43 protein-coding genes, 3 tRNA genes and 1 riboswitch are annotated in these 48139 nt (G+C 74.7%); of the genes, 28 read left to right on the top strand and 18 right to left on the bottom strand.

Translation table 11 applies throughout. The features are described 5' to 3' along the window. Window positions 1-111 precede the first annotated feature (111 nt). Window positions 112-1824 (bottom strand): MFS transporter, encoded by a 1713-nt coding sequence (locus amrb99_RS40240; RefSeq protein WP_347257056.1) that lies wholly within the window; start codon window positions 1822-1824, stop codon window positions 112-114. 114 nt (window positions 1825-1938) lie between these two features. On the opposite strand from amrb99_RS40240, the gene amrb99_RS40235 reads away from it, so the two are divergent. The 4 genes from amrb99_RS40235 to cobM all read left to right on the top strand — a co-directional run bounded on the left by amrb99_RS40235 (window position 1939) and on the right by cobM (window position 5109). Beyond that, window positions 1939-2646, top strand: coding sequence for a Sir2 family NAD-dependent protein deacetylase (locus tag amrb99_RS40235; RefSeq protein WP_190866453.1), 708 nt, complete (start codon window positions 1939-1941; stop codon window positions 2644-2646). 66 nt (window positions 2647-2712) lie between these two features. Further along, entirely contained in the window at window positions 2713-3123 is a 411-nt protein-coding gene (locus tag amrb99_RS40230; protein WP_190866451.1) for a TIGR03618 family F420-dependent PPOX class oxidoreductase, read from the top strand. Beyond that, window positions 3116-4372, top strand: a complete 1257-nt coding sequence (cbiE, locus tag amrb99_RS40225) for a precorrin-6y C5,15-methyltransferase (decarboxylating) subunit CbiE (protein WP_190866448.1) — start codon at window positions 3116-3118, stop codon at window positions 4370-4372. Before amrb99_RS40230 ends, cbiE begins: the two co-directional genes overlap by 8 nt. After that, entirely contained in the window at window positions 4369-5109 is a 741-nt protein-coding gene (gene cobM, locus amrb99_RS40220; protein ID WP_190866446.1) for a precorrin-4 C(11)-methyltransferase, read from the top strand. The genes cbiE and cobM overlap by 4 nt, the downstream gene beginning before the upstream one ends. Before the next feature lie 39 nt (window positions 5110-5148). Here the strand turns inward: cobM and amrb99_RS40215 are convergent, their stop codons facing one another. Then, on the bottom strand, window positions 5149-6186 hold the full coding sequence (locus amrb99_RS40215; protein WP_347257055.1) for a cobalt-precorrin-5B (C(1))-methyltransferase: 1038 nt from the start codon (window positions 6184-6186) through the stop codon (window positions 5149-5151). A gap of 17 nt (window positions 6187-6203) precedes the next feature. On the opposite strand from amrb99_RS40215, the gene amrb99_RS40210 reads away from it, so the two are divergent. Continuing rightward, window positions 6204-6992, top strand: coding sequence for a cobalt-precorrin-6A reductase (locus amrb99_RS40210; protein ID WP_347257054.1), 789 nt, complete (start codon window positions 6204-6206; stop codon window positions 6990-6992). On the opposite strand, the gene cobJ is transcribed toward amrb99_RS40210, so the two are convergent. The 4 genes from cobJ to amrb99_RS40190 form a co-directional block, all read right to left on the bottom strand. Next, complete coding sequence (gene cobJ / locus amrb99_RS40205; RefSeq protein WP_190866444.1) at window positions 6980-8482, bottom strand: precorrin-3B C(17)-methyltransferase; 1503 nt, start codon at window positions 8480-8482, stop codon at window positions 6980-6982. The genes amrb99_RS40210 and cobJ overlap by 13 nt on opposite strands. Next, the gene (locus tag amrb99_RS40200) at window positions 8482-9102 is read right to left on the bottom strand and encodes a precorrin-8X methylmutase (protein WP_190866442.1); all 621 of its coding nucleotides are present in this window, start codon (window positions 9100-9102) and stop codon (window positions 8482-8484) included. Before amrb99_RS40200 ends, cobJ begins: the two co-directional genes overlap by 1 nt. Continuing rightward, window positions 9099-10247 carry a precorrin-3B synthase gene (locus amrb99_RS40195; protein ID WP_190866440.1) on the bottom strand — a complete coding sequence of 383 codons (1149 nt, stop codon included), beginning with the start codon at window positions 10245-10247 and terminating at the stop codon, window positions 9099-9101. Before amrb99_RS40195 ends, amrb99_RS40200 begins: the two co-directional genes overlap by 4 nt. Window positions 10248-10308: 61 nt before the next feature. Next, complete coding sequence (locus amrb99_RS40190; protein WP_190866438.1) at window positions 10309-11394, bottom strand: hypothetical protein; 1086 nt, start codon at window positions 11392-11394, stop codon at window positions 10309-10311. 82 nt (window positions 11395-11476) lie between these two features. Continuing rightward, window positions 11477-11596: riboswitch (cobalamin riboswitch) on the top strand. 114 nt (window positions 11597-11710) lie between these two features. Between amrb99_RS40190 and cobN the strand changes: the two genes are divergently transcribed. Beyond that, window positions 11711-15277, top strand: a complete 3567-nt coding sequence (gene cobN, locus amrb99_RS40185; RefSeq protein ID WP_347257057.1) for a cobaltochelatase subunit CobN — start codon at window positions 11711-11713, stop codon at window positions 15275-15277. Between the two features lie 49 nt (window positions 15278-15326). Here the strand turns inward: cobN and amrb99_RS40180 are convergent, their stop codons facing one another. The 6 genes from amrb99_RS40180 to amrb99_RS52815 form a co-directional block, all read right to left on the bottom strand. Next, window positions 15327-17279: a HEAT repeat domain-containing protein gene (locus tag amrb99_RS40180; RefSeq protein ID WP_190866434.1), complete on the bottom strand. Its 1953-nt coding sequence runs from the start codon at window positions 17277-17279 to the stop codon at window positions 15327-15329. Window positions 17280-17289: 10 nt separating this feature from the next. Then, window positions 17290-17922: an SRPBCC family protein gene (locus amrb99_RS40175; RefSeq protein WP_190866432.1), complete on the bottom strand. Its 633-nt coding sequence runs from the start codon at window positions 17920-17922 to the stop codon at window positions 17290-17292. Then, window positions 17919-18260: a metalloregulator ArsR/SmtB family transcription factor gene (locus amrb99_RS40170; RefSeq protein WP_190866430.1), complete on the bottom strand. Its 342-nt coding sequence runs from the start codon at window positions 18258-18260 to the stop codon at window positions 17919-17921. The genes amrb99_RS40175 and amrb99_RS40170 overlap by 4 nt, the downstream gene beginning before the upstream one ends. Window positions 18261-18330: 70 nt before the next feature. Continuing rightward, window positions 18331-18924: a CE1759 family FMN reductase gene (locus amrb99_RS40165; RefSeq protein WP_190866428.1), complete on the bottom strand. Its 594-nt coding sequence runs from the start codon at window positions 18922-18924 to the stop codon at window positions 18331-18333. Continuing rightward, a complete protein-coding gene (locus tag amrb99_RS40160; protein ID WP_190866426.1) occupies window positions 18921-20015 on the bottom strand; it encodes an LLM class flavin-dependent oxidoreductase in 1095 nt (364 codons plus the stop codon). Before amrb99_RS40160 ends, amrb99_RS40165 begins: the two co-directional genes overlap by 4 nt. Window positions 20016-20096: 81 nt before the next feature. Continuing rightward, a complete protein-coding gene (locus amrb99_RS52815; protein ID WP_206700289.1) occupies window positions 20097-21020 on the bottom strand; it encodes a MerR family transcriptional regulator in 924 nt (307 codons plus the stop codon). 64 nt (window positions 21021-21084) lie between these two features. On the opposite strand from amrb99_RS52815, the gene amrb99_RS40150 reads away from it, so the two are divergent. The 4 genes from amrb99_RS40150 (at window position 21085) to amrb99_RS40140 (ending at window position 24994) form a co-directional block, all read left to right on the top strand. Next, complete coding sequence (locus amrb99_RS40150) at window positions 21085-21855, top strand: maleylpyruvate isomerase family mycothiol-dependent enzyme (protein ID WP_190866422.1); 771 nt, start codon at window positions 21085-21087, stop codon at window positions 21853-21855. 16 nt (window positions 21856-21871) lie between these two features. Beyond that, window positions 21872-22606, top strand: a complete 735-nt coding sequence (locus amrb99_RS51905) for a hypothetical protein (RefSeq protein ID WP_241756382.1) — start codon at window positions 21872-21874, stop codon at window positions 22604-22606. An 86-nt stretch (window positions 22607-22692) separates the two neighbouring features. Next, window positions 22693-23913, top strand: a complete 1221-nt coding sequence (locus amrb99_RS40145; RefSeq protein ID WP_241756381.1) for a M20 family metallopeptidase — start codon at window positions 22693-22695, stop codon at window positions 23911-23913. Window positions 23914-24085: 172 nt separating this feature from the next. Next, window positions 24086-24994 (top strand): hypothetical protein, encoded by a 909-nt coding sequence (locus tag amrb99_RS40140; protein WP_190866418.1) that lies wholly within the window; start codon window positions 24086-24088, stop codon window positions 24992-24994. 14 nt (window positions 24995-25008) lie between these two features. Here the strand turns inward: amrb99_RS40140 and amrb99_RS40135 are convergent, their stop codons facing one another. Next, on the bottom strand, window positions 25009-25575 hold the full coding sequence (locus tag amrb99_RS40135) for a YceI family protein (RefSeq protein ID WP_190866416.1): 567 nt from the start codon (window positions 25573-25575) through the stop codon (window positions 25009-25011). Between the two features lie 102 nt (window positions 25576-25677). On the opposite strand from amrb99_RS40135, the gene amrb99_RS40130 reads away from it, so the two are divergent. The 5 genes from amrb99_RS40130 (at window position 25678) to amrb99_RS40110 (ending at window position 27985) form a co-directional block, all read left to right on the top strand. Further along, window positions 25678-26481 (top strand): universal stress protein, encoded by an 804-nt coding sequence (locus amrb99_RS40130; RefSeq protein ID WP_190866414.1) that lies wholly within the window; start codon window positions 25678-25680, stop codon window positions 26479-26481. Between the two features lie 184 nt (window positions 26482-26665). Further along, window positions 26666-27676, top strand: a complete 1011-nt coding sequence (locus amrb99_RS40125) for a CHAP domain-containing protein (RefSeq protein WP_190866412.1) — start codon at window positions 26666-26668, stop codon at window positions 27674-27676. Window positions 27677-27716: 40 nt separating this feature from the next. Further along, window positions 27717-27789 (top strand) — tRNA-Gly (locus tag amrb99_RS40120). Between the two features lie 26 nt (window positions 27790-27815). After that, a tRNA-Cys gene (locus amrb99_RS40115) sits at window positions 27816-27886 on the top strand. Between the two features lie 27 nt (window positions 27887-27913). Then, a tRNA-Val gene (locus tag amrb99_RS40110) sits at window positions 27914-27985 on the top strand. Between the two features lie 100 nt (window positions 27986-28085). On the opposite strand, the gene amrb99_RS40105 is transcribed toward amrb99_RS40110, so the two are convergent. After that, entirely contained in the window at window positions 28086-29843 is a 1758-nt protein-coding gene (locus tag amrb99_RS40105) for a serine/threonine-protein kinase (RefSeq protein WP_190866410.1), read from the bottom strand. A 138-nt stretch (window positions 29844-29981) separates the two neighbouring features. Between amrb99_RS40105 and amrb99_RS40100 the strand changes: the two genes are divergently transcribed. After that, window positions 29982-30299 (top strand): SMR family transporter, encoded by a 318-nt coding sequence (locus tag amrb99_RS40100; protein ID WP_190866408.1) that lies wholly within the window; start codon window positions 29982-29984, stop codon window positions 30297-30299. 24 nt (window positions 30300-30323) lie between these two features. On the opposite strand, the gene amrb99_RS40095 is transcribed toward amrb99_RS40100, so the two are convergent. Together amrb99_RS40095 and amrb99_RS40090 are read right to left on the bottom strand one after the other, a co-directional pair. Beyond that, on the bottom strand, window positions 30324-31007 hold the full coding sequence (locus tag amrb99_RS40095; RefSeq protein ID WP_190866406.1) for a phosphonatase-like hydrolase: 684 nt from the start codon (window positions 31005-31007) through the stop codon (window positions 30324-30326). Continuing rightward, complete coding sequence (locus tag amrb99_RS40090) at window positions 31004-31765, bottom strand: GntR family transcriptional regulator (protein WP_190866404.1); 762 nt, start codon at window positions 31763-31765, stop codon at window positions 31004-31006. Before amrb99_RS40090 ends, amrb99_RS40095 begins: the two co-directional genes overlap by 4 nt. A gap of 144 nt (window positions 31766-31909) precedes the next feature. Here amrb99_RS40090 and amrb99_RS40085 point away from each other — a divergent pair, with 144 nt between their 5' ends. Genes amrb99_RS40085 through amrb99_RS40065 form a run of 5 tightly spaced genes read left to right on the top strand, consistent with a single transcriptional unit; the run spans window position 31910 to window position 36656 of the window. Then, window positions 31910-33028: a TIGR03364 family FAD-dependent oxidoreductase gene (locus amrb99_RS40085; protein ID WP_190866402.1), complete on the top strand. Its 1119-nt coding sequence runs from the start codon at window positions 31910-31912 to the stop codon at window positions 33026-33028. Between the two features lie 26 nt (window positions 33029-33054). Then, entirely contained in the window at window positions 33055-33963 is a 909-nt protein-coding gene (locus tag amrb99_RS40080) for a phosphate/phosphite/phosphonate ABC transporter substrate-binding protein (protein WP_190866400.1), read from the top strand. Between the two features lie 4 nt (window positions 33964-33967). Beyond that, window positions 33968-34729: an ATP-binding cassette domain-containing protein gene (locus amrb99_RS40075; RefSeq protein WP_190866398.1), complete on the top strand. Its 762-nt coding sequence runs from the start codon at window positions 33968-33970 to the stop codon at window positions 34727-34729. After that, window positions 34726-35559, top strand: a complete 834-nt coding sequence (phnE, locus tag amrb99_RS40070) for a phosphonate ABC transporter, permease protein PhnE (RefSeq protein ID WP_190866396.1) — start codon at window positions 34726-34728, stop codon at window positions 35557-35559. The genes amrb99_RS40075 and phnE overlap by 4 nt, the downstream gene beginning before the upstream one ends. After that, complete coding sequence (locus amrb99_RS40065) at window positions 35556-36656, top strand: alcohol dehydrogenase catalytic domain-containing protein (protein ID WP_206700288.1); 1101 nt, start codon at window positions 35556-35558, stop codon at window positions 36654-36656. Before phnE ends, amrb99_RS40065 begins: the two co-directional genes overlap by 4 nt. A gap of 62 nt (window positions 36657-36718) precedes the next feature. Here amrb99_RS40065 and tnpB read toward each other — a convergent pair whose 3' ends face one another. Further along, window positions 36719-38041 (bottom strand): IS607 family element RNA-guided endonuclease TnpB, encoded by a 1323-nt coding sequence (gene tnpB / locus amrb99_RS40060; RefSeq protein ID WP_194737597.1) that lies wholly within the window; start codon window positions 38039-38041, stop codon window positions 36719-36721. Window positions 38042-38112: 71 nt separating this feature from the next. Between tnpB and amrb99_RS40055 the strand changes: the two genes are divergently transcribed. The 7 genes from amrb99_RS40055 (at window position 38113) to nhaA (ending at window position 47017) form a co-directional block, all read left to right on the top strand. Continuing rightward, complete coding sequence (locus amrb99_RS40055; RefSeq protein ID WP_190866392.1) at window positions 38113-38607, top strand: DsbA family oxidoreductase; 495 nt, start codon at window positions 38113-38115, stop codon at window positions 38605-38607. A gap of 203 nt (window positions 38608-38810) precedes the next feature. Next, window positions 38811-39959 carry an NDMA-dependent alcohol dehydrogenase gene (locus tag amrb99_RS40050; RefSeq protein WP_151545285.1) on the top strand — a complete coding sequence of 383 codons (1149 nt, stop codon included), beginning with the start codon at window positions 38811-38813 and terminating at the stop codon, window positions 39957-39959. A 215-nt stretch (window positions 39960-40174) separates the two neighbouring features. After that, window positions 40175-41974 (top strand): sulfatase, encoded by a 1800-nt coding sequence (locus amrb99_RS40045; protein WP_206700287.1) that lies wholly within the window; start codon window positions 40175-40177, stop codon window positions 41972-41974. Between the two features lie 31 nt (window positions 41975-42005). Continuing rightward, on the top strand, window positions 42006-43628 hold the full coding sequence (locus tag amrb99_RS40040; protein ID WP_190866390.1) for a phospholipid carrier-dependent glycosyltransferase: 1623 nt from the start codon (window positions 42006-42008) through the stop codon (window positions 43626-43628). 72 nt (window positions 43629-43700) lie between these two features. Continuing rightward, a complete protein-coding gene (locus amrb99_RS40035; protein ID WP_206700286.1) occupies window positions 43701-44330 on the top strand; it encodes a CBS domain-containing protein in 630 nt (209 codons plus the stop codon). A gap of 27 nt (window positions 44331-44357) precedes the next feature. Continuing rightward, on the top strand, window positions 44358-44954 hold the full coding sequence (locus amrb99_RS40030; protein ID WP_190866388.1) for a hypothetical protein: 597 nt from the start codon (window positions 44358-44360) through the stop codon (window positions 44952-44954). 173 nt (window positions 44955-45127) lie between these two features. After that, the gene (gene nhaA, locus amrb99_RS40025; RefSeq protein ID WP_190866386.1) at window positions 45128-47017 is read left to right on the top strand and encodes a Na+/H+ antiporter NhaA; all 1890 of its coding nucleotides are present in this window, start codon (window positions 45128-45130) and stop codon (window positions 47015-47017) included. A gap of 19 nt (window positions 47018-47036) precedes the next feature. Here the strand turns inward: nhaA and amrb99_RS52810 are convergent. Continuing rightward, a partial coding sequence (locus amrb99_RS52810; RefSeq protein WP_190866384.1) for a YncE family protein occupies window positions 47037-48139 on the bottom strand: 1103 nt, incomplete at its 5' end.

Genomic DNA, 48139 nt, shown 5'->3' with positions numbered 1-48139 from the left:
GGCCGTACTGGCCCTGGCCCGCCGACGAGTGAACGTTCTGTGGGCACTTCTGCGTGACGGACGGTGCTATCAGCTCACACCACCGGTCACCGCTGCGGCTTGACAACAGCATTAGGAAGCGTCCTGGCCGGCCTTCACCGGCTCCGGGGCGTCCGCCGCCGTGTCGTCGTGGACGTAGCGGCGGCCGCGCAGCAGCGAGGCCAGCGCCGCGATCAGCGACATCGCGATCGCCATGCTGAACACGATCACCAGGCCGTGGTGGAACGGGTCGGCGATCAGGTGCGGGAAGTACGACCGGCCGGTCAGCGTGGCGGCGTCGTGCGGCGCCAGCCGCGCCAGCGCGTGGAAGGGCTCCAGCAGGTTCTGGATCGGGTTGTAGCCGAGGAACGCGGCGAACAGCGTGCCGACCGGCGGCGTCCGGCCGACCTGCGCGGCGACGTCGGGCGAGACGCCGTGCGAGGTCAGCCCGCCGGTCAGCGTCCTCGGCAGCGAGTTCGACAGCCCGGCGATCATCAGCGAGAAGAACACGCCGATCGACAGCACCATGCCGGCGTTCATGAAGGTGGCGCGCATGCCGGACGCGGCGCCGCGCTGCCCGGCCGGCACCGAGTTCATGATCGCGGTGGTGTTGGGCGCGGCGAACAGCCCGGAGCCGACCCCGTTGAGGAAGATCAGCAGGGCGAAGACCCGGTAGTCGAAGTCGGTCGGGATCAGCAGCAGGCCGAGGAAGGCCAGCGCGGACAGCATGAGTCCGCCGGAGGCGAACGCGCGGGCCCCGTGGCGGTCGGACAGGTGGCCCGAGATCGGCCCGGCGACCAGGAACCCGAGGGTGAGCGGCAGCAGGTAGATGCCGGCCCACAGCGGGGTGTCCTCGTAGTCGTAGCCGTGCAGCGGCAGCCAGATGCCCTGCAGCCAGATGATTAGCATGAACTGCATGCCGCCGCGGGAGACCGCGGCGAGCAGCCCGGCCGCGTTCCCGGCCGCGAACGCGCGGATCCTGAACAGGTCGAGGTGGAACATCGGCTCGTCGACCTTGGTCTCGATGTAGCAGAAGACCGCGAGGACCACGACGCCGCCGATGACGCCCGCCAGCACCCACGGGTTCGTCCAGCCCATGTCGTGCCCGCCGTACGGCTGGATGCCGTAGGTGATCGCGGCCAGCAGCGCGGTCAGCCCGACCGCGAAGGTCGCGTTCCCGATCCAGTCGATCCGCGCGCGGACGGCGCGGGTGGCGGTCTCGACGAGGCTGCGGTAGGCCCAGACGGTCCCGATCAGCCCGATCGGGGCGGAGGCGAAGAACACCAGCCGCCAGTCGACCTCGCTGAGCAGGCCGCCGGCGACGAGGCCGAGGAAGCTGCCCGCGATGCCGGCGACCTGGTTGACGCCCATCGCCATGCCGCGCCGGCCGGCCGGGAACGCGTCGGTGAGGATCGCGGCGGAGTTGGCCATCAGCATGGCGCCGCCGATGCCCTGGAAGACGCGCCAGGCGATGAGCCAGACGGCCCCGGCGCCGCCGTGCAGCGGGTCCAGCCCGAGCACGATCGTCCCGACCGTGAAGACCGCGAAGCCGGCGTTGTACATCCGGACGCGGCCGAACATGTCGCCGAGCCGGCCGAGCGTCACCACCAGGACCGCGGAGACGAGCATGTAGCCCATCAGGATCCACAGCAGGTAGCTGACGTTGCCCGGTTCCAGCGGGTTCAGGTGGATCCCGCGGAAGATGGCCGGCAGCGAGATGATCACGATCGAGGAGTTGACCGTCGCGAGCAGCATGCCCAGCGTCGTGTTGCTCAGCGCGATCCACGGATAGTGCTTGGTCGGCACGCGCTCCCCTCCCCAGAGATAGTTTCTTGCGCTAACTAATCATATGACGGCATATGTCCGCCAGCGCGGAAAACGGGTCGACCCTGTCACCATCCGGCCCGTACGTTCTCCCCCATGGCCGAGCGCATCGCCGTGCTGACCGGCGCAGGAATCTCCACGGACTCAGGCATTCCGGACTACCGGGGCCCGTCCGGGGTGTGGACCCGGGACCCCGAGCTGGCCCGCCTCTTCACCCGCAAGCACTTCGTCAACGACGCCGAGGTCAGGCGCCGCTTCTGGCGGACGCTCGACCTGCACGCGGGCGCCCGCCCCAACGCCGCGCACCGCGCGCTGGCCGGCCTGGAGAAGGCCGCGGCCGTGCGGATCCTCACACAGAACGTCGACGGACTGCACCAGAAGGCCGGCTCGACGCCCCGCAAGGTGCTGGAGCTGCACGGCAGCATGGCCACCACGTCGTGCCTGCGCTGCCATGCCGGGTACGCGACCGCCGACGTCCTGGCGCGCGGCGAGGACGATCCGTCCTGCCCGGCCTGCGGCGGCGTGCTGCAGCCGTCGGTCGTGCTGTTCGGCCAGTACCTCGACGCGGACGTGCTGTCGCTGGCCGGGAACATCGCCCGCGCCTCGGAGGTGTTCGTGGCGATCGGCAGCTCGCTGACCGTGGACCCGGCGGCGCGGCTGTGCGCCGTCGCGGCCGAGTGCGGAGCCCGGCTGATCATCGTCAACCGGGATCCGACGCCCTACGACGACCTCGCCGACGAGGTCGTCCGGGAGCCGATCGGCGAGGCCGTCCCGGCGCTGTGCGCGCGGCTGGCGGCCGCCTGACCCGCCCGGCGCGCGAACCGCCGCCGGTTTCTGGGATCCTGCTGCTCACCCGGACGAGAGGACGAGATGCAGGGGACACGACACCGGCTGAGCCTGGACGACGAGCGGGTGCGGGAGTTCTGGCGGGAGCGGCGGGTGTGCACGCTGGTCACCGTCCGGCCGGACGGCACGCCGCACGCCGTGCCGGTGGGCGCGACGCTGGACGCCGACGCCGGGCTGGTGCGCGTGATCACCTCGGCGGACTCGGCGAAGGCGCGGCACGTGCGGGCCGCGGGCGCGGCGGGGCTGCCGGCCGCGGTGAGCCAGGTGGACGGCCGGCACTGGATCACGGTCGAGGGCCGGGCCGTCCTCAGGACGGACGCCGCCTCCGTCGCCGACGCCGAGCGCCGCTACGCCGAGCGGTACAAGCCGCCGCGCGCCAACCCGCGGCGGGTCGTGATCGAGATCGCGGTCGGGCGGGTGCTGGGCAATGTCTGACGGGATCACCCGGCCGGACCTGCGGGCGGACCTGCGTGAGGATGTCCCGGAGGAGGCGCCGGCGGCGCCGGACGTCTGGGTCGTCGGGATGGGCGCGGACGGCTGGGAGGGCCTCACCGAGCCCGCCCGGGACGCGTTCCGCAAGGCGGAAGTGATCATGGGCGGGCCGCGGCAGCTCGGGCTGCTGCCGGCGCTGGACGCCGAGCGGGCGCTGTGGCCGTCGCCGATGCTGCCGGGGCTGCCGACGCTGTTCGAGGCGCACCGGGGCCGCCGGATCGCGGTCGCGGCGAGCGGCGACCCGATGTTCTACGGGGTCGGGACGACGCTGGTCCGGCTGCTGGGCGCGGACCGGGTGCGGGTGGTGCCGCACGCGTCGTCGCTGTCGCTGGCGTGCGCGCGGCTCGGCTGGCCGGTCGAGGACACCGAGGTCGTGAGCGCGGTCGGGCGGCCGCTGTCGGTGCTGGGCGCGGTGCTGGCGCCGGGCCGGCGGGTGCTGGTGCTGAGCGCGGACGCGGACACGCCCGCCGAGGTCGCGGCGCTGCTGGACGAGCGCGGCTACGGCGGCAGCGAGGTGACCGTCCTGGAGCGGCTGGGCGCTGAGGACGAGCGCGTCGGCCCCGTCCCGGACGATCCGGGCGCGCTGAACGTCGTGGCGATCCGCTGCGAGGGGCCCGGGACGCCGGTCGTGCCGGGGCTGCCGGACGACTCCTACGACCACGACGGGCAGATCACCAAGCGGGAGGTCCGCGCGATCACCCTGGCGCGGCTGGGGCCGGTGCCGGGCGAGCTGCTGTGGGACGTCGGGGCGGGCGCCGGCAGCATCGGGATCGAGTGGATGCGCGCGCACCGCTCGTGCCGGGCCATCGCGATCGAGGAGCGGCCGCTGCGCGCCGCGCGGATCGAGGCGAACGCGCGGGCCCTCGGCGTGCCGGGGATCCGGGTCGTCGTCGGGGAGGCGCCCGCCGCGCTGGCGGGCCTCGGCGCGCCGGACGCGGTGTTCATCGGCGGCGGCGTCACCGCGCCCGGGATGGTGGACGCGTGCTGGGAGGCGCTGCGGCCGGGCGGCCGGCTGGTCGTCAACGCGGTCACGATCGAGTCGGAGCGGGTGGTGACGCAGGCGCGCGAGCGGCTCGGCGGCGACCTGACCAGGATCGAGATCGGGCGCGCCGGGGCGGTCGGCGGGTTCACCGGCTGGCGGCCGATGATGCCCGTGACGCAGTGGGCCGCGACGCGGGGGGACGGCCGGTGACCGTGCACTTCATCGGCGCCGGGCCGGGCGCCGCCGACCTGATGACCGTCCGCGGCCGCGACCTGGTCGCGGCGTCGCCGGTGTGCCTGTACGCGGGGAGCCTCGTCCCGCCGGAGGTGCTGGGGTGGTGCCCGGAGGGCGCGCGCCTGGTGAACACGGCGGGCATGGTCCTGGACGACATCGTCGCCGAGCTCGTCGCGGCGCACGGGCGCGGGCAGGACGTGGCGCGGCTGCACTCGGGCGACCCGTCGGTGTTCAGCGCGATGGCCGAGCAGATGCGGCGGCTGGACGCGGCGGGCGTGCCGTACGACGTGACGCCGGGCGTGCCCGCGTTCGCGGCGGCGGCGGCCTCGCTGGGCCGGGAGCTGACCGTCCCCGAGGTGGCGCAGACCGTGGTGCTGACCCGCACGTCGGCGCGGGCGACGCCGATGCCGCCGGGCGAGGACCTCGCGACGCTCGGCCGGAGCGGCGCGACGATGGTGCTGCACCTGGCCGTCCAGCGGATCGGGCCGGTGGTGGACGAACTGGTTCCGAACTACGGCGCGGACTGCCCGGTCGCCGTGGTCGCCTACGCGTCCCGGCCGGACGAGGTGGTCGTCCGGGGCACGCTGGCCGACATCGCCGCGAAGGTCCGCGAGGCGGGCATCGAGCGGACCGCGGTGATCATCGTCGGCCGGGTCCTGACCGCCGAGAACTTCACCGACAGCCACCTCTACTCCGCCGCCCGCCGCCGCTGAGCGCGTTCACCGCGGCGCGGATTCAGGAGCTGAGCGGGGTCAGGGGCCGGCGCGGCCGACGATCGTGCCGGCGCGGTCGATGACGACGACGTCGACGGCCACGGGCGCGCCGCGCAGGGTGGCCAGCGCGGTCTCGCGGGCGCGGGCCGCCACGAGGTCGCCCAGCGGGACGCCGGCGCGCTGGCAGATCTGAAGTGCGTCGAGCGCGGTGTTGGCGCCGCGCACCCGCTCGGCGGTCTCCGGGTCGCCGACCATTCCGGCGAGGACCTCGAAGTCGACCTGGGAGCGCTTGGAGTGCAGGTCGAGGTGGCCGGCGGCGAGCTTGGCGAGCTTGCCGACGCCGCCCGCGATCGTCAGCCTCGGCACCGGGTGGCGGCGCAGGTACTTCAGCACGGCCCCGGCGAAGTCGCCCATGTCGAGCAGCGCGTCCTCCGGGAGGCCGTACAGGTCGGCGGCCACCCTTTCGGACGTGCTGCCGGTCGCGCCCGCGACGTGCTCGCGTCCCATGGCCCGGGCGACGTCCACGCCGCGCCGGATGCTGTCGATCCACGCCGAGCACGAGTACGGGACGACGACGCCGGTCGTGCCGAGGATCGACAGCCCGCCGAGGATGCCGAGGCGCGGGTTCCACGTGCGGCGCGCCAGCTCCTCGCCGCCGTCGACGGAGATCTCCACGATGACGTCGGCGGCGCCGAGCACCTCGCGCATCATCCGGCGCGGCACCGGGTTGATCGCCGGTTCGCCGACCTCCAGCGGCAGGCCGGGGCGCGTGACGGTGCCGACGCCCGGTCCCGCGCGGAACACCACCCCGCCGCCGGGCGGGCCCGGCCGGACGGTCGAGCGGACGAGCGCGCCGTGCGTGACGTCGGGGTCGTCGCCCGCGTCCTTGACGATCCCGGCCGTCGCGAACCCGTCGCCGAGCTCCTCGACGGCCAGCGCGAACGCGGGCGTCTGCCCCTTCGGCAGCGTGATCTCGACGGGGTCGGGGAACTCGCCGGTGAGCAGCGCGGCGTGCGCCGCCTTGGTCGCGGCCGTCGCGCACGCCCCGGTCGTCCAGCCGTAACGGAGATCGCTCACGGCAATACCCTGGTGGCGTGACCCTGCCCGTGGAAGAGACCCCGCGCCTGGAAGAGCCCCTGCGCGTGCTGCTGCTCGGCGGCACCGGCGAGGCGCGGCGGCTGGCCGGGCACCTCGCCGGCGATCCCCGCTACGACGTGATCAGCTCGCTGGCGGGCCGGACGGCCGACCCCGACCTGCCGCCGGGCCGCACCCGCATCGGCGGGTTCGGCGGCCCGGACGGGCTCGCGGCCTGGCTGCGCGACGAGCGGATCGGCGCGGTCGTCGACGCGACGCATCCGTTCGCCGCGCTCATGACCGAGTCCGCCGTGCTCGCGGCGGAGCGGACCGGTGTCCCGCTGCTGGTGCTGCGCCGCCCCGGCTGGACGGAGGGCCCCGGCGACGACTGGCGGCGCGTCCCGTCGCTGGAGGCCGCCGCCGCGGACCTGCCCGGCGAGCGGGTCTTCCTGACCACCGGCCGCAAGAACCTCGCCGCGTTCGCGGGCGACGCGCGCCGCTGGTTCCTCGTCCGGTCCGTCGACCCGCCGGAGCCGCCGCTGCCGCCGCGGATGGAGGCGGTCCTCGCGCGCGGCCCGTTCACCGTCGGCGAGGAGCTGGCGCTGATGCGCGAGCACGCGATCGACGCGCTGGTCACCAAGGACAGCGGCAGCGCGATGACGTCCGCCAAGCTCGCCGCGGCCCGGACGCTGCGGATCCCGGTGGTCATGGTCGACCGGCCGCCCGCCCCGGACGGCGTCCCGATCGCCGCGACGGTCGAGGAGGCGGCCGCGTGGCTCGACCGGCACCGGCCGGCTCATGAGGGGTAGCGGCGCGGCGTGAAGACGGTCGTGCGGCCGTCGCCGCGCTCGGCGACCGTCGTCTGCGACGAGCCGACCAGCAGCAGCGTGCGCATGTCGACGCCGTCCGCGTCGAGGTCGGCGAGGCGGACCACCCGGACGCTCTCCTCGGGGCCGCCGACGTCGCGCCCGATGACGACCGGCGTGTCCGGCGAGCGGTGCTCCAGCAGCACGTCGCGGGCCTTGGCGACCTGCTCCTTCCGGGTCCTCGACGCCGGGTTGTAGATCGCGATGACCAGGTCGGCGGCCGCCGCGGCGGCGAGGCGGGACGCGATGACGTCCCAGGGCTTCAGCCGGTCCGACAGCGACAGCACGCAGTAGTCGTGCCCGAGCGGCGCGCCGATCCGGGACGCGACGGCGTTCGCGGCGGTCAGCCCCGGCAGGACCCGCACCGGGACGTCCTTCCAGCGGTCCTCGGCGGCGACCTCCAGCACCGCCGCGGCCATCGCGAACACGCCCGGGTCGCCCGACGACACCACCGCCACGCGGCGTCCCCGCTCGGCGAGCGCGAGCGCGAACTCCGCCCGCTCCGACTCGACCCGGTTGTCGGACGCGTGCCGCTCCTGCCGGGGGTTCGCGGGCACCCGCGCCAGGTAGGGGGCGTATCCGACGAGGTCGTCGGCGGTGGCGAGGGCGTCCTGCGCCTCGGGGGTGAGCCATTCGCGGCCCGCCGGGCCGAGCCCGACGATCGCGACCTCGCCCCGCCCCTCCCCCGGCGCGGCGGGTTCCGGCAGCTCGCGGCGCGTCCGCTCGTGCACGCGGCTCGGCAGGATCGCGACGGAGAAGTACGGGACGGTCTCCGGGTCGACCTCGGCCAGCGGCAGCGCCCGCTGCCCGTCGGTGGTGGCGCGCTCGACGTACCAGGCGTCGTCCAGGCGGCCCGCCTCGTCCAGGGCCGCGCGGACGCCGCCGAACGTCCGGCCGAGCTTCAGCACGGCGGCCGAGTCGGTGGCGGCGAGGCGGCGCGCCAGGTCGCCGGGCGGCAGCGTGCCGGGCAGGACGGTCAGCACCTCGTCGCGCTCGACCAGCGGGCGGCCCAGCTCGGCGGACGCGGCGCTCACCGACGTCACGCCCGGCACCACCGTCGTCGGGTACCGGCCGGAGAGCCGCTTGTGCAGGTGCATGTACGAGCCGTAGAAGAACGGGTCGCCTTCGCACAGCACCACGACGTCGCGCCCGGCGTCGAGATGCTCGGCGAGCCGCGCCGCGCACCGCTCGTAGAACTCCTCCAGCACGGCCCGGTAGTCGTTGGTCCGCTCGGTGGTGACCGGGTAGATCAGGGCTTCCTCGATCTGCCCTTCGCGCAGGTGGGGGGCGGCGATGCGGCGGGCGATGCTGCGCCCGTGCCGCGCCGCGTGGTGCACGACCACGTCCGCGCCCTCCACGAGCCGGGCCGCCTTCACGGTGATCAGCTCGGGGTCGCCGGGGCCGAGCCCCACCCCGTACAGGTGTCCGGTCATCACTCTTCCTCGCTGGCGATGGCGTTGATCGCGGCGGCGGTCATCGCGCTGCCGCCGCGCCGCCCGCGCACCACCAGGTACGGCAGGCCGGACGCGGCGAGCGCGTCCTTGGACTCGGCGGCGCCGATGAACCCGACCGGGATGCCGAGCACGGCGGCGGGCCGGGGCGCGCCGTCCGCGACCATCTCCAGCAGCCGGAACAGCGCGGTCGGCGCGTTGCCGATCGCGACGACGGAGCCGCCGAGGCGGTCGCGCCACAGCTCCAGCGCGGCGGCGCTGCGGGTGGTGCCGAGCTCCGCGGCGAGCGCGGGCACGCGCGGGTCGCCGAGCGTGCAGACCACGTCGTTGTCCGCGGGGAGCCGCCCGCGGGTGACGCCCGCCGCGACCATCCGCGCGTCGCACAGGATCGGCCGGCCCGCCAGCAGCGCTTCGCGGGCGGCCGCGACGACGCCGGGCGCGTGGTCCAGGTCGCGCACCAGGTCGGTCATCCCGCACGAGTGGATCATGCGGACGGCGACCCGGGCGACGTCGTCCGGCAGCCCCGCGAGGTCCGCCTCCGCCCTGATGGTCGCGAACGACCGCCGGTAGATCTCCGCGCCGTCGCGGACGTAGTCGATCACTCGCTCCTCCGTGTCGTGGCGGCGGCCGCCGCCGTCGCCGTCAGGTCGTGGGACCGGGCGCGGACCTCGTCGCCGAGCCGCACCTCGTAGCCGCCGGGGACGGCCACGACCGCGACGTGCCGGTCGGCGGGGCGCCCGCACTGGCGCTCGCAGCCCGACCAGTGCACCGGCAGGCCGCCGCCGGCCCGGCGGGCCCGCGCCGCGTCCGCGCGCACGTCGGTGCGCGACTTCGCGCAGCCGGGACGGCCCGCGCAGGACGTCAGCCCCGCCCAGTCGGGTCCGGTGACCAGGCCAGGGAAGTGTGACATGTCCGCGATGCCGGGAATGACGACGCCCCGCCACGGAGTGACAATGATCTCCCCGGCGGCGCCCAGCCCGGCCGGGTCGAGGCGGCCGAGCGGGACCAGCCCGGAGAACGCCGTCCGCCCGTCCCGCTGCGGGATCTCGCCGAGCGGCGTCCGGTACGGGACCGCCGGGACCGGGACGGGTGCGCTCCTGCTCCCCGGCAGCGGGAGGTCGCGGCCGAGTTCGGCGAGCCGCCACTCGCTCGTCCGGACGCGCAGGAACGCGCGCGCGGCGTCCAGCGCGAGGGCGGCGGCGTCCTCCGGGGCCGCCCGCAGGCCGCTGTCCGTCCCGGCGAGGACCAGGGCGAACGCGTCCGGCGCCACCGCGTACAGGCCGACGTCGGCGCGCAGCGCGATGACGTCGCCGCGCCCGTCGTCGACCGCGAACAGGAACCGGCCGGGCAGGCCGGCGAGGTCCGGGTCGGCGCACAGGCCCGCGTCCAGCGCCGCCACGACGGGCCGGGCGTCCAGCAGCCCGGAGCCGTCGCGCCCGGTCAGCACGCTGCCGAGGATGTTGCGGACGCGCTCGTGCGCGGCGGACGGCAGCAGCCCGGCCGCGTGCAGCCGCTCGCTCAGCTCGCTCTCCGCCCCGTCCGCGAGCCCTCTGATCTGCACATTCGCTCGCGACGTCAGTTCGAGGAACCCGTCGCCCAGCTCCCGCGAAGCGGCGGCGAGGGCGTCGAGCCGCGGCCGCGTCAGCGCGCCGCCGGGCAGCCGGACGCGCGCCAGCCCCCCGTCGGCGGCGGCGTGCACCCGCAGAGCCCCCGGACACCGGTCCGGGCCGGAACGCGAAGTCGACACGCGAGGATCCTAAGGCCCGCTCCGAGGGCCCCGGCGACGCGATCTCGGGCCGCGGGCCGGGTCAGGAGGCCATCGCCGAGTCGCAGTGCCCGAGCCCCGAGAAGGTCGTCCGGACCGTCCCGTCGATGGCCCTGCCGAACGCGTCCAGGCCGTTCAAGCAGGCATAACGCGGTTCCCCGCTCGAGACGAGGACGACGCCGACACCCGTGCCCGGCGTCTGCGGGATCGTGCGGGTGACCCGCATCGGCCTCCCCTCGGTGAAGGCGAACAGGACGGTGGCGTCCGGCCTCCGCATCATCCCGTAGCCGGAACGTCCGTCCGGGCCCATGGTGACGGACGAGACGCCGCCCGGCGCGCGGAACAGGACCCGCCCCTCGCGCAGGCCCGATCCGCCGGCGCGGGTGTCGGTCGCGCGGACGGTGACGTTCTGGACGGCGGCGTCCTGCCCGGCCCCGGGAACGAGGTCGCCGATGGTGTAGCCGAGCGTCCGGCCGTCGCGGGCCCAGACGATCTCGCCGACGACCGAGGGCCCGGCCGCGCTCCAGGTGCGGCGGTTCCCCGTCGCGGTGTCGAGCACGGTCAGCGCGGCGCGCGCCGGGCTCGCGGGCGCCAGTGCGCGCGGCGGGTCCGCGGACCCCGGCGTGTGCGGCGGCTCCGGCGCGCAGGGCGCGGTCGTGTAGGCGAGCCGGTCGCCTCGGCGGTTCATCGCGAGGCCCGCGACCAGCGCGGGGGTGGTGCCGCCGGGCATCGGCGCGAGCCCGGTCACGTGGCCGTCACCGGTCAGCCGGAACCGGAAGAGGCGCGTCTCGCACGGGTCGCTCCGCGAGGCGGCGACCACGAACCTGCCGTCCGGGCCGGCGAGGATCTCCTGCACCGCGCCGGCGGAGTCCGGCGGCCGTACCGCGTCGACCGGCCGCTCGGGCGCGCCCGTCCGGGGCATCGTGCGCACGTCGAGCCACGTCCCCTGGCGTCCCGCGGCGAGCAGGAAGCGCGGCGTCCGGTACGGGAAGCCCGCCGCCTCCCGCGGGGTCTCCCCGCCGACGGTCGCGCCGACCGCGGCGATGGCGGCGCCGACCAGGACCGCCAGCGCGGCGGGTGCCGCCCAGCGCCGGATCCGCCACGAGACCGGCTCGCTCTCCCGCTGCATCGGAAGATCGTCCCATGGCGGGCGGCGCCCCCGGGCGCGCCGGGGCGGCGGGAATCGGGTTAGGGTGTGGGCGGCGACAAGGGAGGAAGCCGGTGCGAATCCGGCGCGGTCCCGCCACTGTCACCGGGGAGCGGACCCCACCGAAGGCCACCGTGCGAGCGGGAAGGCCGGGGCGAGCGCCGATCCGGGAGCCAGGAGACTCCGTGCCGCCACTCCGCCCCTTTGCGGCGCAAGCCCGAGGGTCTGGGGGTCCGCCCCCCCAGCGGAGGCACTGTCTGACCTGCGATTCGGGGCGAGGACCCCGGGTGAGGACGCGATCCGCGTGATCCTGCTGCTGTCCACCTCGGACACCGACCTGCTCAGTGCGCGCGCGAGCGGCGCCGACTTCCGGCTCGCCAACCCGGCCCGCACGTCCGTCGACGACCTGCCCGCGCTGGTGGACTGCACCGACCTGGTGGTGGTGCGGCTGCTGGGCGGGAGGCGCGCGTGGGAGGAGGGCCTCGACGCGCTGCTCGCGGGCCCGCGCCCGGTGGTGGTGCTCAGCGGCGAGCAGGCGCCGGACGCCGAGCTGATGGAGCTGTCGACCGTCCCCGCCGGGGTGAGCGCCGAGGCGCACGCCTACCTGGCGCACGGCGGTCCCGGCAACCTCGCCGAGCTGTTCGCCTTCCTGTCCGACACGGTGCTGCTCACCGGGTTCGGCTTCGCTCCCCCGGCCCCCACCCCGACGTGGGGCGTGCTGGAGCGGGAGCGCACGTCGGACGAGGGACCGGTCGTCGGCGTCCTGTACTACCGCGCCCACCACCTCGCCGGGAACACCGCGTTCGTCGAGGCGCTGTGCGCGGCGATCGAGGCGAAGGGCGGGCGGGCGCTCCCGGTGTTCTGCGCGTCGCTGCGCACCGCCGAGAAGGAGCTGCTGGACACGCTCCGGCGGGCGGACGCGCTGGTCGTCACCGTGCTGGCGGCGGGCGGCACGAAGCCGGCGTTCGCGGGCGCGGGCGGCGACGACGAGGCGTGGGACGTCGGCGCGCTCGCCGAACTGGACGTCCCGATCCTGCAGGGCCTCTGCCTGACCAGCGAGCGCGCGGCGTGGGAGGCCAACGACGACGGGCTGTCCCCGCTGGACACCGCGACGCAGGTCGCCGTGCCGGAGTTCGACGGCCGGATCATCACGGTGCCGTTCTCGTTCAAGGAGACCGACGAGGACGGCCTCAGCGTCTACGTCGCCGACCCGGAGCGGGCCGCGCGGGTCGCGGGGATCGCCGTCCGGCACGGGCGGCTGCGGCACGTCCCGGCGCGGGACAAGCGGGTCGCGCTGATGCTGTCGGCGTACCCGACCAAGCACGCGCGGATCGGGAACGCGGTCGGGCTCGACACCCCCGCCAGCGTGGTGAGGCTGCTCGCCGAGATGCGCGAGCGCGGCTACGACGTCGGCGACGCGCTGCCGGGCGAGGGCGACGCGCTCATGCACGCGCTCATCGCGGCGGGCGGCCAGGACCCCGACTGGCTGACCGAGGCGCAGCTCACCGGCAACCCCGTCCGCATCCCGGCGGCGCGCTACCGGGCCTGGTACGCGACGCTCCCGCGGGACCTGCGCGACGGCATCGAGCGGCACTGGGGGGCGCCGCCGGGCGAGCTGTTCGTGGACGACTCGCGCGACCCGGACGGCGAGATCGTGCTCGCCGCGCTGCGGTCCGGGAACGTCGTCGTGATGGTGCAGCCGCCGCGCGGGTTCGGCGAGAACCCCGTCGCGATCTACCACGACCCCGACCTCCCGCCGAGCCACCACTACCTGGCGGCGTACCGGTGGATCGCGGACGGGTTCGGCGCGGACGCCGTCGTCCACGTCGGCAAGCACGGGAACCTGGAGTGGCTGCCCGGCAAGTCCGCCGGAATGTCGGCGTCCTGCGGGCCGGACGCGGCGGTCGGCGACCTGCCGCTGGTCTACCCGTTCCTGGTGAACGACCCGGGCGAGGGCACGCAGGCCAAGCGGCGCGCGCACGCCACGCTCGTCGACCACCTGATCCCGCCGATGGCGCGGGCGGAGAGCTACGGCGACATCGCGCGGCTGGAGCAGCTCCTCGACGAGCACGCGAACATCGCGGCGCTCGACCCGGCGAAGCTGCCCGCGATCCGGGCGCAGATCTGGACGCTGATCCAGGCCGCCCGCCTCGACCACGACCTCGGCCTGGACGACCGGCCGCACGACGCCGAGTTCGACGACTTCCTGCTGCACGTGGACGGCTGGCTGTGCGAGGTGAAGGACGTCCAGATCCGCGACGGCCTGCACGTCCTCGGCGCCGCCCCGGCCGGGGAGACGCGCGTCGACCTGGTGCTGGCGATGCTGCGGGCGCGGCAGATGTGGGGCGGGTCGGTGACGCTGCCCGGCCTGCGCGAGGCGCTCGGTTTGAAGGACGGCGCCGCCCGGACCGAGGTCGACGCCGTGGAGGAGCGGGCGCGGGCACTGGTCGCCGCGATGGAGGAGCGCGGCTGGGACCCGGCCGCCGCGTCCCAGGTCGCGGAAGGGGTCGCGGACGGGCGGGTCGCGGACATCCTGCGGTTCGCCGCGACGGAGATCGTCCCGCGGCTGGAGCGGACCCGCGACGAGATCGGCATGGTGCTGCACGCCCTCGACGGCGGGTACGTGCCGGCCGGGCCGAGCGGGTCCCCGCTGCGCGGCCTCATCAACGTGCTGCCGACCGGCCGCAACTTCTACTCCGTCGACCCGAAGGCCGTCCCGTCCCGGCTCGCCTACGACACCGGGCGCGCGATGGCGGACTCGCTGCTGGACCGGTACCGGGAGGACACCGGCGAGTGGCCGCGGTCGGTCGGGCTGTCGGTGTGGGGCACCAGCGCGATGCGCACGTCCGGCGACGACATCGCCGAGGTCCTCGCGCTGCTCGGCGTCCGGCCGGTGTGGGACGAGGCGTCCCGCCGCGTCACCGGCCTCGAGGCGGTGCCGCTCGACGAGCTGGGCCGTCCGCGCATCGACGTGACGATCCGGATCAGCGGGTTCTTCCGCGACGCGTTCCCGCACGCCGTCGCGATGCTCGACGACGCCGTGCGGATCGCGGCGGACCAGGACGAGCCCGACGACATGAACTTCGTCCGCGCGCACGTGCGGGCGGACCTCGCCGAGAGCGGCGACGAGCGGCGGGCGACCCTGCGGGTGTTCGGGTCGCGGCCCGGCGCGTACGGGGCGGGCATCCTGCCGCTGATCGACAGCCGCAACTGGCGCGACGACTCCGACCTCGCCGAGGTGTACGCGGTGTGGGGCGGCTACGCCTACGGGCGCGGCCTCGACGGCGTCCCGGCGCGCGGCGACATGGAGAACGCCTACCGGCGGATCAGCGTCGCGGCCAAGAACACCGACACCCGCGAGCACGACATCGCCGACTCCGACGACTACTTCCAGTACCACGGCGGCATGATCGCGACGGTGCGGGCGCTGACCGGGAAGGCGCCGAGGGCCTACATCGGCGACAGCACCCGCCCGGACGCCGTCCGCACCCGCACGCTGGACGAGGAGACGTCCCGCGTGTTCCGCGCGCGCGTCGTCAACCCGCGCTGGCTCGCGGCGATGCGCCGGCACGGCTACAAGGGCGCGTTCGAGCTGGCGGCGACGGTCGACTACCTGTTCGGCTACGACGCGACCGCCGGGGTCGTCGCCGACTGGATGTACGAGAAGCTCGCGCGGACGTACGCGCTCGACGCCGAGAACCAGGCGTTCTTCAACGAGTCGAACCCGTGGGCGCTGCACGGCATCACCGAACGGCTCCTCGAAGCCGCCGACCGCGGCATGTGGGAGCACCCGGAACAGGACACCCTGGACGCCCTGAAGCGCCTCTACCTGGAGGTCGAAGGCGACCTGGAGGATTCCGACTGAGCAGTGCCGGCCCGGGTCCACTGGCGGCGGCCGGCGGAGTCAGGGCGGGTCAGTCGAGGAGGCGTGCGGCGAGCGAGCGCAGTTCCCTGTCCTCGGCGAAGCCCCGCCACCCGCCGTTGTTGCGGTGCCGCCGGTCGGAGTCGAGGATCTCGCGCACCGCCCAGCCGCCGGGCACGGCGCCCCCCATGTCGGCCAGGTACCGCATCGCCGCCCACCGGAACGGCAGGTACTGGCCCCGCGCCAGGTCGTACGCCGCGCCGCACAGAACGTCCGCGGCGGTGTCCACGTCGCCGGTGACCCGATGGTAGGCGTTGGCCGCCTCCGTTCGCGCCCAGTCGTCACTGGACTTCATGAGCATCCGGAAGTGGTCGGCGTAAGCGGCGCCGTGCGCACCGAGATCGGCGAGGAACCGCAGATCCCGGCCCGGGTACCGCTGGTCGAGCAGGGCGTCCGCGACCTCGAGCAGCGGCGCCGGATCACCCGTGACCTTGAAGAACGCCCAGGGGAGCGCGAACCTCCGCTGCCCCGCGATCCGCTCGTCGCGGTGCTCCCCGCGCTGGGACAGCGCGTCCGCCGCATCGGCGGCGGCCGGGCCGATCGCGCCGATCGCGATCGCGGCCTGCGCGGCCGCCTCGGTGTCGAGCAGCCGGACGAGTTCGGGCATCGCCGGCGCCGCCGGCGGCCCCCACTCCTGCAGCACCCGCGCGAGGGTGCGGCCGGAGTCGACGCCGTCCATCCGCGCCCGGATCGCGGGGAGGAGGTCGTCCGCGTGCCCGCCCAGCGGGGCGAGCGAATGGAGGATGGACGGCGGCGAGGTGGTCAGCACCGAGCCCGTGAACGCGTCGACCATCGGCGGCGTCCCCGCGAGCCGTTCGACCAGGTAGGGGACGCAGCGCGGGTCCTTGCGCCAGGCGAGGCCCCATGCGGCGAGGTCGGAGACCCGCTCGTCGCCGTACCGGGACAGCGGCGCGCCGTCGCCGAGCCGGTCGGCGAGCAGGTCGGGGTCGCCCTCGTCCAGTCCCGCGGTCAGGAGGACGGCGTAGGAGCGCGCCGCCGGAGACGCGTCGGCGCAGAGGGCGGACACGCCGGGCAGCAGGCGCTCCACCGGCGACCGCAGCTCGCTAAGCAGGTGCGCGGCGAGGCGTACCGCGCCGATCCTGAGGTCGGCATCGGCGTCGCCGAGGAAGGCGGCGCACAGGTCGAGGCGCGCGGACGGGTCATCCTCGATCCGCCCCGCGATCCACCCGAGCAGGCGGGCCGCGCCGCCGCCGAAGTACGGGACGAGGTCGGGGCTCGCACCGCCGACCCACGGGACGTCCCGCCAGACCGCGATGTCGCCGCGGAGCGCCTCGACGGCCACGGCGAGGTCCGGGCGCTGCGCTCCGACCGCCGCCGAGAGCGCCGTCTCGGCGGCGAGCCGGAGCTGCGGGTCGTCCGATGTGCGCAGGTCTCGGAGCCAGACAAGCGTCTCGGGCAGCACGCCCACCGTGCAGCCGGGCGCCAGGTCGCCCGCGGCGAGGACGATCCCGAGCCGCGCCGCCGCGTCGTCCTCGCCGTCCCACCTGGCGCGCAGCGCCGGGACGATCGCGTCCGCGTCGCTCACGGCGGCCGACAGCGTGCTCGTCAGTTCCCGCCGGACGGCGACGTCGGGATCGTCCAGCAGGGCGAGGAGCCGTGGCAGAGCGGCGGCCCAGGCGTCCGGCCAACCGGCGTCGACGCGCGGGATCGTGTTCGCCTCGTGGACGAGCCGTCCGAGCAGTTCCAGGAGGCCGATCCGGTAGGCCGTGTCCGGCGATGAGACCAGCTCGACCAGGTACGGCAGGGCGGCGACGGCGGCGTCGCAGACGAATCCGCCCTGGTGGTAGAGCCGGCTGTCGAGGTCGTCCACCGCTTCGACGCTCTCCGCGGCGGCGCGCAGGAGGCCGGGGACGTCTTCGGCGGAGCCGTAGGCGTGCCGCAGAGCGGACCAGTCGATCTCGTCCAGACCCCGGAGAAGCGTCACAGAACGGAGATCATTCCACGGAACCGGTGTAGGCGGCGATGGTGCGGTCCGCGCGGGCGCGGGCGTCGGCCTCGGCGGTCCCGGAGGCGGCGTCCGCGGCGTACCAGCCCTCCGCGCAGCCGGTCATGAAGTCGCGGGCCTCGTCGGACGCCTGCCACTCCGGACCGAGGTCCGCCGGGACGTCCTTCCCGGTCGACAGGTGCAGGGAGAGGCCGAGCAGGCCCATGTCCCAGCCGACGCCGACGGCTCCCGGGCCGAACTGCTCCCAGTGGTCGTCGACGTGGGTGATGTGCTCCAGCTCGAACCGGGTCCGGTCGCCGTCCTCGGGCGTCAGCCGCACCTCGATCCAGCTGGTCTGCCCGGCGAACTCCCAGGTGGCGAAGAAGCTCTTGGGAGGGTCGCAGCGCTCGACGGTGCCGCCGGCGTTGCCTTCGAGCTGGTACCGGCCGCCGGGGCGCAGGTCGCCCGAGACGGGCAGGAACCAGCGCGGGATCCGTTCGACGTTGGTGACGGCGTCCCACACGTCCTCGACGGGGGCGGCGTAGGTCTGGCTGATGACGACGGCGCGGGCGGTGCCGGCCTCCATCTCGCGCTCGCCGACGCGGCGGCGCACGGCGTTGATCTGCCCGGTCACATCGATCATGGTTCCTCCTCGGTCCGGCGTGCGCGCCGGCCCCTGGCGATCTCGGTGGCCAGGGCGTCCAGATGCGGCGTCCAGTAGCGGCGGAAGCGGTCGAGCCAGGCGTCGATCTCCTGGAGCGGCGCGGTGCCGACGCTGTAGAGGCGCCGTGTCCCGTCCGGCCGGACGACCGCGAAGCCCGCCTCCCGCAGCACCCTGAGGTGCTGCGATACGGCGGGCTGCGAGATGCCGAACTCCTCCCGGACGACCGACGACACCGCGCCCGAGGACCGCTCGCCGTCGGCGAGCAGTTCGAGGATGCGGCGCCGGACCGGGTCGCCCAGCACATCGAAGGCGTGCACGGTCCTCAATATATGGGCTCGGCTTATATAAGCCAAGCCTTAAGCAATGAGGGCGGGCACGGGTCCGGGGTCAGCGTCCGGCGAGGAGGTCCTCGAACGGGACGGGTTCGTCGTACGGGTCGGCCTTCGCGGCGGCGGGACGCCCGGCGATCGCGGCGGCGAGCTCGGCGCCCGCGCGGGCGATCCGGTCGGGCAGCCCGCTCTCGGCGCTCCCCCAGTCCTCCGACGCGGCGAACACCGCCGTCGGCATGGCGTTCGCACGCAGATAGGCGAACAGCGGGCGCATCGCGAAGTCGATGGCCAGGGAGTGCCGGGCGGTGCCGCCGGTCGCGCCGAGCAGCACCGGCCTGCCCTCCAGGTCACCGCGCTCGATCACGTCGAAGAACGTCTTGAACAGGCCGCTGTAGGACGCGTTGAAGACCGGCGTCACCGCGATCAGCCCGTCCGCGCCGGTCACCGCCTGGACGGCGGTGCGGAACTCCCCCGACGGGAAACCGGTCAGGTTCGCGTCGACCATCGCGTGGGCGTGGTCGCGCAGCTCGACGGTCTCCACGGCGACGTCGCCGCCGAGCGCCTTCGCGGCCGACTCGGCGAGGCGGTCGGCGAGCAGCCGCGTGGACGACGGCTGCCCGAGCCCCGCCGAGACCACGGCGAGCGTCGTCATCGGGCCACCTCCGCGTTCTCCTTGGCCGCGACCAGCGCGGCGTGCGTCGGCGCGGCCGCCGGGACGTGCGCGGGCCGCAGCGCCTCGAACTCCTTGCGCAGCACCGGGACGACCTCCTCGCCCAGCATGTCGATCTGCTCCAGGACGGTCTTCAGCGGCAGTCCCGCGTGGTCCATCAGGAACAGCTGCCGCTGGTAGTCGCCGAAGTGGTCGCGGAACGTCAGCGTCCGGTCGATGACCTGCTGCGGGCTGCCGACGGTCAGCGGCGTCTCGCGGGTGAAGTCCTCCAGCGACGGGCCGTGCCCGTAGACGGGCGCGTTGTCGAAGTAGGGCCGGAACTCGCGGACGGCGTCCTGGGAGTTCTTCCGCATGAACACCTGGCCGCCGAGGCCGACGATCGCCCGGTCGGCGGACCCGTGCCCGTAGTGCTCGTAGCGGCGCCGGTACAGGCCGATCAGCCGCTGGAAGTGGTCGGTGGGCCAGAAGATGTGGTTCGCGAAGAACCCGTCGCCGTAGTAGGCGGCCTGCTCGGCGATCTCCGGGCTGCGGATCGAGCCGTGCCACACGAACGGGGGCGCCCCGTCCAGCGGGCGCGGCGTCGAGGTGAACGACTGGAGCGGCGTGCGGTACTTGCCCTCCCAGTCGACGACGTCCTCGCGCCAGAGCCGGTGCAGCAGGTGGTAGTTCTCGATGGCGAGCGGGATGCCGTCGCGGATGTCCTTGCCGAACCAGGGGTAGACGGGCCCGGTGTTGCCGCGCCCCATCATCAGGTCCACCCGCCCGTCCGCGAGGTGCTGGAGCATCGCGAAGTCCTCGGCGATCTTCACCGGGTCGTTCGTGGTGATCAGCGTGGTCGAGGTGGACAGGATCAGCCGCTCGGTGCGCGCCGCGATGTAGCCGAGCATCGTCGTCGGGGAGGACGGCACGAACGGCGGGTTGTGGTGCTCGCCGGTGGCGAAGACGTCGAGCCCCGCCTCCTCGGCCTTGAGCGCGATCGCGACCATCGCCTTGATCCGCTCGGCCTCGGACGGGGTCCGGCCGGTGGTCGGGTCGGTGGTGACGTCGCCGACCGTGAAGATCCCGAACTGCATGCCGGCCTCCAAGTAGTAGAACTTTCAATTACCCTACCGAACCCCGGCCCCCGCCCCGCTATTCCGGTCCCCGGCCCCCCGCTACGGCACGGACCGCTCGAGCGCCTCCAGCAGCCAGAAATGCAGCGCACCGAGGGTCACCGACTCCCCCGTGACCAGGCGGAACAGCTCCCAGTACCGGGCGACGCGAGGATCGCGCTCCACCTCCGAGGCGCGCAGGATCACCCGCCGGAACCCCGGCGTGTCCCTGGCGCTCCTCCCCGCGGCGTGGGCGTCCACGAACCGGTCCAGCGCCGCGCCGGGCCCCGGCGCCGCCCCCGCCAGGACCAGCGGTGCCGCCAGCTCCATCGCCTCGCTCATCCCGGCCAGCAGCGACTCCTCGTCGCCCACGGCCCGCACGTTCGACCGCGCCTGCTCCAGCAGCCTGCGGTTCAGCGACCGGTCCCCGGTCAGCACGACCATCTCGGCGTAGGCGACCACCTGCGCCGGGGACGGATCGGCGGGCGGCGGCGGGACCACCCGCTCCAGGAACGCCTCGACCCGCTCGTCCGGCAGCGGCGCCATGATCCGGCGCAGCCAGAACTCCACCAGCGCGGCGCGCGCGGCACGGCCGTCCTCGGCGGCCGCGAGCAGGTCCAGCCGCGCCGCCCGCCGGTCCGCCGGCGCCGCCTCCACCGCGCCCAGCGCAGCGCGGCGCCAGGCCAGCGCCGACATCTCCGCCTCCAGCGCGGCCCGTTCGGCGGCCACCGCCTCGCCGAGCGACCGCTCCCCCGCCAGGACGGCCGCGATGGCGGGCAGGCCGAGCCCGAGGCCGCGCAGCCGCCGGACGAGCCGCAGCCGGTCGGCGGCCGCCGCGTCGAACCGGCGGTGCCCGCCCGCGCTGCGCGCCGGTTCGAGGATCCCCTCGTCGCAGTAGAACCTGATCGTCCGGACGGGCACGCCGGTCAGCGCCGCCAGATCGCCGATGCCGAGGACCCCCGGTCCTGTGGCGCCGGTCACACTCACTTGAACCTCCACCGGGCTGGAGTTCCTACGGTACGGGCACGACGTCCACGAGGAGGGAGCGAACATGGACGACACGGTGCTCGGCGCCCACCGCATCGCCGAGGCGCTGCGCGAGCACACCGGAGGGATGGCCGGGGCCGTCGCCGGCGCGGACCCGGACACCGCGGTGCCGACCTGCCCGGACTGGACCCTGCGCGATCTCGTCGGCCACATCGGCCAAGCGCACCGGTGGGCCGCCGGGTTCTTCCGCGCCGGCGAGACCGATCTGGTCACGGAGCTGCCCCGGGCCGCGCCCGACGCGCCGGAGGACTGGCCCGGCTGGCTGCGCGCCGGCGCGGACGACCTCGTCCGGGTCTTCGAGGCGGACCCGGACCGCACCGTCGCGCACCCGCTCATGGGCCCGCGCCCGGCCGCGATGTGGCTGCGGCGGATGCTGCACGACACGGTCGTCCACCACGCCGACGCCGCCCTCACCACCGGCGTCCGGTACGAGGTGGCGCCCGACGTCGCGGCCGACGGGATCACCGAGTGGCTGGGGCTGCTGTCCGAGCCCGCCGCGGCGGAACTCCAGCCGCGGCTCGCCGAGCTGCGCGGGCGGGGCGAGACGCTGAGCCTGCGCCCGTCCGAACCGTCCGTGCCCGGATGGGTGATCACCCGCGCGCCGGACGCGATCCGCTGGGAGCGCGCCGACCGGGACGGCGACATGACCATCGCCGGGCCCGTCCGGGACCTCCTGCTGGTGTTCGCGCGGCGCCTCCCGCCGGACGGCGCGGAGGCGAAGGTGACCGGCGACCGGGCGCTGCTGGACCACTGGCTCGCCCGCACGGCGTTCTGACCTCCACACTGGGGCGATGGGGGACGAGCGGGACGAGTGGCAGGCCGACCCCCGCCGGGACGGCCTGGCCGCGTTCGCGGCGGTCGAGGACGACCGCGCCGGATCGCATCCCGGCGTCCGCCATGTCCGGGCCCTGGGGACGGTGTACCGGTTCGACATCCACCACCCGGGCGACGTGGACATCCATCCCGACCGGCAGCGCCAAGAGGTGCGCGGCATGCGGGGGCCGGACGGGCGGGAGCGCCGCGTCGCCGAGGGTGAGACATGGCGGTTCGCCTGGTCCTGGTACCTGACGGGGGCGCTGCGGGCGACGGCGGCCTTCACGCACGTCCAGCAGTTCTTCGCCTCGGTCCCCGGCGGCGGGCCGGGCGGCGGACCGGTGCTGGTGACGTCGCTGCGGCGGCGCGGCGGCCGCGACCTGCTGGAGCTGAACGCGATCCGGTCGGGCGTGGTCGTCGGCGCCGCCGACCTCGGCCCGCTCCGCGGCCGGTGGATCGGCGTCCGGATCGAGGCGCGGTTCGCCGCGGCCCCGCACGGGCGCGTCCGCTGGACGATCACGGCCGGCGGGCCGGGCGGCGCCGGGGCCGCGGTCGTCGACGTCGAGCGCGGCGGGCTCGACCTGCGCCCCGGCGCGGCGGGCGTCTCCCCCAAGTGGGGCGTCTACCGGTCGCTGAAGGACCCGGCGCGGCTCGGCGACGCGCACCTCCTCATCAAGGATCTTCGAGCCCGCCGATTGCGGCATTTCGGGTGACCACGGCGATACGGTGCAGGGGCGGCGCCGGAACGGGCCGCCCGGAAAGCCCCCGCGGCCACCGGAGACCCCCTGAGGAGGAACCGTTGAGCCAGCCTTCGACCGTCCCCGGGTCCCTGCGCGACGACGCCGCCGCCCTGCAGGACGACCTCGCGCGGCTCCGCGGCGCGCTGCACCGCGAGCCCGAGCTCGGCCTGGACCTGCCGCGGACCCAGGAGAAGGTGCTCGCGGCCCTCGACGGGCTCCCGCTGGAGATCACCACCGGCGAGCGGCTGACCTCGGTGACGGCGGTGCTGCGCGGCGCCCGCCCGGGCCCGACGGTGCTGCTGCGCGGCGACATGGACGCGCTCCCCGTGACCGAGCGCGGCGACGCCGCCGTGGTCTCCCGGGTCGACGGGGTGATGCACGCCTGCGGCCACGACCTGCACACCACGATGCTGGCGGGCGCGGCGCGCCTGCTCGCGGCCCGGCGCGACGACCTCGCGGGGAACGTGGTGTTCATGTTCCAGCCCGGCGAGGAGGGCCTCGGCGGCGCGCGGATCATGATCGAGGAGGGCGTGCTGGAGGCGTCCGGCGAGCGCCCCGTCGCCGCGTACGCCCTGCACGTGTTCTCCGCGGCGCTGCCGCAGGGGATGTTCGTGACCCGGGGCGGGCCGATCATGGCGGCCGCGGACCGGCTGCGGGTCACCGTCCGGGGCGTCGGCGGGCACGGGTCCATGCCGCACCTGGCGAAGGACCCGCTGCCGGCCGCCTGCGAGATGGTCACCGCGCTGCAGACGATGGTGACCCGCGCGTTCGACCCGTTCGACCCGGTGGTGCTGACGATCGGGTCGTTCCACTCCGGCACGATGGACAACGTGATCCCGGACGAGGCGAGCTTCTCCGGCACCGTCCGGTCGTTCTCCCCGGCGTCGCACGAGAAGCTGAAGGAGCGGACGGTCGAGCTGGTGCGGGGCCTCGCGAAGGCGCACGGCCTCGACGTCGAAGTCAGTTACGTCCAGGACTACCCGGTGACGGTCAACGACGGCGCCGAGGCCGCGTTCACGGCGGACACCATCCGGGAGGTGTACGGGGAGGACCGCTACTTCGACTCGCCGCAGCCGTTCCCCGCCTCGGAGGACTTCTCGTTCGTGTGCGACGAGGTACCGTCGGCGTTCGTCGTGATGGGCGCGTGCCCGTCCGGCGCCGACCCGGGCAAGGCGGCCGTGAACCACTCCGCCGACGCCCGCTACGACGACGCCGTGCTCGCGGACGGCGCCGCGCTCTACGCCGAGCTGGCCGCCCGGCGGCTGGCGCGGGAGAACTGACCGGCACGGGGAACCACCACGGGGAGCCGACGCGCGACCGGTGCGGAGCAGCCGAAACATTCCGGCCCGCCCGGTCGTCAGACTGGGGGGCGGGGCGGACCCGCCCGGCGCACGGCATGGCAACGGGACGGGGCGGGACCGGCGGTCCCCCGCGGCGGATCGGAGGGCGCCGGTGTTCATCGGGCTGCTGACGGCGGTGGGCGCGTCGGCCTGCTACGGGACGGGATCGGTCCTGCAGGCGCTCGGCGCCAGGCGGTCCGCGGCGCGCGAGACCGCCGCGGGCGCCGGGTCCACCGAGTACGGCGGGCCGAGCCTGTCCGCCACCGCCAAGGCCGTGGTGACGTGGGAGTTCATCGTCGGGACGGTGCTGGACACGGCCGGGTTCGCGCTCGGCGCGCTGTCGGCGAAGTTGGTGCCGCTGTTCCTGTCCCAGACGGTGATCAGCGCGAACCTGGTGATCACCGCGGTGCTCGGCATCTGGGTGCTCGGGATCCGGCTCGTCCGGCCGGAGTGGATCTCGATCGGGGTGGTGTGCGCCGCGCTGGTGCTGCTCGCCGGCACCGCCGGGCACGAGGGCGCCGGGCGCGTCGCGATCGGCTGGCACTGGGGGCTGCTCGGGGTGTCGGTGCTGCTCGTCGCCGCGGCGCTGCCGATCGTCCGGCTGATGGGCTCGCGCGCCGCGATCCCCGCCGGACTGCTGTCGGGGCTGTGCTTCGGCGCGGTCGGCGTCGGCGTCCGGATCCTCAACGGCACCGACCCGCTCGCCTGGCGGGACCTGCTCGGCGACCCCGCACTGTACGCGATCGCGATCGCGGGCCTCGGCGGGATGTACTTCCACACGCTCGCGCTGCAGATCGGGTCGATCAACGGCGCGACGGCGGCGCTGGTCGCGGGCGAGACGGTCGTCCCGGGGATCATCGGGGTGCTGTGGCTCGGGGACGCCTCGCGCGACGGCATGGCGGTCCCGGCGGCCGTCGGGTTCGTGCTGGCCGTCGCCGGCGCGGTGGCGGTCGCCTGGTACGGCAACCCGCACGTCCCCGGCGTCCGCGAGCCCGAACCGGCCGAGAGCGTCGGGGGCTGAGGGGCGCCCGGCGGTCAGCCCTCGTGGACGGCCTGGATCTCCAGGGCGATCGCGATCGTGTCGCCGAGCATGACCTTGTCGCCCTGCAGCGGCACGTTGAACTCGATGCCGAAGTCGCGGCGGCTGATGGACGCGGTCGCGGTGAAGCCGGCGCGGGTGCCGCCCCACGGGTCGGACCCGATGCCGTGGAACTCGGTCAGCAGCCGCACCGGCCGCGTGACGTCCTTGACCGTCAGTTCCCCGTCCAGGTGGTAGCGGGGGCGCTTCGCTCGGCGGCCGATCGTGGCGCGTTCCACCCCGGTCCCCCGGAAGGTCATGACCGGATGGCGCTGGACGTCGAGGAAGTCGGCCGAGCGGACGTGCTCGTCGCGCTCGGGGCTGCGGGTGTCGATCGAGCCCATCCTGATCTCCGCCCGCGCGGTGGAGTCCATCGGGTCGTCACCGATCACGACCTCGCCGCCGAAGTCGGGGAACGAGCCGCGGACGGTGGTCATCAGGTGCCGGATCGTGAAGGTGATCTCGGAGTGGACCGGGTCGATGGACCAGCGGCCCGGCGCGAGGCCCCCCACCTCGTCCCCCATGACAAATCCCCCTAAAGAGCGCAATCAGGTTCAAACACGAAAAGTTACCGTAAACCAGTCCATGATCGTTGTGACGGCGCGGTCAGGGGGAATGCTCCCCAGATGATCGGCGAACACGTGCTGGCCGGATACGTCCACGACGCGGGCGGCCGGGAGGCCCTGGACCTGGCGCGCGCCATCGTCGCCCTCACCGGCGGCGAGCTGAGCGTCGCCACCGTCCACCCGCCGGGCCGCGCGGGCGCCGCCGGCGAGGCCCACGCCCTGCTGGAACAGGCCGCCGAGCTGCTCGGCGAGCAGCCGGCCGAGCTGCTCGTCCAGGAGAGCCGCAGCGTCGGCCGCGGCCTGACCTCGGTCGCCGGCCGGATCGGCGCCGACCTGATCGTCGTCGGCTCCCCGGAGGGCGGCGCGCGGGGCCGGATCGGCGTCGGCGCCGCCGCCGACCACCTGCTGCACTCCGCCACCGAGGCCGTCATGCTCGCCCCCGCCGGCTACACGCCGCCCGACGAGCTCGGCCGCATCACCGTCATGTACGTCCGCCGCCCCCAGTGCGACGAGGCCGTGATCCGCGCCGCCCAGGCCGCCGACCGGCTCGACGTCCCGCTCCGCCTGGTCACCCTTGCCATCGGCGACGTCGACGCCGAGCGGCTCCGCGACGACCTCGCGCTCGCCATCCGCCTGGCCGTCGAGTCCGCCGAGCTGCCCCCCGAGGACGTCAGCGCCGACCTGGCCGAGGGCGACGACGTCGCCGACGCCCTCGACGACCTCGACTGGCCCGACGGCGAGCTGCTCGTCTGCGCGTCCAGCGAGGACGCCGCCGCCCACCGCGTCTTCCTCGGCGAGGTGGCCGTCAAGGTGCTGCGCGCCGCCCCCTGCCCGGTGACCGTCCTGCCGAGAGGCTACTTCTGACGGGCCGCTTCCGACGGGCTACCCCCGAGTAGCCCGTTATGACCGCTTTCCCGGAACGGCTTGCCGCCCCCGGTTTACCTCGACTACATTCCAGCGAGACCGGAACGTGACCTTGGAACGAGGCACGGACCGGATCACCGGTCGGGCGCCCCCTGCCCGAGTCGGCGAGTCGGCAGGGAGCGAGATGGACCCGATCGGCAAGAAGCTGCTCGACGTTGCCCAGAAGCAGCTCGGATACACCGAGCACGGCAGCGGCTACACCAAGTTCGGCGACTGGTACGCCCAGCACATCGACGGCGACCACGACTCGTACTTCAAGACGGCCCCGTGGTGCGACATGTTCCTCGCCTGGGCCGCCGACAAGGCCGGGGTCGCCGAGCAGGCCGGGCAGTTCGCCTCCACCGTCGACCACGCGAAGTGGTTCAAGGAGCACGGCGCCTGGGGCCACGCCCCCGAGCCCGGCGCCCTCGTCTTCTACGACTGGTCCGGCTCCGGCGACATCGACCAGATCGACCACGTCGGCATCGTCGAGAAGGTCGACGGGCACACCCTCCACACCATCGAGGGCAACGCCGACGGCTACAAGCTCATGCGCAAGACCCGCAGCATGGACGACGTCGTCGGGTTCGGCTACCCGGGCAAGATCCAGGTGACCGAGGCCAAGTACGCCCCCAAGCACGCCGCCCCCGCCACCACCGTCGACAAGGTCGGCGCCCCCGCCGCCACGACGCACACCCACGAGGAGCAGCACAGCGGCTCCGGCGGGCAGCAGCTCCCCGCGCAGGACGTCGTCCTCGGCGGCATCCTCGCCTTCGTCCTCTGCGGCACCGTCGCCCTCGCCGCCGGACGCGCCGCCGCCGCGAAGGCCCCCACCACGCCGCCCATCCGGGTCCGCAAGCGCGGCAAGCACCACCGTCCCGCGACGCCCGTCGCCCTCCCGGCCGACGTCACCCCCGCCGACCTGGACGCCGCGGACGCCGGCACCACCGTCATGCCCGCCCTGTCCCTCGCCGCCGCCCACGAGGCGGAGGACCGCGAGTTCTGGGGCCGCATCGCCCACCTCGAGGAGGACAAGGAGCTCGCGTTCTGGAACTCGCTGCACGCGGAGGCCACCGAGTCCGCGGCCGGCTCCCCGGCCGGTTCCGAGGCCGGCTCCGCGGCCGACGAGTACGCAACCACTCCCGGATTCCGCTAGAGTTATTCATGCGCGCCGGGGGAAACTCCGGAGCCGACAAGCGGACGTGGCTCAGTTGGTAGAGCATCACCTTGCCAAGGTGAGGGTCGCGGGTTCGAATCCCGTCGTCCGCTCTGAGAGGTCCGTGAGGCCTCGCTCTGGTGGAGTGGCCGAGAGGCGAGGCAACGGCCTGCAAAGCCGTGTACACGGGTTCAAATCCCGTCTCCACCTCGCAGTACACGCAGAGCAGTAATGCAAGGGCGATTAGCTCAGTGGGAGAGCGCTACCTTGACACGGTAGAGGTCACTGGTTCAATCCCAGTATCGCCCACGCACGAATCAGGAGTGGCGGGTCCGCGGAGAACGCGGGCCGCCACTCCTTCGTCGTAGTGGCGCCGTCTCCGGCGTGAGGCCCTTGCCCGGCCCGCCGGTCAGCCGCGCGGTCGCTGGGCCTGGACCGCCTTGGCGGCGGCCTCGGCCAGGCGCGCGGACCGCGCGCAGCGCTCGGCGCCGGGCACGTCTCCCGTCACGGTCAGGTTCAGCGACTCCACCTTCTGGTTCCCGTGCACCCAGAAGGTCCGGTGGACGACGTCCGTCTCGCACCCGTCCCCTTCGTCCGGCCACACGAACGCGGGCCGGCCCGCCAGGCGGATCGGGCGGCCGCCACGGCCGTCCTGCGGGTCGCCCTGGTCGAACAGCAGCCTCACCCCCAGCCGCCCCGCGCCGGACCAGTCGCAGCCCCAGTGCCCGAAACGCGGCTTCGGAGTGGGAGCGGACCCGAGCGAGGTCCGCAGGGCGGAGGCGCCGAGCAGCGTGCAGGCGTCCCGGCGGATCAGCGAGTCCCCCGGGCGCCGCAGCCGGCGCCGGGCGAGCGGGCCGCGACGGAGCACTCCCGTCGCGTGCTCGACGGCCGCGTCGGCGATGGCGCACAGCGGCGCGCGCGGCGGCCTCTGTGTCACCGAGACGTCGACGGTGCCGCCGCCACCGATGGCGGGCAGCCGGATCTCGCGATGGCACTCCTGGCCCTCCTGCGCCTCGGCGACGACCCGGAACCCGTGGAGATCGCGGACCGGCCCGGCGGGCGCGTCGTCCGCCACGCCGAGGAGTTGCAGCTCCACGTCCACCTGCTCCTGGTTCGGCGGCTGGACGGTGACATCGCACCGGTCGAAGTCGCCGTAGTAGGGGTCCAGCTTCGTCGTGCCGAACCGCGCGACGACGCCGGGATCGGCGAGCGCGCAGGGATCGGCCGACCGCTGATCCCCTATGGACGCGCGCGGCGTGCCCCCGGGCTCCCAGAGGATGCCGGGCTGCCAGAGGAAGATGACCGCCGCCAGCGCGAGCACCGGTACGGGCGCGACCGCCACCAGGGTGAGAGCCCTGCGGCCGCGCCGCCGTACCGGGCCGGCGTCGATCCTGGTCTCGCACGGCGGTTCCAGCCCCGTGCGCACCTCCGCCAGGCTCGGCCGCTCGGCCGGGTTCGGGTGCAGCATCCGCTTGACCAGGGCGCGGAGCGGCCCGGTCTCCCTCGCCAGGGCGCCCCTGCGGCGCACGGCGCCGCCGCGCCCCGGGGAGCGGCCGGTGATGAGGGCGTGCAGGGTGACGCCCAGGGAGTAGACGTCCGACGCCGGTTCGGGCGCCCCGAGAAGGACCTCGGGGGCGGCGTAGCCGGGCGTGTAGAAGAGGGGGCCGTTCGGGGTGATCGTTCCGCTGCCGTGCAGGCGGTACGCGGCGCCGAAGTCGGCCAGCTTCGCGGTGCCGTCGTGGTCGAGGAGGATGTTCCCGGGCTTGATGTCGCAGTGGACGATCCCCTTCGCGTGCAGCGCCTCCAGCGCGCCGGCGACCTGGACGCAGAGGCGCGCCGCCTCCCAGGGCGGAAGCGGCGTCCCGCCCGCCAGGCCGCCGCCCGGCACATAGGCCATGACCAGCCAGGACTCGGGATCCTCCGCCGGGCCCGTGAAGACCGCGTCGTACAGGGTGACCACGTGCGGGTGCTCGAACTTCGCCAGCGCGCGGGCCTCGGCGCGCAGCAGGGCGGCGCCGGCCCTGCCCGCGTACTTCGGGCCGGGCCGTTTGACGACCACGTCCCGGCCGAGGACGGCGTCCCTGGCGAGCCACACCTCGCCCGTCGCTCCCCCGACGAGCGTCCGGACGAGCCGGTAGCGGTCGGCGACCACGTCTCCCTCGCGCACGGGCGCTCCTCTCGGCCGGGGGAAATGACACGTTCCGTGCACGGCCGAATGTACTGGGTGACCGTCGGAGCGCGCGGCGTTTCCGGGCTCCCTGCCGGGGGAGGCACCTTTCATGATCATGATGGAGGGTGCGCGGGCGTGGTCTGGCTGATCCTCATCGGCGCCGGGCTGATGGAGACGGTGTGGGCGGCGGCGCTGGAGGCGTCCCACCAGTTCTCCAGGGTGGGGCCGACCGTCCTGTTCCTGGTGGCGCTCGCGTTGAGCATGGTGGGGCTCGGGCACGCGCTCCAGTCGCTGCCGCTCGGGACCGCGTACGCGGTGTGGACGGGGATCGGCGCGGTCGGCGCGGCGGTGTACGGGATGGCGGTCCTGCACGATCCGGTGACGTTCGCCCGGATCGTGTGCCTGCTGCTGATCGTCGCCGGGGTCGTCGGGCTGCGCTTCGTCGCCGCCTGACCGGCCTCCCGACCGGCCGTCCGGTCAGCCGCCCGGCCGGAGGAGCCCGGGCAGGCCGGCGACGGACTCCAGCAGGTGGGTGTGGCGGTGCCGGCCCAGCTCGGCGGCCGGGGTGGCGCCCGTGGTCACCGCGACGACGTAGCGGACGCCCGCGTTGCGGCCGGCGGCGAGGTCGTTGGGGGTGTCGCCGGCGGCGAGGACGCGGTCCACGCCCCGCACGCCCGCCAGTTCCATCGCCCGGAAGATCATGTAGGGGGCGGGGCGGCTCGCGGTGACGTCGTCGGCGGTGACCAGGCCGTCGACGGTGCCGGGGACGGTCCAGTCCAGCGCGTCCAGGATCGACAGGGCGATGTCGCGCGAGTAGCCGGTCTGCAGGACGACCTTGACGCCCGCGGCGCGCAGTTCCGTGATCGCCTCGGCGACGCCGGGGAGGGCCTTCGGAGGGACGTCGGCGTAGGACTTGGTGAGGCGGGCGGAGAAGTCGGCGTACACGGTCTCGACGTCGCCCGCGGGGGCCGCGCCGGTCAGTTCGGTCAGCAGGCCGGCGACGGCCTCGTGCTTGCTGGTGCCGGTCCAGCGGTGCAGGACGTCGGCGGGGACGGGGCGCCCGAGGTGCGCCGCGACGGCCCGCTCGAGCGCGGCGTAGACGGCGCCGCCCTCCTGGACGGTGGTGCCGGCCATGTCGAGCGCGGCGAGTTCGAAGGTCACAGGGCCTCTCCTGTCTCGGGGACGGTGCGGACGAGCGCGAGGTGGTGCGCCCGCTCGTTGGCGATGGTGAAGGTGGCGCGGTCGGGGCGGTAGCGGTCGTCGGCGTACTCGACGGGACGTCCGTCGGTGGTCCGCGCGGTGCGGCGCTCGCGCAGCAGCGGGCCGCCCTTCGGGACGCCGAGCAGGCGGGCGTCGTCGGCCGGGGCGGCGATCGCGTCGATGGTGTGGGTGGCGGCGACGATCTCCACGCCGCGGGCCAGCAGGCCCGCGTAGATGGAGCCGGCGTCGGTGTCGAAGTCGAACAGCAGCAGGCCGATGTCGAGCGCGAACGTGCTGCGCTCCAGCATGACCGGCTCGCCGTCGAGCAGCCGGAGCCGCAGCACGTCGATGACCGGCTCGCCCGGCTCCAGCCGGAGCGCCTCGGCGGCGACCGGGTCGGCGCCGCGCCGGGCCAGCTCGATGGTGCGCTGGCCGGGCCGGTGCCCGGACCGCTCGACCCACGCGGAGAAGGACAGGAACGTCTCGAACGGCTGGCCCATCGGCCGCCGCCGGACGATGGGGCGGCGGCCCTGGCCGCCCTCGATGAGGCCCTCGTTGCGCAGCGTGGACAGCGCCTGCCGGACGGTGCCCCGGGAGGTCCCGAACTCCTCGACGAGCCGGGCCTCCGACGGCAGCGGTTCCCCCACGGCGAGGGCGCCGGAGACGATCCGCTCCCGCAGCGCGTCGGCGAGCCTGGCGTGCAGTGATCCCGACGTCATGGCCTGACCATACAAGGACCGGCATCCGTCCTGTCAACGTGCGGGAACGTCCATGTTTCCCCAGGTGAACAGCCGGTTAACTTGTTTGTACAAGTCGCTTCGGCGGGTTGACGGGCGGCGCGGCGCGCCCCGAGTCTCGGGGCCATGACCCCCCTTCCTGCCACCCCCGTCGACCTGCTCGTGGTCGGCGCCGGCGTCGTCGGGCTCGCGCACGCCGCCGAGGCGCACCTGCGCGGGCTGATGGTCGCCGTCGTCGACCGCGACGCCTTCGCGGCGGGCGCCTCCGTCCGCAACTTCGGCCACGTCTGCGTGACGGCCCAGGACGGCGACGCGCTCCGGTACGCGCTGGCCGGGCGCGAGCGCTGGCTGCGGCTGGGCGGCGACGCGGGCTTCGACGTGGCCGAGGCCGGCACGCTGGTCGTCGCGCGGCGGCCGGAGGAGATGGCCGTGCTGGAGGAGTTCGCCGCCGTGCGGGGCCGCGAGCAGGTGCGGCTGCTGGACGCGGCCGGCGTGGCGCGGCGGCTGCCCGGCGCGGACGCGCTCGGCGGCGCGCACCTGCCGCTCGACCTGCGGCTCGACTCCCCCACCGCGATCCCCGCGCTGGCCGGCTGGCTGGAGGCGCGGGGCGTGCCGATCGCGCGGCGCACCAGCGTGCTGGCGGTGGAGCCGGGCCTGGTCCGCACGTCGCGCGGCGACGTCCGGGCCGCCCGGACGGTCCTCGCGGTCGGCCACGACCTGGACCGGCTGCTGCCGGACGTCGCCGACGCGGCCGGGATGACCCGCTGCCTGCTGCGGATGCTGGAGGTCGCCCCGCCGGGCGGCGTCCGGGTCGCGCCGGGCGTGCTGACCGGGCTGTCCCTGCTGCGCTACGGCGGGTTCACGGCGCGGCCGGCGGCCGCGGCGCTGCGCGAGGCCGTCGCCGCGGAGGCGCCCGAGCTGCTGGACGCCGGCGTGAACCTGATGTTCACGCAGCGTCCGGACGGCGCGATCGTGCTCGGCGACACCCACCACTACTCCGCCACCCACGCCCCGTTCGACGACGAGGGCACGGCGGAGATGCTGCTGCGCGAGGGCGCGCGGCTGCTCGGCGCCCCGTCGCTGCGCGTCCTGCGCCGCTGGCGGGGCCAGTACGCCTCGTCGGCGCGGACCGACGTGCTGGACGTCGAGGTGGCGAGCGGCGTCCGCGCCGTGTCCGTCACCTCCGGCATCGGAATGACGATCGCCCACGGGCTGGCCCCGGCCGTCCTGGACTCCCTCTTCTGACCCCTGACTCGATGAAAGGCCCTTCCATGCGCCGTTTCCGGCTCTCCCTCGCGCTCGCCGCGCTCGTCCCCGCGGCCGCCCTCGCCCTGACCGGCTGCGGCGACGGCTCGTCCGGCGCCGCGAAGGGGTCCTGCCCCGGCGGCAAGGTCCGCTTCGGCGTCGAGCCGTTCGAGGACGCCGCCAAGCTCACGCCCGCGTACAAGACGCTCGGCAAGGCCCTGGAGGCCAAGCTCGGCTGCCCCGTCGAGGTGCAGATCGTGCAGGGCTACTCCGCCGAGGTCCTCGCGCTGCAGAACAAGAAGCTCGACGTGGCGCAGTTCGGCCCGCTCGGGTTCGTGTTCGCGTCGCAGCGCACCGGCGCCGAGCCCGTCGTGTCCTTCGGCAACCCGGACAAGTCCGTGTCGACCTACAAGGCCGGCATCTGGGTGAAGAAGGACAGCCCGGTCGCGACCGTCGCCGACCTCAAGGGCCGCACGCTCGCGCTCTCGGACGCCGGGTCGACGTCGGGCGACGCCCTGCCCCGCTACGCCATCCGGAAGGCCGGGCTGTCGGAGTCCGACGTCAGGCTCCAGTACGCCGGCGGCCACCCGCAGTCGCTGCTCGCGCTGACCTACGGCAAGGTCGACGCCGCGGAGATCAACACCCAGCAGCAGGCGACCTCGACGTCCGAGCACCAGTTCGACGCCGCCAAGTACAAGCAGATCTGGGCGTCCGACCCGATCCCGAACGACCCGATCACCGTCGCCAAGGGCCTCGACCCGGCGTTCAGGACCAAGCTCGTCTCCGCGCTGACCTCGCTGTCCCCGCAGGACGTGGCGAAGGCGGGCGCGTTCCTCGACGTCGAGCCGGGCCCGCTCGTCCCGGTGACGAAGCAGACCTACCAGCCGCTGTTCGACCTGGCTCGGACGCTCGGCCTCACCGAGAAGAACCTGTAGCGCCATGACCGCCAACGCGCTCACGGTCCGCGGCCTGCGCAAGTCCTTCGGCGGCCGCACGGTGCTGTCCGGCTTCGACCTCGACGTGGCCCCCGGGGAGGTGGTCGCGCTCCTCGGGGCCAACGGGTCGGGCAAGTCGACCGCGCTGAAGTGCGTGGTCGGACTCGTCCGCCCGGACGCGGGGCAGGCCGGGGTGTTCGGCACCGACCTGCTCGACGGGTCGCGGGCGGCCGACCGCGCCCGCACCCGCGTCGCCATGGTGTTCCAGCAGATCCATCTGGTGCGGCGCAGGACGGCCCTGGACAACGTCTGCGCGGGCGCGCTCGGCCGGCTGCCGCTGCGCCGGTCCTGGGCGCCCGCCGCCTTCCCGCGCGAGCTGCGCGAGGAGGCGATGGCGTGCCTGCACCGGGTCGGCCTGGCCGACCGGGCGCACGAGCGGGTCGCCGCGCTGTCCGGCGGGCAGCAGCAGCGGGTCGCGCTCGCCCGGGCCCTGTGCCAGCGCGCGGAGGTGCTGCTGGCCGACGAGCCGGTCTCCGCGCTGGACCCGTCGGCGGCCGAGAACGTCATGGCCGTGATGACGGACCTCGCCCGGTCGGAGTCGATCGCGGTCGCGGCGGTGCTGCACCAGCCGGAGCTGGCCCGCCGCCACGCCGACCGGCTGGTCGGACTGCGCGGCGGCCGGATCGCGTTCGCCGGCCCGGCCGCGGAGGTGTCCCAGGAGCAGGTGTCCGCCCTCTACTCCGCGGACGAGGAGGTCCACGCATGAGCGTTCTCACGACCGAGCGCGCCCCCGAACGGCTGCCCGTGCCGCGCAGGCGGCGCAGCCCCCGCGCACTGGCGATCGGCGGCGCCGTCGCCGCAGTCCTCGTGGCGCTGCACGTCGCCGCCTGGATCGGCACCGGGATGGACCTCGGGATGCTGGTCGACGGCTGGCACGGCATGGTCCGCTTCGTCTCCGAGGCCTTCCCGCCGGACCTCGCCTGGGACCCCGTCGTCAAGGACGGCCTGCACGCCTGCCTGGTGACGCTGTGGATCGGGCTGCTCGGGACGACGCTGTCCATCCCGTTCACGATCGTGCTGTGCGCGCTCGGGTCGCGCGCCGTCAACGGCAACGCCGCCGTCTACCAGGCGGCGCGGGGCGTCATGTCGTTCCTGCGCGCCGTCCCGGACGTGGTGTTCGCACTGATCTTCGTCACCGCGGTCGGGCTCGGCCCGTTCGCCGGGGTCCTCGCGCTGGTCTGCAACAACACCGGCGTGATGGGCAAGCTGTGGTCGGAGGCGATGGAGGAGGTCGACGACGGCCCCGCGCAGGCGCTGCGGATCGCCGGCGCGAGCCGCGCGCAGCTGGTCGCGCACGCGGTGCTGCCGGCGTGCGTGCCGCAGCTGGTCGGGCTGGTGCTGTACCGGCTGGACGTCAACGTGCGGGCGTCGCTGGTGCTCGGCCTGGTCGGCGCCGGGGGCATCGGGTTCCTCATCAACCAGTCCATCCAGGAGTTCCGGTTCGACCAGATGCTCACCTACATCCTGATGGTGCTCGTGCTGGTCGTGGCGGTGGACCTGCTCAGCTCGTTCGTCCGGCGCAGGCTCGCGCCGTGACCGCGCGCCGGGGCCCGGTCGCCATGGTGTGGCCGGGCGTGGGCGGGCGCCACCGGGCGGCCGCGGTGGATCCGCCTCGCCCGGCGCCGGGCGAGGCGCTGGTCGAGGTGGAGCTCGCGACGATCTGCGGCTCCGACCTGCACACGGTCTCCGGCCGCCGCCCCGGGCCCGCGCCCGGGGTGCTCGGCCACGAGACGGTGGGGCGGGTCGTCCGGCTCGGGGACGGCCCGGCGCCGCGCGACGTCCGGGGACGGGACATCGCGGTCGGGGACCGGGTCGCGGTGGGGATCTACGCGGCGTGCGGCGGGTGCCCGCGCTGCCGCCGCGGCCTGCCGCAGAAGTGCGAGCGGCTGTTCAAGTACGGTCACGCGCCGCTCGCGGAGGCCGGGCCGCTGTCGGGCGGCTACGCCAGCCACGTGCTCGTCCGCCCCGGGACGCCGCTCGCGGTGGTGCCCCCGGATCTCCCGGCCGCGCTGGCGGCGCCGCTCGGCTGCGCGACGGCGACGGCGGTCGCGGCCGTCTCGGCGGGCGGCGCCGACGTGGCCGGGCTGAACGCCACGGTCTGCGGCGCGGGCCTGCTCGGCCTGCTGGCGACCGCGATGCTCGCCGGGCGGGACGCGGCGGTCACGGCCGTCGACCCCGATCCCGGACGCCGCGCGACCGCGATGCTGATGGGCGCCGCGAACGCGGTCGGTCCCGCCGATGAGCCGCCGCCCGCCGATCTCTACATCGAGCTGTCCGGGGCGCCCGCCGCCGCCCGGTCCGCGGTGGCCCGCACCGCGACGGGCGGGACCATCGTGCTCGCCGGGACCGTCTCGCCCGGCGCGCCGCTGGACTGGGAGGCGCAGGACCTGGTGCGGGGGCTGCTCACGGTGCGGGGCGTCCACAACTACGCGCCCGCGGACCTCGCGGAGGCCGCCGCCTGGACCGAGTCCGCCGCCGCCCGCCTGCCCGTCGAGGCGCTGCTCGGCGCCGTCCACCCGCTGGACGACCTGGACGCCGCGCTCGCGGAGGCGGCGCGGTCGGCCTCGATCCGCGTGGGGGTCCGCCCCCGGTGCGCGAGGGAAATCGATCGGGGCCGCCGCGCGTCTGCCTAGCGACAGCCGTCCCTGAGACAGGTGTCCCATGGGCGTCGAGATCGGTCCGACGTCATCTGCCGTTACCCGTAGTGTGAGTGAATGTGAGCATTCACTGTTCGGGTAGCCGTCGCTTGCGCGGCGGCGGTCCCGGTCTCACCCGCTGAGGCGGTGCCGGGTTCCTGCTTCGCGGGCGGTTGCCCGGCGGGGCCGGGTCTGACATCGCCTCCACAGGCGTTTGGCCTCTCCGCCCCACTGGCGGCGAGGTCACGCAGGTTGATCGCGGCATTGACGTCCCGGCCCAAGGCCAGGCCGCAGGCCTCGCACCGGAACGTCCGCTCGGAGAGCGACAGGCTTGGCTTTCGCCTACCGCAGCCCGAGCAGGTTTTCGAGGACGGGAACCAGCGGTCGGCCACGAGCAGCCGGCCGCCCCTCCAGACGGTCTTGTACTCCAGCATCCGCCGGACGGCCCCGAAGCCCTGGTCGGCGACGGCGCGGGCGAGTCGCCGGTTGGCGACCATTCCGGTCACGTTCAGGTCCTCGACCACCACGGTTTCGTACCAGGCCGCGAGATGCGTGGTGGCCTTGTGCAGCGCGTCCGCGCGGATGTCGGCGATGCGGGCATGGCGGCGGGCGAGCCGCTGGGCGGCCTTGGTGCGGTTGGCCGACCCATGCTGCTTACGCGAGTGGGCCTTGCTCAGCCGCTGCAGCCTACGCAACCCTGCCCGCAGCGCTTTGGGCCCGTCGACCTCAAGCACCGCGCCCTCGTCGTCGACCGCGATCAGCAGGGTCTTCACTCCGAGATCGACGCCCACCGCGCTGCCCGGCCGGACGTGCCGTTCAGTGACGGAACGGTCGACCTGCACGGTGAAGGAGACGTACCAGCGATGCGCGGTCCGCGACACCGTGGCCGACAGGATCCGCGCCGTGCCATTCTCCAGGCGGCGGGCGAGTTTGCGGGTGGACTCGTGCGTGGCGATCGTTCCCAGGCGTGGCAGCGTCACCGTCCGACCGCTGCAGCGCGTCGCGCCGGTGGAGAATCGGAAGGAGTCGCGGCACCGGCCGTGCTTCTTGAACCGGGGGAAGCCCAGACGCCGACCCTTGCGGAGACCCTTACGAGATCGAACGAACTCGCGCAGCGCCCGGTCCAGGTCGCGGAACGCCTCCTGGTAGACGCACTTGGAGTTCTCACCCCACCACCCCAGGCTCGGGTCGATCTTCTTCGCCCGGTTCCATAGCTTGTGCAGCTCGGCGCCCGACCACCATCTGCTCTCGGCGTCGTAGCGGTCCCGGCAGGCGGCAAGGCCCCAGTTCCACGCGAACCGGGCTGCACCCGCATGCGACCGCAACACCCGCTCCTGCCCGGGTGTCGGGTCCAACGCGAACCGGTACGCCTGAGTCACCATCACACCCCGCACCGTAATCGGGACCACCGACAAAACCCACACGGCCCAACGCGGGCGCCGACAGGACTCAGATGACACACACGCACAGATATGCACGTTTTCCCGCCGCCAAGTACGGGATGACGCGCGACCAGGCCGTCCAGATGAACCGGCAGATGGAGGAGCGCGCGGCCGGAGTCGGCCTCGAGTACCACCTGGACGGCGGGCGGGTCGGCAACACCGCCGACGCCCACCGGCTCGTGCGCCTGGCGGGCGAGCAGGGCGTGCAGGGCGACGTGGTCGAGGCCCTCTACAAGGCCCACTTCACCGACCGGCGCTCGGTGTTCGACCGCGACTCGCTGGTCGAGGTCGCCGCCGAGGCCGGGCTGGACGCGGCGGCGGCCCGCGACGCGCTCGCCTCCGGGAGGTTCGCAGCCGAGGTGGAGGCCGACCAGCGCGAGGCGCAACAGCTCGGTGCCACGGGCGTGCCCTTCTTCGTCATCGACCGCCGCTACGGCGTGTCCGGTGCGCAGCCCGCGGAGGCGTTCGCGCAGGCCCTCGACCGCGCTTGGAACGAGCCTCGCTAACAGGCCGCGCGTCCCCGTTCCGTCACCCCGCGGACACGGAACGCGCGTGGTCATCGCGCTGCGGGCCGGGGCGGACGGGCCGCCGGACGCCCGGCCGGAACGGGGCGCGAGCGCATAAACATAATCTGATTCGGATGTCGACACGCGGGGCCGGAAACGTCTATTTTTGACGAATCTTCAGCCCGAACCAGCGAGGGGGCCCCGTGCAGACTCGAGCGGCGATCCTGTGGGACAAGAACACCGAATGGAGCGTCGAGGACATCGAACTCGACGACCCCAAGGCGGGTGAGGTCAAGGTCAAGCTCGCGGCGTCCGGCCTGTGCCACTCCGACGAGCACATGGTCACCGGCGACATGGTGATCGACAAGGAGATCGCCGACCTGATGGGCTGGAAGCAGTTCCCGGTGATCGGCGGGCACGAGGGCGCGGGCGAGATCGTCGAGGTCGGCCCGGGCGTCACCTCGGTGAAGGAGGGCGACCACGTCGTCCTGTCCTTCATCCCGGCGTGCGGCCGCTGCCCGTCCTGCGCGCAGGGCCGCCAGCACATCTGCGACCTCGGCGCCTTCCTGCTGTCGGGCCGGCAGATCAGCGACATGACCTCCCGGCACCACTCCAAGAACGGCGAGGACCTCGGCACGATGTGCTGCACCGGCACGTTCGAGCCGTACACGGTGGTCAACGAGTCGTCCGTCATCAAGATCGACGACTGGATCCCGCTCGACAAGGCCGCGCTGGTCGGCTGCGGCGTCACCACCGGCTGGGGCTCGGCGGTCAACGCCGCCGGGGTGCGGGCCGGCGACACCGTCGTGGTGATCGGGATCGGCGGCATCGGCATGAACGCGGTGCAGGGCGCGGCGATGGCCGGCGCCCGGCACGTCATCGCGGTCGACCCGGTCGAGTGGAAGCGGGAGAAGGCCACCAGCGTCTTCGGTGCCACGCACAGCGCCGCCTCCATCGAGGAGGCCCAGGCGATGGTCGCGGAGATGACCTGGGGCGCCAACGCCGACAAGGTCATCCTGACCGTGGGGACCGCCACCGGCGACCTCATCGGCCCGATGATGGGAATGGTCACCAAGGGCGGCCGCGGCGTCGTCACGGCCGTCGCGCCGGTCATGCAGGAGGACGTCAAGCTCAACCTGTTCGACCTGGCGATGCAGCGCAAGGAGCTGGTCGGCTGCATCTTCGGCAACGCCAACCCGCGCCGCGACGTCACCCGCCTCCTGCGCCTGTACGAGGAGGGCAAGCTCAAGCTGGACGAGCTGGTCACCAAGACCTACACCCTGGACGAGGTCAACCAGGGCTACCAGGACATGCGGGACGGCAAGAACATCCGCGGCCTGATCAAATACTGACCGGCCGCCGCACGGCGCCCCGGAACGGGAGAGGCCGCCGCGAGGGACGCGCACCGTCCCGGCGGCGGCCTTCGTCGTGCGCCTGCGGCCCCTCGGGCGGCATCTCCGGCTGAACCGGCGAACGCCGCGAACCGTACAACCGGGTGTGCCCACCGCGCGCGATCGACGCCGGGGCGGGGGCACGGCGGTCACGGGCCAGGCTGGGGAGAACCGACATGTCGGTGTTTCATGCGTTCCGTTCGGCGGGCGGGCAACGCGACGGCGGGGACACGCGGGAGGACGGAGCCGCGCGGGAGGACGGAGCCGCGCGGGAGGACGGAGCCGCGCCGGGCGGGGGTGACGCGCCGGGTGCCGGCGGCGCGCCTCCGCAGGGGCGGGTACGGCGCGCGGCCGGATGGGCGACGACGGCGCTGGCGTGCCTGCTCGTGCTGTTCGCCCTGGACGCGCCGGACCGGCTCGACCGGCTGTCGGCCGGGCAGTTCGTCCGGATCCCGGTGGAGGCGCTGGTCGTCGCGGCGCTGATGCTGGTGCTCCCGGCGCGGGCGCGGCGGTGGGTCGCGGCGCCGGTGGGCGCGGTGCTGGGGGTGCTGGTCATCCTCAAGGTCCTGGACATGGGCTTCGACGCGGTCCTGGTGCGGCCGTTCAACCCCGTGTTCGACTGGAGCTTCCTGCGGCCGGGGTTCGAGTTCATCGACACCTCCGTGGGCCGCCCGGCCGCGATCGGCCTCACCGCGCTCATCGTGCTGCTGGTCGTCGCGGTGCCGGTGCTGACGGCGCTCGCAGTGCTGCGGCTGACCCGGCTGGCCGTACGGCACCGGACGTGGACGGGCCGGAGCGTCGCCGTCCTCGGGACGGCGTGGGTCGCGTCCGCCGCGCTGGGCGCGCAGGCCGTCCCCGGCGTGCCGCTGGCGTCGGGCGGCGCCGCCCGGCTCGCCTACGACCACGCCCGGCAGGTGCGGACGGGCCTGAAGGACCGCGGAGTGTTCGCCAAGCAGGCCGCCGTGGACGCCTTCCGGAACACGCCCGCGAACCAGATGCTGACGGGCCTGCGCGGCAAGGACGTCGTCCTGGCGTTCGTGGAGAGCTACGGGCGTTCGGCGGTCGAGCACCCGGAGTACGCCCCCCAGGTGGACGCGGTGCTCGACGCGGGCACCCGGCGGCTGAAGGCGGCCGGGTTCGGCGCCCGCAGCGGCTACCTCACCTCCTCGACGGCGGGCGGCGGCAGCTGGCTCGCGCACTCGACGCTGCTGTCCGGCCTGTGGATCGACAACCAGCAGCGGTACCGGACGCTGACGTCGAGCAGCCGGTTCACGCTCACCCGCGCGTTCGGCGAGGCGGGCTGGCGGACGCTCACCGTCCAGCCGGCGATCACCCGGGCGTGGCCGGAGGCGTCGTTCTACGGCTACGACAAGGTCTACGACGACCGGAACCTCGGCTACAAGGGGCCCCGGTTCAGCTACGCGACCATGCCCGACCAGTACACGCTGAACACGCTGCAGCGCGACGAGCTCGCCGCGTCCGGGCGCCGGCCGGTGATGGCGGAGCTGGCGCTGGTGTCGAGCCACGCGCCGTGGGCGTCGATCCCGAGCCCGGTGCCCTGGAACGCGGTCGGCGACGGGTCGGTCTTCAACGGGATGGGCAAGGGCGAGAACGCGGCGTGGCCGTCGTCCGGGCGGATCCGCGGCGAGTACCGCAAGTCGATCGAGTACACGCTGAACACCCTCGTCTCCTACATGCTGGCCTACGGGACGAAGAACACCGTGCTGGTCTTCCTCGGCGACCACCAGCCCGCGCCGACGATCGCGGGGCGGAACGCGAGCCGGGACGTCCCGGTCACGATCGTGGCCCGCGACCCGGCCGTGCTGGACCGGATCTCCGGCTGGGGCTGGCAGGACGGGCTGCGCCCCGCGCGGACCTCGCCGGTCTGGCCGATGAGCACGTTCCGCGACCGCTTCCTGACCGCGTTCGGCTCCACGCCCTCCGCCTCTCCCCCGCCGGCGGCGTCGCACAGGTGACGCCGGGCCCCCGGGGTGGGAGGTTGGGGGGATGAGGGCGGCGGCGGTGGCGCTCGCCGTGGCCGCGCTGCTGACCGCGATGGCCGCGGCGATGGTCACGACCGCCGTGCAGCAGACGCCGACGATCGACGAGCCGGTGTACGTCGGGGCGTCCGCGCTGTACCTGCGCGAGCACGACCTGCGCAACAACCCGGAGCATCCGCCGCTCGGCAAGCTGATCATCGGGATCGGGACGGAGGCGGCGGGCGTCCGCCTCGACCGGTCCTACACCGGCCCGCAGGAGGCGGTCGGGCGGCACCTGCTGTACGCCTCGGGCAACGACCCGGGGCGGGTGATGCTCGCCGCCCGGCTCCCCATGATCGCGCTGACGCTGCTGTTCGGGCTGGTCGTCCTCGCCTTCGCGCGCGACCTCGCGGGCACGGCGGCCGGGCTGCTCGCGCTCGGCCTGTACGCGTTCTCGCCGGACGTCATCGCGCACGGGTCGCTGGCCACGCTGGACGTGGCGGCGGCCGGGTTCGTCCTCACGGCCGCGTGGCTGCTGTGGCGGGCGCGCGGCCGGCCCCTGCCGTACCTGCCGCTCGCCGGGACCGCGCTGGGGGCGGCGCTCGCCACCAAGATGAGCACGCTCGCGGCCGTCCCGGTGCTGCTGGCCCTCGCGGCCGTGCCGGTCTGGTCGGCGTCCCGGCGAGGTGAGGGCGGGACGGCCGGGAGGGCGGTGCTGCGCGCCGCCGCCGCGGCGGCCGGGGTCGCGGCGATCGCGATCGCGGTGGTGTGGGCGGCCTACCTGGCCGTCGACCCCCGGCTGCGGTGGACGGCGCCGCCCGGCCTGCCGTCGATCGGCGGCCTCCGGGGCGTCCTCGCCGGCGCGGCGCCCTTCCCCCGGCCGTACCGCGACGGGATGCGCCTCCAGTTCGGGTTCGAGGACGCGACCTGGACCGGGTTCCTGTTCGGCCGCCACTACCAGGGCTCGCTCTGGTACTACCTGCCGGCGGCGCTGCTGGTGAAGACGCCGCTGGGGATGCTCGCGCTGTGGCTCGCGGGCGCGGCGGCCATGGTGTCGGTGCGGCGGCTGCGCCCGGCCGCCCCGTACGTGCTCCTCCCGGCGGCGGTGCTGCTGGCCGCCGCGATGGCCGGGTCCCGCGACCTGGGCGTCCGGTACGCCATCTTCGTCCCGCTCTTCCTGGCGGTCGCGGCGGGCTGCGCCGTCGCGCTCCCGTGGCGATGGACGCCCGCGCCCGCGGCCGCCTTGGCACTGTTCGTCGCGGTCAGCTCCGTCCGGACGTTCCCGTACTACCTGCCGTACTCGAACGAGGCGTTCGGCGGGCCGTCCAGGACGCACCTGCGCCTGCACGACTCCAACGTGGACTGGGGCCAGGACCTCGGACGCCTCGCCGACCGGCTCCGCGACCGGTACGCCGGGCGGCCGGTCTGGCTCGCCTACAAGGGCAGCGGCGTCCCGGCGAGCTACGGCATCAGCGCCGCCGACCCGCTCGCCGTCCCCCCGGACCGGGTCCGCGGCGTCCTCGCGGTGTCCGACAGCTGGATCGACAAGGCCGATCCCCGCATACTCGCCCTCATCAGAACGAGCGAGCCGATCGACGAGGTGGGCCACTCCATCACCATCTACCGAAGGCCCGCGGCCGGGACGCGGTAGGCGCCCGCGCGGCGCATGCGCCGCGCGGTGCTGGAGATGTAGACAGGACGACACGCTGAAGGAGAGGGCGCCATGCTGGTCCGAGAGGCGATGACCTCGCCCGTCGTGACGATCCCGCGGACGGCCACCGTCCGCCAGGCCGTCCGCGTCCTGCACGAGCACGACATCACCGCGCTGCCCGTCGTCGACGGCAACGGGCGGCTCGTCGGGATCGTCAGCGAGATGGACCTGCTGCGCGGCGCGTTCGAGGCCGACCCGCGGGCGTTCTCGCGTCCCGTCGCCACCCCGGCCGGGCCGCCGCCGCGGCTCGTCGAGGAGGTCATGACGCGGGACGTGGAGACCGCGCGGCCCACCACCGACGTCGCCGAGCTGGCCGAGGCGATGATGCGGACCCGGCACAAGAGCGTCCCGGTGCTGGACGGCGCTGTGCTCGCCGGCATCGTCAGCCGCCGCGACCTGATCGCGCTGCTCGCCCGCGGCGACGCCCGGATCAGAGACGACGTCCTCGCCGCGATCAACGAGTACGGTCCCGGCGGGCACGCCTGGGAGGTGTCGGTGCGCGACGGCGTGGTGGTGCTCACCGGCCCGGCCGACGAGGCGGCGCGGCGCGTCGCGGACGTGCTGGCCCGGACGGTGCCCGGCGTCACCCGCGTGTCGGTGCGCACCCCCGAACCCGGCGGGGCGCCCGGCGGGACCGGCTGAGACGATGGACCCGTCGGGGAGGGAGCCATGATCAGCCTTCGTGCGCGCCGCGCCCGGGCGGCCCTGCAGCGCCTGCGCCGCCGGCTCGGCTTCGAGCGCAACGCGCTGCGGCGCGGCGTCGACCGGCGGCAGCGCGCGGTCGGGATCGGCGCGGTGGCGGTGTTCGCCGTGGTGGCGGCGCCCGCGTCCGCGGCCGTGGCGTCCGTCGCCTACGCGTCCGGGGTCCGGGCGGAGCGCGCGGAGGCGGCGGGGCACCACCGGATCACGGCCCGCGTGTCGGGCATCCAGAAGCAGGACGACGGCGAGCAGCGCTACACCTACGCCCGGCTCGCCTGGACCGCCCCGGACGGCCGGGAGCACTCGGCGGTGATCGCCGCCGGGCGGACGGCGCGGCTCGGGGCGGCGCTGCGGATCTGGGTGGACGCGCGGGGCGAGATATCGCGCCGGCCGCAGAACCGCACCGACACCGTGGCGGGCGCCGTCTTCGCCGGCGCGGGCGCCGCCGGCGCCGCGGCGCTGCCGCCCCTGGCGGTCTACCTGCTCGTCCGCCGCCGCTGCGACCGCGACCGCGAGGAGATGTGGGACGCCGCGTGGGCCCGGCTGGACCGTCCGCACATCGGCTGACCCGGCGCCCGCTCGCCGGGGCCGCGCGCGCCCGGCGGACCGGTGCGCGCCCGCCGGTTCCGGCTCGACGATCATGGGGTATGCGCACACCTGGGCCCGGTCGGCGGGCCCGCGCCTGCCGGGACGATCGGGTGACGATGCTGCCATGACGATGCCGCGATGAAACGGCCGCGATGACGGAGGGCGAGGAGGGATCCGGGCCGCTGTCGGACCGGACGGCATGGGCCCGCAGCCTGCAGACGCCGCTGCGGGAGTTCCTGCGCACCGAGACCGGCGGCGCCATGGTGCTGCTGGTCGCGACCGTCGCGGCGCTGATATGGGCGAACGTCTCCGTCTCGTCCTACGAGACGTTCTGGGGGACGGAGGCGTCCCTGCGCGCCGGCCGCCACGCCCTGTCGATGGACCTGCGGACCTGGATCAACAGCGGGCTGATGACGCTGTTCTTCTTCGTCGTCGGGCTGGAGGCGCGCCGCGAGTTCGACATGGGCGAGCTGCGCGAGCGCCGCCGGCTCGCGCTGCCGCTCGCCGCCGGGATCGGCGGCATGGTCGTCCCGGTGGGGATCTACCTCGCGATCAACGCGGGCGGCCCGGCCCTGCACGGGTGGGGCACCGCGATGTCGACGGACACGGCGTTCGCGCTCGGCGTGCTGACGCTGGTCGGCAAGCGGTTCCCGGGCCGGCTGCACGCCTACCTGCTCACCGTCACCGTGGTCGACGACCTGGTCGCGCTGCTGGTCATCGGGACCGTCTACAGCGAGGACGTCTCGGCCGGGCCGCTGCTGATCGCGGCCGGCCTGCTCGGCGTGACCCTGCTGGTCCGCGCGGCGGGCGTGGCGCGGATGCCGGTGTACGCGGTGCTCGGCCTCGCGGCGTGGCTGGCGCTGAACGCCTCCGGCGTCGAGCCGATCGTCGTCGGCCTGGCGATGGGGCTGCTCACCTACGCCTACCCGGCCGCCCGCACCGACCTGGAGCGGGCCAGCGAGGTGTTCCGGCTGTTCCGCGAGCAGCCCACGCCGGAGCTGGCCCGGTCGGCGCGGACGGGCGTCGCCGCGGCGATCTCGCCGAACGAGCGGCTCCAGCAGCTGTACCACCCGTGGACCAGCTACGTGATCGTCCCGCTGTTCGCGCTCGCCAACGCGGGGATCCCGGTGAGCGCCGGGTTCCTGCGGCACGCCTTCACCTCGCCGGTGACGCTGGGCATCCTGGTCGGCTACGTGGTCGGCAAGCCAGTCGGCATCCTCGGGCTGTCTTGGCTGGTGACGGTGGTGAGCCGGGGGCGGCTGCGGCCGCCGGTCGGGTGGGCGGCGGTCGGGGGCGGCGGCGCCATCGCCGGGATCGGCTTCACCGCCGCGCTGCTGATCGCGACGCTGGCGTTCACCGGCGACCGGCTCGCCGAGGCGAAGGTCGGCATCCTGTCGGCGGCGCTGCTGGCGTCGGTGCTGACCTGGCTGGTCGTCCGGGTGACGGCGCTGCTGCCGGCCCGGCCGCGGGTGGTCGCGCTGCTCGGCACGGCGCAGACCGTGATCGACCTGGCCGCGCCGGTCGACCCGGAGCGCGACCACGTGCGCGGCCCGGAGCGCGCGCCGGTCACCGTGGTCGAGTACGGCGACTTCGAATGCCCGTACTGCGGCCAGGCCGAGCCGGTGATCCGTGAACTGCTCGCGGGGCAGGGCGACGTCCGGTACGTGTGGCGGCACCTGCCGCTCACCGACGTCCACCCGCAGGCGCATCTCGCGGCGCAGGCCGCCGAGGCCGCCGCCGCGCAGGACGCGTTCTGGGAGATGCACGACCTGCTGTTCCGGCACCAGGACGCGCTCCAGGCCAAGGACCTCGTCCGGTACGCGGGCGAGCTCGGGCTGGACGTGGCGCGGTTCCGCGACGACCTGCGCCGGTCCGCGGGCTCGGCCCGGATCGCCGAGGACGTCGACTCCGCCGACCTCAGCGGCGTCTCCGGCACGCCGACGTTCTTCGTCAACGGGCGCCGCCACCACGGCGCCTACGACCTGGAGAGCCTGCAGCACGCCGTCCGCATCGCCCGCAAGCTCGCCGCCATCCGCGCCTAGGGCGGGCGGCGCGTGGCCGTCAGGGGTTGCGGACGAAGGCGATGTCGAGCGGGCTGGCGCCCAGGGTCGCGCCGGGAGGGCCGCCGCGGATCGTCGTGACGACCTCGTCGGAGGAGGTGTCGATGACGGAGACCGTGCCCGTCATGCCGTTGCCGACCCAGACCTCCGAACCGTCGGGAGTCGCCGCGATGGACGCGGGACGCCGCCCCACCGGCACGTCCGCGAGGTGCCTGCGGCCCGTCGCGTCGTAGACGCCGGCCGAGTCTGAGTTCATGTCCGCGACGTAGACCTTCCGCCCGTCCGGGGCTGCGGCGACCGCCCACGGCTCCGCGCCCGCCCTCACCCGGCGGGTCACCGTGCGGTGCGCCGCGTCCACCACGTACAGCAGGTCGGCGTCCGGCCGCGTCGCGTACACGCGGGAGCCGTCGGCGCTCACGGCGACGCCCTGCGCGTCCGGGATGCCGGGGACCTCCCCGGCGACCTCGCCCTTCGCCGTGTCGATGACGGCGAGGCCGCGCGCCGTCGTGACGTAGGCGTCCTTCCCGTCAGGCGCGAACGCGATCCGGCGCGGCGCCGCGCCGACGTCGATACGCCGGATGACGGTGTCGGTGCGGGTGTCGATGACGGCGACCGCGCTGGACCCGCCCGGGCCGGTGTCGCCGCCGGTGACGGCCGCGTACGCCTGCGAGCCGTCCGGTGAGACGGCGACGTCCTGCGGGTAGGCGCCCACCACGATCGGGGTCGCGCGCAGCGTGGCCGCGTCCACCGCGATCACCTGGTACTGGCCGGCGGCGGCGACGTACACCTTCCGGGCGTCCGGGGTGACGGCGACGCCCTCGGCGGTGTCGGCGCGGATCGCGGTCGAGGTGACGGTGTGGGAGGCGACGTCCGCCCGGGCGACCCGTCCGCTGCCGGCCAGCGCGATGTAGGCGGTGCAGCCGGCCTCCGCGGGGCGGCCGCGCACCCACGGCGACGGTGTCGGCGCGTACGGGACGCCCTTCCGGACCGGACGGGACGGCGGAGCCCCCGGCCGCGCCGGCGCGGGCGGGACGAACGCCGCCCAGGACGGGGCGCCGGGCTGGACGCCCTGCTCGCCGGACGGCCCGGCGCCCGGGTACGGGC

This window comes from Actinomadura sp. RB99 (assembly GCF_014706005.1).
Lineage (GTDB): Bacteria > Actinomycetota > Actinomycetes > Streptosporangiales > Streptosporangiaceae > Spirillospora.
The sequence above is the reverse complement of the archived record's forward strand: the minus strand, read 5'-3'. Positions and strand labels throughout refer to the sequence as shown.

Bases quoted from the DNA above. Each gene is read 5' to 3' on its own strand.
- amrb99_RS40235 (WP_190866453.1), top strand. From the start codon at position 1,939: ATGGCCGAGCGCATCGCCGTGCTGACCGGCGCAGGAATCTCCACGGAC.
- amrb99_RS40230 (WP_190866451.1), top strand. From the start codon at position 2,713: ATGCAGGGGACACGACACCGGCTGAGCCTGGACGACGAGCGGGTGCGG.
- cbiE (WP_190866448.1), top strand. From the start codon at position 3,116: ATGTCTGACGGGATCACCCGGCCGGACCTGCGGGCGGACCTGCGTGAG.
- cobJ (WP_190866444.1), bottom strand. From the start codon at position 8,482: ATGACCGGACACCTGTACGGGGTGGGGCTCGGCCCCGGCGACCCCGAG.
- amrb99_RS40190 (WP_190866438.1), bottom strand. From the start codon at position 11,394: ATGCAGCGGGAGAGCGAGCCGGTCTCGTGGCGGATCCGGCGCTGGGCG.
- amrb99_RS40175 (WP_190866432.1), bottom strand. From the start codon at position 17,922: ATGATCGATGTGACCGGGCAGATCAACGCCGTGCGCCGCCGCGTCGGC.
- amrb99_RS40165 (WP_190866428.1), bottom strand. From the start codon at position 18,924: ATGACGACGCTCGCCGTGGTCTCGGCGGGGCTCGGGCAGCCGTCGTCC.
- amrb99_RS40160 (WP_190866426.1), bottom strand. From the start codon at position 20,015: ATGCAGTTCGGGATCTTCACGGTCGGCGACGTCACCACCGACCCGACC.
- amrb99_RS40150 (WP_190866422.1), top strand. From the start codon at position 21,085: ATGGACGACACGGTGCTCGGCGCCCACCGCATCGCCGAGGCGCTGCGC.
- amrb99_RS51905 (WP_241756382.1), top strand. From the start codon at position 21,872: ATGGGGGACGAGCGGGACGAGTGGCAGGCCGACCCCCGCCGGGACGGC.
- amrb99_RS40135 (WP_190866416.1), bottom strand. From the start codon at position 25,575: ATGGGGGACGAGGTGGGGGGCCTCGCGCCGGGCCGCTGGTCCATCGAC.
- amrb99_RS40130 (WP_190866414.1), top strand. From the start codon at position 25,678: ATGATCGGCGAACACGTGCTGGCCGGATACGTCCACGACGCGGGCGGC.
- amrb99_RS40125 (WP_190866412.1), top strand. From the start codon at position 26,666: ATGGACCCGATCGGCAAGAAGCTGCTCGACGTTGCCCAGAAGCAGCTC.
- amrb99_RS40090 (WP_190866404.1), bottom strand. From the start codon at position 31,765: ATGACGTCGGGATCACTGCACGCCAGGCTCGCCGACGCGCTGCGGGAG.
- amrb99_RS40085 (WP_190866402.1), top strand. From the start codon at position 31,910: ATGACCCCCCTTCCTGCCACCCCCGTCGACCTGCTCGTGGTCGGCGCC.
- amrb99_RS40080 (WP_190866400.1), top strand. From the start codon at position 33,055: ATGCGCCGTTTCCGGCTCTCCCTCGCGCTCGCCGCGCTCGTCCCCGCG.
- amrb99_RS40075 (WP_190866398.1), top strand. From the start codon at position 33,968: ATGACCGCCAACGCGCTCACGGTCCGCGGCCTGCGCAAGTCCTTCGGC.
- phnE (WP_190866396.1), top strand. From the start codon at position 34,726: ATGAGCGTTCTCACGACCGAGCGCGCCCCCGAACGGCTGCCCGTGCCG.
- tnpB (WP_194737597.1), bottom strand. From the start codon at position 38,041: ATGGTGACTCAGGCGTACCGGTTCGCGTTGGACCCGACACCCGGGCAG.
- amrb99_RS40055 (WP_190866392.1), top strand. From the start codon at position 38,113: ATGACACACACGCACAGATATGCACGTTTTCCCGCCGCCAAGTACGGG.
- amrb99_RS40045 (WP_206700287.1), top strand. From the start codon at position 40,175: ATGTCGGTGTTTCATGCGTTCCGTTCGGCGGGCGGGCAACGCGACGGC.
- amrb99_RS40040 (WP_190866390.1), top strand. From the start codon at position 42,006: ATGAGGGCGGCGGCGGTGGCGCTCGCCGTGGCCGCGCTGCTGACCGCG.
- amrb99_RS40035 (WP_206700286.1), top strand. From the start codon at position 43,701: ATGCTGGTCCGAGAGGCGATGACCTCGCCCGTCGTGACGATCCCGCGG.
- amrb99_RS40030 (WP_190866388.1), top strand. From the start codon at position 44,358: ATGATCAGCCTTCGTGCGCGCCGCGCCCGGGCGGCCCTGCAGCGCCTG.
- nhaA (WP_190866386.1), top strand. From the start codon at position 45,128: ATGACGGAGGGCGAGGAGGGATCCGGGCCGCTGTCGGACCGGACGGCA.